Source organism: Streptomyces sp. NPDC056061, from assembly GCF_042266885.1.
Lineage (GTDB): Bacteria > Actinomycetota > Actinomycetes > Streptomycetales > Streptomycetaceae > Streptomyces.
Map to the genome: position 1 here is coordinate 1 of NZ_JBHJWQ010000035.1, position 57,671 is coordinate 57,671.

A 57,671-nucleotide genomic window follows, 5' to 3' on the forward strand; every position below is an offset into this window, starting at 1 on the left:
GGGGGGGGGGGGGGCCCCCCCCCGGGGGGGGGCCCCCGCCCCTCCCCTCCCGGCCGTTCGGGCCTCCCGCCGGTTCGGCCCGTCCTCGGCTCAGCGCAGTCCGCGCAGCCTGCGCCACGGGGTGAAGGTGAACACGGCGCCGCCCAGCAGGATCGCCGTCCCCGCGACCAGGCCGAGTGCGCGCAGGGTGCCGTGGTCCTCGGCCCCGGTGGCCGCCAGTCCGCCGCCGGAGCCCCCGCCGCCGGCCGCCGTGCCGGTGGAACCCGCGGCCCCGGAGGAGCCCGAGCCGGTGGAGCCGGAGACGCCGCCCTCCTGGGCGGTGGTGTCGAGTTGCAGTGACGGGGTCACCGTTCCCTTGGTCGTGCACGGGATGCTGATCTTCGAGGTGCCCAGGGTGACGTCGATGGTCAGGGTGCCGGGGCTGAGCGAGGCCCTGCCGGAGGCGCCCGGCTTGTACGTCCCGGTCATGTCGGCGAGGTCGACCGGTTTGCCCTGCTCCAGCGGTTCGGCGTTGGCGGGGCCGGTGACCTTCACCGATCCCTTGTCGGCGCCGCCGACGACGACGTCCATGGACGGTTTGAGCGCTCCCGCGGGCAGCGCGGCCGGGCTGTCCATCACGCCCTTGGCGGTCCTGACCGTGAGCGCGTAGCTCCCGCCGTTCTTCTTGGCGTCGATGGTCACCTTCGAGGAGATGGCGGCGGGGCCGGGAGAGGTGCAGGCGAACTGGACGGCCACCTCCTTGCCGGGGAAGTCGGTCTGTCCGTCGCCGCCCCCGGAGCCCGAGGTGGTTCCGCCGCCGTCACCGCCACCCGTGCCGGTGGAACCGGTGGAGCCGCCCGTGCCGGTGGAGCCCGCGGAGGTGGTGCCCGCGGAGGTGGTGCCGCCCGCCGCGGTGGAACCGCTGGACGTTCCGCTGGACGTGCCGCTCGTCGTCCCGCTGGACGTGCCCCCGGCGGTGGTGCCCGAGCCGCTGTCCGTGACCTTGATGGTCGCGCCCGGTTGCACCGTCTCCTCGGGGGTGCACTTGGTGTCCGTGGAGAGCGGCTTGGAGACGTTGATGTCGTACGCGTCCGGCGTCAGCGTGATCTCACCGGCCTTCTCCAGCTTCAGCGTGCCCTTCATGTCGGGCAGCACCATGGCGCTGTTCTTCGGGATCGGCGGATTCTGCCGCGGCCCCTCCATCGTCAGGGTGCCGGTGGCGGCGCCGCCCACCTTGATCGTTCCGGTCGGCTTGACCGTGTCCTTGTCCAGATCGAGGATGTCGGGGTTCTTCGACGCGGCCTGGACCGTCTTCCACACCACCTCGACGGTGTCCCCGACCTCGGCCTCGGCAGGCGCCGTCAGTTGCACCACGGTGGTGCCCTGCACCGGCGGCAGTCCGGAGATGGGCGGGGGCAGGCACTTGGTCTGGTACGAGATGTCGGCGGCCCGCGCCGGTCCCGCGGCCAGCAGTATGCCCGCGCCACCGAGCATCATCGCGACTCCCGCCGCGACCGTTCTCCGTTGCGTACTCACGAATGTCCCTTCGTCGTCGGCCTGTTCCCTGACGGTGCGGAATTCGGTGCGGCATCCGGTGTGAACCACGGCAGAGCGGCCGCGGTCGCCGGTGCTGTCGACGGGTCCCGGTCGGCCGTGGGCGCGCGGCGCGGGCCGCTGTGCGGCCGGGCCGGGCGGCGGCGCCGGGCGCGGGTCGGGGCGTGCGCGGGGCGCGGCCGCACCCTGTCGACGACGGCCATGCCGATCCGGAACACGGCGGCCGGCACGACGAGGCACAGCAGGATCCAGAAGAGGGTGACGCCCCAGGGACGGCCGACCCCCCACGGCTGTTCGGCCAGCACCTTGTCGCCGTACTTCAGCGAGACCTGGTAGTCGCCGTGGGCGCCCGCCGTCAGTTCGACCGGCAGTTCGACCCGCGCCTTGCCGCCGGGGGCGATGGTGCCGCGCCACTGCCGCTCCTCCCATTGCGGGGCGAACACGCCGTGCGCGGTGCCGACCCGGAAGACCGGGTCCCGTACGGGGGAGGTGCCGAGATTGCCGACGGTGACGACCAGGCGCCGGGCGGGCGGTGCGCCGAACCAGGTGAGGATTCCGCTCCCGCCCTCCAGCCGGGTGGCCGCCAGCACCGCGAGCCTGCCGCCGCCGGTGTTCTCCGGCAGCGCGGCGACCGGGTGTCCGGCCACGACGAACACGGCGTCGGCGGTGGCCTGTTCCCCGGTCACGGTCGCGACGTGCACCACGCAGGGGCAGGGCACCGGCGGCTCGGCGACCGGGAGTTCCTTGGCGAAGCCGCCGTCGGTGCCGGTGGTGACGGCGCGACCGTCGGCGTTGGCGCACGAGTTGGTGCCGCCGATCACCCCGCGGTCCGGGGTGGACCGGCCGCAGATCAGCATCATCAGCAACGTACCGGGACGCCATCCGGTGCCCTTGACGATGATCTCGCCGCCCTTGCCCGCCTGCCGCTCGGAGACGGTGACCGCGGGTTTCGCGTCCGCGCCGCTCGCCCGGACCGCGTGTCCGGCGGTCGCGTGTCCGACGGCCGGGCCGGTGACTGCGGCGTGGGCGGCAACCGACCCGACGGCTGCCAGGGAGCACGTCAGCAGCACGGGGAGCAGCGCCCGGAGCGGCACGGCGGCCCACCGGTTCCGGCCACCGCCGCGGTGACCGCCTCCTTGCCGGTCGCCGCCGCGCCGATCGGCCCTGCGGCGACCGCCCCGCCCGGATGCCGCCGGTCCGGCCCGTCCCGTCATGATTCCCCTCCCGCCTTCACCAAGTGCCGTGTGTCGGAGCCCTGTCGGTCTCCGGGCGCCCGGCCGGGCGCCGCCCCGTCGACGTGTGCCGACGGCCCGCTCCCACGGGCCGGCCGGCCGCGTGCCCGGCGGCGCCGGTACCCGGACGCCCCCGCGACCGCGGTGGCCAGGAGCAGCAGCGCCCCGCCGGTCACCGGAACCCATGGGACGAAGACCGCACGCGCCGTCGCCTCGCCGTGCGCACCGCCCGCCGCCGTGACGCGCAGCCGTACCGTCGCCGCGTCGAGGGCCGGAACCTCCCGCCACGGTTCGGTGAGCCGGACGCGCTGTCCGGGCCCGAGTTCCACCGGCAGGGCGCGGGACCCGCGTTGCAGCAGCGTCCCGAACACCCCGTCGGCCTCGACGGCGAGCCGCGGGGCCAGAACCGTGTTGCCGCGGTTGACCAGCGCGTAGTGGATGGTCCGCCCGGACACGGTGACGTCCTCGACGGTGAGCGCCGCCAGCGTCGGCCCGCCGACCCGCAGTCGTACCCGTACGTCCACCGCGTGGTCGCCGCCGCGTACGACGATCGCCGCCGAACGGTCGCCGGGGGGTGTGCCCACCGGCACCGTGACGGAGAACGGCACCTCGGCGCGGGTGCGGGGCGGCACGGTGAGTTCCGGCACGGCGGTCCGCAGCCAGGCCCCGGTTCCGGCGGCGGCCCTGCCCGTGCGCACCGCGGGGCCGTTCTCCTCCGGGTCCGGCGCATCGGTGGCGCGCAGCCCCACCGTCACCGGTTCCGTACCGGGGTTGGTGACGGAGAGCCGGTCCTGGAGGACGGCGCCGGGCGGCCCCTCCAGGTAGAAGGACGGCCTGCCGACGCCCTCCCCGGCACCGCCCGTCGCGGGCCCTGCCGTCCACCCGGCGGAAGTCCGGTGCGGTGCCGGCGAGGGCTTCGGCGTCCGGGCGACGGCCGCATCCACCGGAGTCATGGCGAGGGCCAACAGCAGTACGACGAGGGCGAGTCGGGCCTGGTGGCCGGTCGACGACGGCATGGGCGGCTCCCTGGTACGTGGCGACGGCTGGCTCACGGGGCCCTGTCCGGGCCGGGATTCGCGCCCTACCGGCCGGCGGCCCCCTGACCGCGCCGGGTGAGCCAGAGCACCCCCGCGGCACCGGTCAGCAGCACCGTGCCGCCGAGCATGCCGAGCGCCATGGCCGAATCGAGCGGCCCGGTCCTCGGCAACTGGCCGCCGGTGTCCGGAGCGCTCTGCCCGCCGTTCGAGCCGCCCTGCGCGCCGCCGACCGCCGAGACGTCGAGCCGCAGCGAGGGGCCGGGCTTGCCGGAAGGGGTGCAGGTGGTGGTGGTACCGAGTGCCTTGATGGTGAGCACACCGGCGGTGAAGTCGACCTTGCCGCTCTTCCTCGGGGTGTACGTACCCGTCAGGTCACCGATCTTGATGGGGGTGTTGGCCGGTATGGCGGTCGCGTTCGGCGGGCCGGAGACCTGGACCTTTCCCTGGTCCGCACCGCTCACCTCGATCACCGCGCTGGGGCTCATCGCCCCCTTGCCGAGTTCGACCGGGCTGGACGAGACCCCCTTCCGGAAGGACATCGTGAGCGTGTAGCCGTTGCCGCTCTTCACGCCCGTGATGTCGATGGGAGACACGGCGCCCTTGTCACCGATCGGGGTCTTGCACCGGTAGTCGACGTCCACGACCGTGGCGTGGGCGGCGGGCGCGGCCATCAGCACCACCGTGCCCGCCAGCGCGGACGCCAGCGCGAGAGCTGTTCGCTTCTGGTAGGACACCTTGATTTCCCCCTCATGCCGGGAGTCGCAGCACGCCGCCTCTCATCCGACACGTTGCTGACGACACATCAGATCGGCGCTCAAGGTACGCCCGGGGCCTTGTGGAGGGAAGACAAAGAGCGCGCCGATCCGACGCGCTCTCCAGGGTGTGCGTACGGGGGTTCGCCCCCGGATCTACGCGGGGGCGGCCAACTCCGCCCAGACGGTCTTGCCCGGCCGGCCCGGCGTCCGCAGAACGCCCCAGTCCAGACAGAGCCGCTGCACGATGAACATGCCGTGCCCGCCCGGCCTTCCGGCCCGGTGCGGCGTACGCGGCGCGGGCCGGCCGGCGCCCGCGTCGACGACCTCCACCCGCAGCACCTTCCCCGCGAAGGAGACGCGCAGTTCCTCCGGACCGTCGGCGTGCAGACAGGCATTGGTGACCAACTCGGAGACGACCAGCAGGACGTCCTCGGCGGCGGCCCGCCCGTCCGCGCTCGACGCGGGGAGCCAGCCCCACGCGTGAAGCGCCTGGCGGGCGAAGTCACGGGCCGTCGGCACGGTGCCGGCGACTCCCCGCAGTGACAGCGTGCGCCACTGCCGCGCGGCCGGTTCGCGGGAGGCCGCGCCGGCGTCCGCCTCCGCGTCGGCGCCGGCGTCCTCCGGCTCGCGGCCGAGGTCGCCCGGCGGATGCTGCCGGGTGGTGCTCATCAGCGCTTCACCTCACCGATTCACCATGTCGCCATCGAACAGTTTCAACTACAGATCACGTATAGATACAGCACACACAGATACCGCACGTCCAGACACCGCACGCCCGGACGTCTCACGCCCCGACGTCTCACGCCCGGACGCCGCTCGCACCGGAGCGGCGCCGACGGAAACGGCACGCGAAATCGCCGGACACACGCCTATGACCAGGTGGTGCCGGGGGTCACACACCGCCCCGCCGGATGTCTCCTGCCCGGCCGAATCGTGACAACACCCACTTCGTCCACGCGATCGGCGTGACGAGAGCAACACGTGAGGCCCGGGGGGTCGTGGAACACCCCCACGATCACGTTTCCAGAGCGTCGTCCAGGGAGTCGTGAACGGTGAAGACCGCCTCGGCCCCGGTGATTTCGAAGACCCTCGCCACCGTCGGCAGCATTCCGGCCAAATGAACCCCTCCCCCGGCCGCCTCCGCCTTGAGGCGGGCACCGAGCAGCACGTTCAGCCCGGTGGAATCGCAGAATTCGAGTCGCGAGCAGTCGACCACCAGGCGCGCCCGCCCCTGCTCGACGGCGCTCTCCAGGGGCTCCCGCAGCAGATCGGCCGTGTGGTGATCCAGCTCACCCACGGGCGTCACCACCTCGCTGCGCCCCTCGGTACGGGTCTCGACCTGAAGTCGACCCCGGCTCGCACTGCCGACCGTCCCGCGGTCCATGCCCGTCCCTCTTCACCGATCGTCGCTGCCTGCGTCACTGCCCGCGTCCCCGCGCGCACGGATTCGTCGTAGTCGTCGCCGACGCCTCGAAACAGTACGCGTTCCGTACGCCACGTGGTAGCCAAAGACCTCAACAAACCGGACATATAGCAACAATTGGCGCTTGTAACTCTCCATCCGAACCGGGTAAGGGTAGAGGGACACCCAAAACCACGGCCGGCTTCGGAGGCGCCGCTTCACCGCAGGAACACGTATGGGCATCGGCAGCCATATGCCGAGAACGATGGAGGAGACCATGTCACCCCGGCTCGACGGAACGCGTACCCCCGACGCGACGTCAGCACGTCCTGAGGGACTGACCCACTCAGACTCCCCTGCCGCGGACGCCTCGGGCGGCACGCGCAGCAGCAACAGCACCACCAGCACCACCACCCTCACGGAGGCCGTCGGAACCGTCGACGGCGATCGCGCGGACCATCCGTCCGCCGCCTCCCACCGCGTCCCCGAGGGACTCGAAGGACTTCCCGAGATCCCCCCCTTCGACGAGGTGGAGCCGCTGGATGCCAGGGCCCTGTCGAAGACGCTCTTCGAGCGGCTCGAATCCCTGGAGGAAGGCACCCACGAGTACGCGTACGTCCGCAACACCCTCGTCGAACTGAACCTGGCGCTGGTCAAGTTCGCCGCCTCCCGGTTCCGCTCCCGCAGTGAGCCGATGGAGGACATCGTCCAGGTCGGCACCATCGGCCTGATCAAGGCGATCGACCGCTTCGAGCTCAGCCGGGGCGTGGAGTTCCCGACGTTCGCGATGCCGACCATCGTCGGCGAGATCAAGCGTTTCTTCCGCGACACCAGCTGGTCCGTGCGCGTCCCGCGCCGACTCCAGGAGTTGCGGCTCGACCTGGCCAAGGCGGGCGACGAGCTCGCCCAGCAGCTGGATCGTTCACCCACCGTGGGCGAGCTCGCCGACCGCCTCGGCATCACTCGCGACGAGGTCGTCGAGGGCATGGCCGCGAGCAACGCGTACACCGCGAGCTCGCTGGACGCCAAGCCCGAGGAGGACGAGCACGAGGGCGCCCTGTCGGACCGCATCGGCTACGAGGACCACGGGCTCGAAGGCATCGAGTACGTCGAGTCCCTGAAGCCGCTGATCGCCTCGCTGCCGCGCCGCGACCGCACGATCCTCTCTCTCCGCTTCGTCGCCAACATGACGCAGTCGGAGATCGGTGAGGAACTGGGCATCTCCCAGATGCACGTGTCGCGGCTGCTCTCCCGGACACTGGGCAGGCTCCGGAAGGGCCTGATGCTGGAGGAGTGAACGGGCAGCGCACGCCCGGCATGCCACGAGCCCGACGCGGAAGGACCCGGCCCGACGAGGGCCGGGTCCTTCCGCGTGTCCGGGTCCTTCCGCGCGGGTGGCGCCCCGGAATGGCCGGTGGGAGGGCTCAGACGACTCGTTCGCCGCGACGCCAGACGGCGTGGGTCAGCGGGACGCCCGGCCGGTAGGCGAGGTGGACGTGGCTGGGGGCGTCGAGGAGCACCAGGTCGGCCCGGGCTCCGGGGGCGATCCGGCCGATGTCCGTGCGCCGCAGCGCCGCCGCGCCGCCCGCGGTGGCGGACCACACCGCCTCGTCCGGGGTCATGCCCATGTCGCGCACGGCGAGGGCGATGCAGAAGGGCAGGGAGGACGTGAACGACGAGCCCGGGTTGCAGTCGGTGGAGAGCGCGACGGTGGCGCCCGCGTCGAGGAGGCGGCGGGCGTCCGGCCAGGCGGCGCGGGTGGAGAACTCGGCGCCGGGGAGCAGGGTGGCGACGGTGTTCCCCTGGGCCAGGGCGTCGACGTCGGCGTCGGTGAGGTGGGTGCAGTGGTCGGCGGAGGCGGCGTCGAGTTCGACGGCGAGCAGGACTCCGGGGCCGTGGCCGAGCTGGTTGGCGTGGACGCGCGGGTGCAGGCCCCTGGCGCGGCCGGCGGTGAGGACGGCGCGGGCCTGGTCGCCGTCGAAGGCGCCCCGTTCGCAGAAGACGTCCACCCAACGGGCGTGCGGGGCGCAGGCGTCGAGCATCGGCCCGGTGACCAGGTCGACGTAGCCGGCCGGGTCGTCGGCGTAGTCGGAGGGGACGACGTGGGCGCCGAGGTAGGTGACCTCCTCGGTGTGCCGGGCGGCGATGCGCAGGGAACGGGCCTCGTCCTCGACGGTGAGGCCGTAGCCGGACTTGGTCTCGAAGGTGGTGGTGCCCTGGCGCAGCGCCTCGGCGAGGTACCGGGCGACGTTGGCGGAGAGCTCCTCGTCGGTGGCGGCGCGGGTGGCGGCGACCGTGGTCCTGATGCCGCCCGCGCTGTAGGAGCGGCCGGACATCCGGGCGTTGAACTCCTCGGTGCGGTCGCCCGCGAACACGAGGTGCGAGTGGGAGTCGACGAAGCCGGGGATCGCGGCCCGGCCGCCCGCGTCGACGGCGTTGTCGGTGGCGGGTGTTCTGCTCGATTCACCGGTCCACACGATCCGGTCGTCCTCGATGACGACGGCCGCGTCCCGGATCACGCCCAGGGGGGAATCCGTGCCGAGGGAGGGATCGTTGGTGACCAGACTGGCGATGTTGGTGATGGCGGTCGTCGTCATCGGGAGACTGCTCTCCTTCGGTGGGGGCTTGCGGGGTGGCCGTCCGGTGCCGTCGTCAATCACCGCCGTGCGCGGCGCCCCGGGACCGGGCGGCCCCGGGGCGGCCGTGCTCAGCGGCGCAGCGCGGAAATCGCCGAGGCCAGTGCTTCGGGGACGTCCTCGATCAGCGTGTGCCGGCCGTCCCGGACGATGTGCCGCCCCGCCACGACCGTGTGCCGCACGTCCGCCGCGGAGGCGGCGAATACGGCGACTTCGGCGGCGAGCCGCGGCGGCGGTCCTGCCGTTCTGACGGAGTCCAGGGCGACGGTCGTCAGATCGGCGGGGGCACCGGTTTCGAGGACGCCGGCCTCGGGTCGGCCGAGCGCGCGGTGTCCGTCGACGGTCGCGGCGCGCAGCAGGGCGGCGGCCGTCCAGTGGCCGCGGGTCCGGGTGCGCAGGCGTTCGTCGAGCTCCATCGCGCGGGCCTCTTCGAAGAGGTCGATCACGGCGTGGCTGTCGCTGCCGAGGGAGAGCGGCGAACCGGCGCGCTGAAGTGCGGAGGCCGGGCCGATTCCGTCGGCGAGGTCGCGTTCGGTGGTGGGGCACATGCAGGTGCCGGTCCCCGAGGAGCCCAGGAGCGTGATGTCCCCGCCGGTGAGGTGGGTGTTGTGGATGCCGGTGGTGCGGGCCCCGAGCACCCCGTGGTCGGCGAGGAGCCGGGTCGGGGTGCGGCCGTGGGCGAGAAGGCAGGCGCGGTTCTCCGCGATCTGTTCGGAGAGATGGACATGGAGCGGGGCCTGCCGTTCCTCGGCCCAGGCGGCCACGGTGGCGAGCTGTGCGGCGGGCACCGCGCGCACGGAGTGGATGGCCGCGCCGATCAGGGCGTGGTCGCCGCCCTTGAGGAGGGAGGCGCGTTCGGCCCAGGCGTCCGCGGTGGTGTCGGAGAAGCGCAGCTGGTGCGGGTCGGGCTCCTGGTACTGCCCTGGACGCGTGCCGAAACCGGCGGCGAGGTAGGCGGTGTCGAGCAGGGTGATCCGGATGCCGGCCTCGCCCGCCGCCGCGATCAGCGCCTCGCCCATCGCGTTGGGGTCGGCGTACGGCGTGCCGTCCGGCGCGTGGTGCAGATAGTGGAATTCACCGACGGCGGTGATGCCGGCCAGGGCCATTTCGGCGTACACCGCGCGGGCGAGGTCGTGGTAGGAGTCCGGGTTGAGCCGGGAGGCGACCTGATACATGGTCTCGCGCCAGGTCCAGAAGGTGCCGGAGCCGACCTGGACGGTGGAGCGCAGTGCGCGGTGGAACGCGTGGGAGTGGGTGTTGGCGAGCCCGGGGAGGGTGAGCCCGCGCAGCACGGTGGCGCCCGGCGGCGGGGTGGCGACCCCGGTGCGGACGCCCGCGACGGTCCCGCCGGACACGTCGAGGGCGACGCCCGGCTCGACATGGGTGCCGAGCCAGGCGTGGGACAGCCAGTACGTCGCGGTGGGGGGTCTGGGGCCTTCCGGCTCCGTCGTCAGCGGCACGCGAGACCTTCCAGTACATCGGCGAGTGCGATGACCCCGGCCGCGCAGTCGTCCTCGGCGGCGTGTTCGGCCGGTGAGTGCGAGATCCCGGTGGGGTTGCGTACGAACAGCATGGCGGTGGGGACCGAAGCGGACAAAATACCCGCGTCGTGTCCGGCGCCGGTCCCGAGGACGGGCACGGCGCGGTCGTCGCCCCGGCGCGCGAGGATCGTGCCGAGTTCGTCGCGCAGGGCGTGCGCGAACTCCACGACGGGGGTGAACGACTCCCGTACGACGTCGAGGTCGATCCCGGCCCGCTCGGCGTGTTCCCGGGCGGCCCGCTCGATGCCTGCGACCACGGCGTCCAGGCGGTCCTGGTCGGCGGCGCGGGAGTCGAGCCAGCCGCGCACGAGGGAGGGGATGGCGTTGACGCCGTTGGGCTCGACGGCGACCTTGCCGAAGGTGGCGAGGGCGCCGACGAGTTCGGCCTCCCGGCGGGCGGCCAGCACGGTCTCGGCGTAGGTGAGCATCGGGTCGCGCCGGTCGGCGAGCCGGGTGGTGCCGGCGTGGTTGGCCTCGCCGCGGAAGTCGAACCGCCAGCGGCCGTGCGGCCAGATCGCGGAGGCGATGCCGACGGGGTCGCCGGTGAGGTCGAGGGCGCGCCCCTGCTCGACGTGGAGTTCGACGAACGCGCCGATCCGGGCGAGCCGTTCGGGGTCGGGGCCGATCGCGTCGGGGTCGTAGCCGGCCGCCTCCATGGCCTGCGGGAGGGTGACACCGTCGCCGTCGCGGAGGTGGTGTGCCGCCTCGACGGTGAGCTGTCCGGCGGCGAGCCGGGAGCCCACGCAGGCGAGCCCGAAGCGGGCGCCCTCCTCGTCGCCGAAGTTGGTGACGGCCAGCGGGCGGGTGAACTCGACTCCTCTGCGGCGGAGTTCGTCGAGCGCGGCGAAGGAGGAGATGACGCCGAGCGGCCCGTCGAAGGCTCCGCCGTCCGGTACGGAGTCCAGGTGCGATCCGGTGACGACGGCGTCCCCGGCCAGGGGGTCGCCGAGCCAGGCCCACTGGTTGCCGTTCCGGTCGGTCTCGTAGGTGAGGCCGCGCGCCTCGGCCTGGGTCCGGAACCAGGCGCGGCAGTCGGTGTCGGCGCCGGTCCAGGCGTAGCGGCGGTAGCCGCCGCTGTCCGGGTGCCGGCCGATCGGAAGGAGCTCGCGCCACATGTCGTGGAACGACGGGGCGCCGCGCCCGGCCGCGCCGGCCGGCTCCGTGGCGGCACCGAGGGGCGTCGGGCTCACTTGTCGCCCTCCGCCATCGGCACGCGCACGCCCTTGTCCGCGGCGACCGATTCGGCGATGTCGTACCCGGCGTCGACGTGCCGGATGACGCCCATGCCGGGGTCGTTGGTGAGCACCCGGCGGATCTTCTCGCCCGCCAGTGGTGTGCCGTCGGCGACGGTCACCTGCCCGGCGTGGATGGAGCGGCCCATCCCGACCCCGCCGCCGTGGTGGAGGGAGACCCAGGACGCGCCGGAGGCGACGTTGACCATGGCGTTCAGCAGCGGCCAGTCGGCGATCGCGTCGGAGCCGTCGCGCATGGCCTCGGTCTCCCGGTACGGGGAGGCCACCGAGCCGCAGTCGAGGTGGTCGCGGCCGATCGCCAGCGGGGCGGCGAGTTCGCCGGAGGCGACCATGTCGTTGAACCGCTCCCCCGCCCTGTCGCGTTCGCCGTAGCCGAGCCAGCAGATCCGGGCGGGCAGCCCCTGGAAGTGGACGCGCTCACCGGCCATGGTGATCCACCGGCGCAGCGACTCGTTCTCCGGGAAGAGGTCGAGGATCGCCTTGTCGGTCTTGTGGATGTCGGACGCCTCGCCGGACAGCGCGGCCCAGCGGAAGGGTCCCCTGCCCTCGCAGAAGAGCGGCCGGATGTAGGCGGGAACGAAACCGGGGAAGGCGAACGCCCGCTCGTAGCCAGCGAGTTGCGCCTCGCCGCGGATCGAGTTGCCGTAGTCGAAGACCTCGGCCCCGGCGTCCATGAAGCCGACCATCGCCTCGACGTGACGGGCCATCGACTCCCGCGCCCGGGTGGTGAAGCCCGCCGGGTCCTTGGCGGCGTACGCGGCCATGTCGTCGAAGTCGACACCGACCGGGAGATACGCGAGCGGGTCGTGCGCGCTGGTCTGGTCGGTGACGATGTCGATCGGCGCACCCTCGGCGAGCATCCGCGGGAGCAGTTCCGCCGCGTTGCCGAGCAGGCCGATGGAGAGCGGCCTGCGGGCGTCCCGGGCCTCGGTGGCGAGTCGGAGCGCGTGCTCCGGGGAGTCGGCGCGCACGTCGAGGTAGCGGTGCTCGATCCGGCGCTCGATGGCCCGGGGGTCGCAGTCGATGCAGATCGCGACGCCGTCGTTCATGGTCACGGCGAGCGGCTGGGCGCCGCCCATGCCGCCGAGTCCGGCGGTCAGGGTGATGGTGCCGGCCAGCGTCCCGCCGAACTTCTTCGCGGCGACGGCGGCGAAGGTCTCGTAGGTGCCCTGGAGGATGCCCTGGGTGCCGATGTAGATCCACGAGCCGGCGGTCATCTGGCCGTACATGGTGAGCCCGAGGGCCTCCAGGCGGCGGAACTCCTCCCAGTTCGCCCAGTCGCCGACCAGGTTGGAATTGGCGATCAGGACCCGCGGCGCCCACTCGTGCGTCTGCATGACGCCGACCGGGCGCCCGGACTGGACGAGCATCGTCTCGTCCTGCTTGAGCGTCCGCAGGGTGCGCACCATCGCGTCGAACGAGCGCCAGTCCCGGGCCGCCTTCCCGGTGCCGCCGTAGACGACGAGCTTGTCGGGGTGCTCGGCGACCTCGGGGTCCAGGTTGTTCTGCAGCATGCGCAGGGCGGCCTCCTGCTGCCATCCCAGGGCGCTCAGTTCGGTACCGCGCGGCGCACGTACGGGGCGGGGTCCTGACATGGCAATGCCTCCTCGCTTCTGATGCCTCTTATTCACATCCTGATGTTCTGAATACTCGTAGTCAACAGGGCCTCGCCGACACCGGCGGGAACGCGCCGCGGCGGCGGGCACGGACGCGGGGTGGCCTCAGTACAGAATGCCGCGCAGACCGTCGCCGCCCTCGGCGCAACCGAAGCGCCCCCGACAGCAGCCCGACCAGCCCGTGCCCCCGGCCCCGGCCAGGACGACGCGCTGCCACCGCTCACCGGACCCGTCGTCCCGGCCCAGGCACAGCGAGAGCGCGGGCACGGCCACCCACATACCCGCTCCCGGCAGCGGAACCGATTCCGGGAGCACGGAGAGGATCTCCTCGGCGGGATGCCCGAACAGGTCGACGCCGTCCCACACCACGCACGGATCCGCCGCGCCGGACAGCGGTGACCGCCTGTCGAGCCCGACACGCACGAGCCGGTCCGCCGCGTCCGGCCCCCGCCGACCGAGGTCACCCGGAGCCCGTCGAAATCGGCGACGACGTTCCATTCCGGCTGGAAGAGATAGCCGCGGAACCAGGCGTCGTGGGCGTGGCGCAGCTCGGAGTGGTCCGCGAGCGTCAACGACCCGCACTGCAGCCCGTTGTACGTCCGGGGCGCGGCAGCCGTCAGCCGGGCACGGGCCTTCTCGGGGCCCGTGCCGAACCGGAGCGTCCCGGCCCCGCCCGGCAGCCCCACGCCCGTCCCTGGCAACAGTTCCAGCACCGCTCCCGTGTCCGGAACCGTCCGGGAGACCGCGTCCGGGGCCGCCGCCGACACCGGCGCCCTCAGTCGACGAACAGGCCGCGCGCCGCCGCGCGCGCGTCGAACTCCTCCAGCCTCGCCTGCGCGTCGGGCAGGTCGTCGCACATCGCCTCCAGTAGTACCCGGCCCAGCAGCATGGGCGCGCACGCGGTGTCGAAGGCGAGCCCGGTGCCGACGGCGGCCGGGATCAGCAGATCGCTGTGCTTGGCCACGGGCGCGAACGCGGAGTCGGCCACCGAGACGACGCTCATCCCCTGCTCCTGCGCGTAGGCGAGGGCGTCGACGACTTCCTTCGGGTGCCGGGGGAGCGCGAAGCAGATCAGCGCCGTGGCACCCGCCCGGCGCGCGGCGTCGATCCGGTCGTGCAGCATGCTGCCGCCCTCGTCGAGCACCCGGACGTCCGGGTGGACCTTGGCCGCGAAGTACCCGAAGCCGCGCGCCTGCGAGGAGGCGGCCCGCAACCCGAGCACCGGCAGCGGACGCGAGGCCGCCAGCAGCCTCCCCGCGCGCTCGACCGGCGCGGGGTCGGCGAGCAGATCGGCGAGGTGCCGCAGGTTCTCGATCTCCCCGAGCACGGCCTGCTGGTACTCGTTGCGCACGTCGTCCCCGCCGCCCGGTGCGGGCCCGGCGGGGGCCACCTCGCGCAGGTGCCTGCGCAGTGCCGGGTAGCCGTCGAAGCCGAGCGCCACGGCGAACCGGGTGACCGACGGCTGACTGACCCCGGCGAGCTCGGCAAGTTCCACACTCGACAGGAACGGGGCGTCCCCGGCCCTGCGCACCATCCAGTGGGCGATGCGCCGCTGGGTGGGCGTGAGCCGGCGCCCCTCGAAGAGCCGCTGCAACCGCGCGGCCGGGCTGCTCCCGCTCATGCTGTCCCCTCGGTAGATCCGTCGCACCGCGGTCCGGCGCCGACGGATCCATTCAGCCAGCACGACGTCTGCATGTCCATATGCAACGTCGACGGCGGGAACCGCACCTCGGGGCCTTTCGGGTCCGGCCGACGCCCGGACCTCGCGACGGCGGTCCCCGGAGGCGGCCACCCGGGGAAAGAGGGGGGATAGCCCCACTGCACACGAGGCAGTCGGTTCGTAGCGTGAAGGTATGAAAGCCGGAGACCCGGAGCTCAAGAGCGAGCTCGATGCCACCCTGCACGCCCGTAACGAGCTGGGTTCGGATTACGAGTCCGCGCTCGTGGAGTCGTTTCTGGAGAAGGTCGAGCAGCGGCTCGACAGCACGCTCGACCGACGTGTCAGACGCCACCTCGCCGAGCAGCAGGTGAGCGTCGCCAGGGGCGCGCGCCAACCGCAGCCCCTGGGAGGCTTCGGGGAGCGCTACGGCTTCGGGATCATCTCGCTGGTCCTGGCGATCCCGCTGTCGGCGATCGCCGCCGCGGCCTCCCACATCCAGGGTCTGGTCATCGTCTGGCTGAGCATCCTCGGCATCAACGCCGTGTACGCGGCCCGCGACTGGCCCTGGTTCCAGCGCCGCTCCGAAACCGCGAAGTCCGACTGGGACGGCTGACACGACCGGGGCGACCGGGGCGACCGGGGCGACCAATACGGCCGAGACGGCCGATGACCGGGCGGCACCGGACAGCCGGACCACGGGACAGCCGGGCAAGCGGGCGAGGTGAGCAGCGCGGGGACCGCCGCACCCCCGGTCGCCCGGGGGGGGCGGGACGACGGCGGTCCCCGCGAGAACGCGGTCCGGGGCAGAGCCGGTGGCCGCGTCCGGGCGACGAGGGAGGTCCGGGAGCCGCTCCGTAGTCCATGTCGCCGTATCGGGTGCCGGCAGGTTTCCCGGCCGACACCCCTCAATGTGCCGGACCCGTGTTAAGCCGGTGCTGCGCGCACATGTCGCGCTCGTACCGTTTTTGCGAAGCCGGACCCCGCCGGCCCGACCCCGCACGGCGCCATACGGTCCCGCACAACCTCGCACGGCCCGCGCGGCCCGGCCGTACCGGCGCTACGCCTTGCCTGCCGACGCGTCCTTCGCCAGGAACGCCAGCAGGTCCTGCCTGCTGACCACGCCCTTCGGCTTGCCCTCCACCAGCACGATCGCCGCGTCCGCCGCGTTCGTGCCGCCGAGCACCGACATCAGGTCCTCGACCGGTTCGCCGGAGCCGACCTGGGGCAGCGGCGGCGACATGTGCTTCTCCAACGGGTCGGAGAGCGAGGCGCGCTGGGCGAACAGCGCGTTCAGCAGCTCCCGCTCCACCACCGAACCGACGACCTCGGCGGCCATCACGTCCGGGTGGCCCGCGCCCGGCTTCACGATCGGCATCTGCGAGACGCCGTACTCGCGCAGCACCTCGATCGCCTCGCCGACGGTCTCCTCGGGGTGCATGTGGACGAGGGTCGGGATCGGTCCCTCCTTGTGATCGAGCACGTCCCCGACCCGGGCCGACGGGCCGGCGTCCTCCAGAAAGCCGTAGTCGGCCATCCACTCGTCGTTGAAGATCTTGCTGAGGTACCCGCGCCCGCTGTCCGGCAGCAGCACGACGACCACGTCGTCCGGACCCAGCCGCTGCGCGACCTCCAGGGCGGCGACGACCGCCATCCCGCAGGAGCCACCGACCAGCAGGCCCTCCTCCTTCGCCAGGCGACGGGTCATCTGGAAGGAGTCCTTGTCGGACACGGCGACGATCTCGTCCGTGACCGTCCGGTCGTAGGCGGTCGGCCAGAAGTCCTCGCCGACGCCCTCGACGAGGTACGGGCGCCCGGAACCGCCGGAGTAGACGGACCCCTCCGGGTCCGCGCCGACGACCTTCACCGCGCCGCCGCTGATCTCCTTCAGATAGCGGCCGGTGCCGCTGATCGTGCCGCCTGTGCCGACACCCGCGACGAAGTGGGTGATCTTCCCGTCGGTCTGCTCCCACAGTTCCGGACCGGTGGTCTCGTAGTGCGAGCGCGGGTTGTTCGGGTTGGAGTACTGGTCGGGCTTCCAGGCTCCCGGCGTCTCACGGACCAGCCGGTCGGAGACGTTGTAGTAGGAGTCGGGGTGTTCGGGGTCGACGGCCGTCGGGCAGACGACGACCTCGGCACCGTAGGCGCGCAGCACATTGATCTTGTCCGTGGACACCTTGTCCGGGCAGACGAAGATGCACTTGTACCCCTTCTGCTGGGCGACGATCGCCAGGCCGACGCCCGTGTTGCCGCTGGTCGGCTCGACGATCGTGCCGCCGGGTCGCAGCTCGCCGCTCTCCTCGGCGGCCTCGATCATCCGCAGGGCGATGCGGTCCTTGACCGAACCACCGGGGTTGAAGTACTCGACCTTGGCCAGGACCGTCGCCTGGATGCCGGCCGCGACACTGCGCAGCCTCACCAGCGGGGTATTGCCTACGAGGCTGATCATCGAATCGTGGAATTGCACCGTGTACTCCGGAGTCTCCGTAATGGTGCGGCAAGCGTATGCGTACGGGCGGGAGATCGGGCGAAACGATTGAGCGGCGGCCCGCACGGGGCAGTTAGCTCTATGTACGACGGTACGGCGACGAGAGGTGGACCGGACTGTGTCGAGGGCGAGAGTGGCACGGCGGATCGCAGCGGGAGCGGCCTACGGCGGCGGCAGCATCGGCCTGATCGGTGCGGCGGCGGTGGGCGTGCTGCTGACGGAGGTCCATCTGGCGAAACGGCACGTCGGCGGCAACATCGCACCGGTCCCGCCGAGCGCGGACGGACGGTACGGGGTGGCGTTCGCCGGTCCCGCCGATCCGCTGCGGCTGGGGTTGCTGGGTGACTCGACGGCAGCCGGTCAGGGGGTGCGCCGGGCCGGACAGACACCGGGGGCACTGCTCTCCTCGGGGCTGGCGGCGGTGTCCGAGCGGCCGGTGGATCTGCGCAACGTGGCACGGCCCGGGGCCCGCTCGGACGATCTGGAGCGGCAGGTCTCGCTGCTCCTCGCCGACCCGTCCGCCGCACCCGACGTCTGCGTGATCATGATCGGGGCGAACGATGTGACGCACCGGATCCCCGCCACCCATTCCGTCCGCTGTCTGACCACCGCGGTGCGCAGGCTGCGCACCGCGGGCTCGGAGGTGGTGGTCGGCACGTGCCCGGATCTCGGCACGATCGAGCCGGTCTACCAGCCGCTGCGCTGGCTGGCCCGGCGGGTGAGCCGTCAGCTGGCGGCGGCGCAGACGATCGGGGCGGTGGAGCAGGGCGGGCGCACGGTGTCGCTGGGCGACCTGCTGGGGCCGGAGTTCGAGGCGAACCCGCGGGAGCTGTTCGGGCCGGACAGCTACCACCCGTCGGCGGAGGGGTATGCCACGGCGGCGATGGCGGTGCTGCCGACGCTCTGTGCGGTGCTGGGGCTCTGGCCGGAGTCCGACCGCCTGGACGGGGCCCGTCGCGATGACATGCTGCCGGTGGCCCAGGCGGCCTCCCAGGCGGCCGACGAAGCCGGTACGGAGGTCACGGGGGCCCGGGCACCCTGGGCCCTCCTCAAGCACCGGAGGAGGCGGCGCCTGCCCGCGACCACGGAGCCCCATCCGCGCCCGGGGACGGACGAGGTCGCGGAGGAGTCGGCGGAACGGGAGGCGGCCCCCGGCGGGGCTCCCGTGCCGCCGTACACGAAGCTGCGGGACACCCCCCGCGGAACCTCCCAGGACCTCCCGACCAACTGACGGCAACCCGACCACCGACCGAGCCACCCATAGAACCGCCGACCGAACCACCATCCGAACCACCGACCGAACCACCGACTGAGCGAGCGCTTAGAAAAGAGGTCGGCGTCACATGCGCTGCCCGGTGACCCGGCATCTACGTACAGGTAACTTCCAAGTCAGCACCTGCCCGAACCCGCCTTCCAGCCCTCATGGAGCCGCGTGATGCCCGAAGCCGTGATCGTCTCTGCCGCCCGTTCCCCCATCGGCCGGGCCTTCAAGGGTTCGCTGAAGGAACTGCGCGCGGACGACCTGACCGCCACGATCATCCAGGCCGCACTGGCGAAGGTGCCCGAGCTGGACCCGAAGGACATCGACGATCTGATGCTCGGCTGCGGCCTCCCCGGCGGCGAGCAGGGCAACAACCTGGGCCGCATCATCGCCGTGCGGATGGGCATGGACCACCTTCCCGGTTGCACGGTCACCCGCTACTGCTCGTCGTCCCTGCAGACCAGCCGGATGGCGATGCACGCCATCAAGGCGGGCGAGGGCGACGTCTTCATCTCGGCCGGTGTCGAGATGGTGTCCCGCTTCACGAAGGGCAACTCGGACAGCCTCCCGGACACGCACAACCCGTTGTTCGCCGACGCCGAGGCCCGCACCGCGGCCCGCGCGGAACAGGGCGGCGAGGGCTGGCACGACCCGCGCGAGGACGGCCTGGTCCCGGACGCGTACATCGCGATGGGGCAGACCGCGGAGAACCTGGCCCGGCTGAAGGGCGTCACCCGCCAGGACATGGACGAGTTCGGCGTCCGCTCGCAGAACCTTGCCGAGGAGGCCATCGGCAAGGGCTTCTGGGAGCGCGAGATCACTCCGGTGACCACTCCGGACGGCACGGTCGTCTCGAAGGACGACGGCCCGCGCGCGGGCGTCACGATGGAGGGCGTGCAGGGCCTGAAGCCGGTCTTCCGCCCCGACGGGCTGGTCACCGCGGGCAACTGCTGCCCGCTCAACGACGGCGCCGCCGCCCTGGTGATCATGTCCGACACCAAGGCACGCGAGCTGGGCCTGACCCCGCTGGCCCGGATCGTCTCGACCGGTGTTTCCGGCCTGTCCCCCGAGATCATGGGGTACGGCCCGGTGGAGGCCAGCAAGCAGGCACTGAAGCGTGCCGGACTGACGATCGACGACATCGACCTCGCCGAGATCAACGAGGCGTTCGCCGCCCAGGTGATCCCGTCCTACCGCGACCTCGGCCTGCCGCTGGAGAAGGTCAACGTCAACGGCGGCGCCATCGCCGTCGGCCACCCCTTCGGCATGACCGGCGCCCGCATCACCACCACGCTGATCAACAGCCTCCAGTTCCACGACAAGCAGTTCGGCCTGGAGACCATGTGCGTGGGCGGCGGCCAGGGCATGGCGATGGTCATCGAGCGGTTGAGCTGAGCTGGAACGGAGGGTGGGGGTCGTCCGAGGTACGAGGACGGCACCCGCCCGCAGCGGAAGCGAAGCGAAACGCGACCACCCACACCCGCGGTTGAGCTGAGCTGGAGCGGAGGGTGGGGGTCGTCCGAGGTACGAGGACGGCACCCGCCCGCAGCGGAAGCGAAACGAAACGCGACCACCCACACCCGCGGTTGAGCCGAGGTGGAGCAGAAAACGTGAACCGGGCGGGCGGGGCCCGGGATCCGGCCGGTTCCGAGCCCCGACCGTGACCGAATCTCCCCCAGGATGTGACCTATCTCCTGGGGGATGCTCATTCCCGCAGGTCACGTCCGTACCGGGGTTAAACCCCGGGTCCAAAGACCTGTCCTTTTCGTGACGTATTGCACTGACACCGGGAGCAGGCAGGGGACAAGCTGAGGTAGGAAGTCGGGGAATCAATTGAAACCGGGAGTATGTCAGTGAGCGCCATGTCCCTTGCCCTGTTGCTGACCACCGCCGCCGCTACGGTCGTGGGCGGCGCTGCTCTGTACGCCGCTCACGGGCTGCGCAAGCAGATCACCGCCCTCCGCGCCGAGCTGGCCGCGTCCCCCGCCCATGGTGCCCCCGTGCCCTCGCAGAACCGCCACGACACTCCGGCCGCCGAAATACGCGCGGCCGTCGCCGAGGCCCTTGCCGAGGAACGGGAGCGCGAACTCGCCGAGGCCCGTGCGTTCTGGGCCTCCCAGGAGGCACGCGACGCCGCGGACGCCCCGTCACTGCTGGGCGGTCTGGGCGGGATCGGTGAGGAGGCGTCGTACTTCCTGCCGCGTCAGGCCGACTTCGTGGGCCTGGAGGCGATGGACCTGGACACCGCCGAGGCGCTCGACGAGCTGACCGAACTTACGGAACTGACCGAACTTGCGGAGCTGACCGAGCTGCCGGAGGCCACGGAGTACGCCGAGGACTCCCCCGAGCTCGCCGCAGCCCGGCGCCGCCACCCCTCGCACCCCGACTTCGTACCGGTGCAGACGCCGGTGGTCACCGACCACGAGCGCACCGTGAACCGCCTCGAAGAGCTCGCCGACAGCCGCACGGAGCTTGCCGATGTGCGCCCCGGGCCGCTGGGCACGCTCGACGTGTACGTCTTCGCCGACGGCACCACCCTCTGCATGACGCCCGGTCACCGCGAGACCGCCGAGCGCCTGGCCGCGTCCCTGCTCGCCGGCGAGCAGCCGGTGCTGCTGGGCGGCTCCGGGGTCTCCGGCGCGTACGCCCTGACCTTCTCCTGCGGCAAGGAGAACGTGTACATCCTCGCCGACCGCGTCATCGCCTCGTTCTGACAGGCGTCCCGTCGTTCTGACAGGCGTCCCGCCGAGGGGCGTCGGTCGCCCCCGAACCCACCCCCCGAACCCGACCGGGCACAGCAGCGGCTCTCGCCGGCCGCCGCCCACCGGGTCCGCCGCGCTACGGGAACGCCCGCGCGGCCGCCTCCACAACGAATTGCACGGCCTCGTCCAGCTCCGCCGACGGGGCCGTTTCCAGTGCCACCGCCAGGTCGCGCCCCGCCACGGCGAGCTGGTCGCCGACGGCGAAGACCCCGGCGTCCGGCATGAGCCGCGGTTCCCGGTCCGGCGCCTCGATGCGCTGCGCCCGCAGCGCCAGTTCCCGGGCCGTGGCTAGTCCCTCGGCCGCCGCTCCGCGTTGGAGGCGGCTCTGCGGAGCGGCACGCAGCCGGTCGGCGAATCGGTCGACGGCGGTGATCAGCGGGGTCGTATCGAGCACCCCGCGACCCTACGCGCCCTCCCGCGACGGGTGCCAACGCGACGCCCCCGGCCCGCCCGGCCCCGGACGGCACCCGTCCCGCACGGCCCCGCACGCCCCCGCGCGGGCGACCGGCACGCGCGGGGTGCGTCCGGGAACGGCGACGGCCCGCAGGGGGTGCCTGCGGGCCGTTGCCGTCGTACGCGTGCGTGAGCGCGGACCGGGGTCAGTCGTCGCCGCTGAGGATCGACAGCAGACGCAGCATCTCCAGGTAGATCCACACCAGGGTCATGGTGAGGCCGAAGGCCGCCAGCCAGGACTCCTCGCGGGGGGCGCCGTAGGCGACGCCGTCCTCGACCTGCTTGAAGTCCAGGGCCAGGAAGCACGCACCGAGGATGATCCCGATGACGCCGAAGAGGATGCCGAGGCCGCCGCTGCGGAAGCCCAGGCCGTCGCCGCCGCCGAAGACGGCGAAGAGCAGGTTGACCATCATGAGCAGCATGAAGCCCATGGCCGCGGCCATCACGAAGCCGTAGAAGCGGCGGGTGACGCGGATCCAGCGCATCTTGTACGCGACGAGCACACCGGCGAAGACGCACATGGTGCCCATCACGGCCTGCATCACGACGCCCGGGCCGATGTACGTGCTGACCGCGCTGGAGATCACTCCGAGGAAGACACCCTCGAAGGCCGCGTACGCGACGATCAGCGCCGGGACCGGCTTGCGCTTGAAGGACTGGATCAACGACAGGACGAACGCCACCAGGGCGGCGCCGATCGCGATGCCGTAGGACTTGCCGAGATTGGCCGAATCGACCGGCAGCAACCACCAGGCGAGCGCGGCGCCGAGCACCACGGTGCCCAGCGTGATCGCCGTACGCGTGACGACGTCGTCGATCGTCATCGCGCCCGAGCGCGCCGGTGCCTGCGGGACGCCGTACTGCGTGTCCTGCTGGGCATAGGGGTTGGTGGCGTACGGATTCGCACCCGCGGTGGCGGCCCCGGCCTGCGGCGCCGCGTTGAAGCCCGCGTAACCGTTGTCGCGGCTGAAGCCCCGTCGCGAGAAGACCGGGTTGCTGCTCCTCATCTCACTCCTCCATGGCCACCCTGCGCGGCCTTCCCACAAGAGTAATAGGTAGGCAAAGGATTCAGACTAGTGCCTGAGTAGGATCTTTACCGAACCGAGTACCGACCGCACGGCCGAAATATCGACCGGCCGATCAGTCGGACCGCGTACCGGCCACGTGCCGTAGGCCACCCGGAGCGCCGCCCCGCGTCCCCCGCCTACGGCTTGCCCGGTTCGGCGGCGCGCAGGTCGGCCAGCAGCTCCGCCTGACCGGCCAGTACCCCGGACAGGATGGTGCGGGCGACCCGCAGGAGTTCCGCCACCTGCACGTTGGCCAGGGAGTAGTACACGCCCGAGCCCTCGCGGCGCGCGACGACGAGATTGGCCCGCCGCAGCACCGCGAGTTGCTGCGAGAGGTGGGCGGGCTCGACGCCGATCTCGGCCAGCATCTCGGACACCGCGTACTCGCGCTCACTGAGCAGTTCGAGCACCCGGATGCGCACGGGATGACCGAGCGTCTTGAAGAACTCGGCCTTCAACTGGTACAGCGGCGCGCTCATCGAACCGGCCCCGCACCCTCGGACCCGGGCGTTCGGCCGGTATGCCGCGGCCGTGCCTGTGCCCTGCATCGCGTCCACTCAGAACTCCTCGCCATGGGGCCATCCTCGCGCGTCCGGCAGAATGTGCTGACCTCGTGAATTGCCGAAACCAGCAACTCGGAACATTCTGACGTCCGGTGCGGGGGGAAGCCTCGTGGGGGCGGACGGAAGATCGGGCGGCTGTTTCAGAGCGGCCGTCCACCGGCCACGGCCGCGCCGCCGATGCCCCGCAGCGGCACGGTGACCCAGATGCACTTGCCCGAACCGTCCGCGTCCCCGCGCACGACGGCGGTGCCCGCCAGGCCATGGGTGAGTTCGACGACGGTGGCCAGGCCGCTGTCCGCTCCGGTGACCGGTCCGGGCAGCGCGGGGCGGTAGGGGTGGCGGTCGTGGACGCCGAAGGCGAACGTGTCCGGCCCCGCCGCGTAGAACACCGTCACGTTCGGGGACAGCACGGCGGCGTGCCGGACGCTGTTGGCGACCAGTTCGCTGAGGATCAGCAGGACCGGCCCGGTACCGGGGTGCTGCGGCCCGACCCCCCATTCGGCCAGCACCTGCTCGGTCGTCTCGCGGGCCATCCGCACGGCGGCGCCCATGGCGGGCAGGGTCAGGACGTGGCGCAGGGGCAGGGCATCGGGCTGGACGGTCATGGGACTTCCTCATGGGCGGGGCGGGGGCCGGTCGCCGTGCGCGGGGGTCGACGGCAGACGGACGGGCGACACGGGGGCGGTTCCGCCCGGTCGTCCGCCTCGCCTTCCTTCCGGTCGGGGTCCGCCGAGCGGTCCGCATCCGTTCCAGCGAGGTGCACGCCCGCGAACCCCCTCGTCGCCCCGGAACCCGGGGCATCGCTCCACACAGCCACGTCTGCGCGGCGGCCGAACGACCGCACTGCTTGCAGACTCCAAAAACACAGCATGTAGCGAATTGCATAAATTTGCAATTCACAACAATGTGTCCGCCCGCACCCGTCCACCCCGAGCAGTGAGAGCCCGTACGCCCCGACTCATGACAGCCCGTACGCCCCGACCCATGAGGGTCCGCCCGTCATCCCCGGCCGGGCCGCCGCCCCCGCCGCCCGCCGTCCGGCGCGAGTTCCGCCAGGAGCAGGGCGACGTCGTCCTCGTGCTCGGGGCGGCGCAGGGCGGTCAGCACCCGGTCGCAGGCCGCCTCCAGGGAGGGGCAGGGGGTGGCGAGCAGATCGAGCAGGACCCGCAGGCGGGTGTCGATGGGCTCGTCCCGGGTCTCCACGAGCCCGTCGGTGTAGAGCATCAGGCGGTCCCCGGGGCGCAGCTCCAGCAGGGTGGTGCGGAACGGGACGCCGCCGACGCCCAGCGGCGCACCGGTGGGCAGGTCCAGCAGCCGGGGGGCGCGGCCGGTGCGGAGCAGGACCGGGGGCGGGTGGCCGGCCAGCGCGACCCGGTACGTGCGGTGGCGGGGGTCGAGCACGGCGTAGACGCAGGTGGCGGTCGTCTCGTGCAGGTCGGCGGTGAGCCGGTCCAGGTGCTGGAGCACCTGGTCGGGAGGGAGCCCGAGGCCGGCCAGGGCGCGGGTGGCGGTGCGCAGCTGCCCCATCGTGGCGGCGGCGTTGATCCCGTGGCCCATCACATCGCCGACGACGAGCACGGTCCGGCCCTGCGGGACGGGGATGGCGTCGAACCAGTCGCCGCCGATCCCGCGGGCCGCCTCCGCGGGCAGGTACCGGTAGGCGATCCTCAGGCCGACGGGCTGCGTCGGCCGGTCCGGGAGCAGGTGGCGCTGGAGGGTCAGCGCGGTTCCGCGGACGTGCTGGTACCAGCGGGCGTTGTCGATGCAGACGGCGGCCCGGGAGGCCAGCTCACCGGCCATCGTGACGTCCTCCTGGTCGAACGGCCGCGGGCTGCGGCGGGTGCGCAGGAGGCAGAGCGCCCCGAGCACCTGGCCGCGGGCGGTCAGCGGCACGACCAGGCAGGAGTGCGTACGGGCCGCCCCGAGCAGGGCCGCCGCCCTGTCGTCGCGGGCGATGTGCGGCAGGTCGCGGTCGGCGACCCGGCTCACGAGGACCGGGCGGCCGGTGGTGACGCAGCGGGTGATCGGGCGGTCCGCCGCGTGGACGGCCCGTCCGCAGGGGGATCGGCGGCGTGGCGGGCGTGCGGCGGCCGGCGGGCCGCCGCCGCGGCCAGGGCCCGGAAGGTCTGCGGCCCCGTGCCGACCGGGGTGGCGAGCTCGGCGGCGGTGAGGACCGAGTCGAGGACGTCGACCTCCGCGATGTCGGCGATCTCGTCCACCACGAGTTCCGCGAGTTCCCGGGCGGTGAGCTCCAGGTCCAGGGTGGTGCCGACCTCCGCGGAGGCGCGGGCGACGAGGGCGAGCCGCCGCCTGGCCACGGCGGCCTCCATGGTCGCGCGGTGCTGCTCGGTCACGTCGGCCATCGTCAGGGTGACGCCGATCAGCCGCCCGCCGGGGTCCTCCAGCCGGTAGCACGACATCTGCCAGGCGTGGTCGCGCCCGGGGTCGGCGGGCATCCGGCCGGCCACGAACCGGCCGCGCACGGGGGTGCCGGTCGCCAGGACCTGCCGCATCATGAGCTCGATCGCGTCGCCGTCCAGGAAGGGCAGGAGTTCGCGGGGGCGGCGGCCCAGGAGGTCGGCCGCCGAACCGCCGGTGACCCGTTCCAGCATCGGGTTGACCAGCAGGAGGCGCAGCTCCGGGTCCAGCACGGCGAGCCCGAAGGGGGACTGCGCCACCAGGCGGGCGGAGAGCGCCAGATCGCGCTCCATGGCGCGCACCGTCGTCTCGTCGCAGACGATCCCCAGGGCGTACGCGTCGCCGTGCTCGTCCAGCAGCCGCATGTTGCGGAACTCCATGCGGCGGGTGGAGCCGTCCTTGTGCCGCACGGGGAAGACCCCGGCCCAGGCCCCCTTTCCCGCCATGACGGTCCCGAACAGTTCGAGGACCTGCGCGACGTGCTCGTCCGCGATCATCAGGCGGGCCGCGTACTGCCCCAGCGCCTCCTCGGCGTTCCAGCCGAACAGTTCCTCCGCCTGCGGGCTCCACAACGCGATACGGCCGTCGGTGCCGAGCACCACCGCGGCCACGCGCAGCGCGTCCAGCAGGCTGCCCGGTTCGGACGAGTCGGGCCCCGCCACCCCGGTATCCGCCCGCCACACATCGCATGCGGCCATCGGACGGACCTCCTTCCCCACCGCGGCAGCCCGCGCCCCGGGCGGACCGGGCACGCGTCCCGTGCCTCGTACCGGGCCGTCCCTCCATGGTCCCCCCGCACCACGGCCACGGCAGCTCAGCCGACCGCGTGCCGCCGGAACCCCGTTCGCCCGCACGGGTGCGGCGGTACGGCGGTACGGCAGTACGGCGGTACGTCGGTACGGCGGTACGGCGGTACGGCACGATGCGGCACCGCCGGCGTCACGGGCGCACCCCTGTGGATGCGCCCGGAGGCGGGGACCCGCGGAATGTCGGGAGGTTGTTCCCCGGCGGAAGACCGGGAAGGGGTGCGACGGTGTTCCCACGCGGACAGGAGATCACGGGCGCTTCAGGTCGTTCTCCCTGGTCACGCGAGGGGTGTGTCATGGTGCCCGGAACCGGACTCGAACCGGTACGCCCCCGAGGGGCAGCGAGGTTTAAGCTCGCCGTGTCTGCATTCCACCATCCGGGCCGGCGCGGCCTCGCGTTGGCACATGACCCTATCCGGGGCCTTCCTCCGATCAGCGGATGAGTGGCGCGATGTTGTCTTATTTTATTGACCGTTTGAGGGTGCGTCAGCACATGTGAGAGGGCATCGGCACATGCCCGGGCGGGATGACGGCCGCGTCGGCCGGTAATCCGGATTGACGTAAAGTCGCCGCACTCGGACGGCGGATTCGCCAGGCGCACGCCAGCGATCGCCACGGACGCGCCACCCGCCCCTCCGACCGGGCACTCGGCGCGCTCCGAACCGGGCCGGTCGCCCCGCGACGCCAGGTGCCCGGAACACGCCCTCCCCGGCCCCGGAACCCCCCGTTCCCGATGCGCGGCGCGACGCCCGCGCGGCAGTCGTACGACGGCGCCGCGTCATCCCGCACCCGCCCCGGCCACCCGGACGTCTCAGGGTCGATGTCATACCGGAGGAGGACATGGGAGCCGGCCGGTGCGACTCAAGACGACCCCGGGAACGGGCACGGGGACTGACGATCCGCCGCGATGCGGCCGGGACGATGGAGGGGTTCCGAAAACGATCGAACATCTCGATCGGACACCTCGAACGAACCCATGCATACCGCACCCGGACGAAGCCCTCGGCCGGAGCCCCGAACCAGGAGATTCCCGTGACCACCATTTCCACCGCACACCGCGTCACCACGGTGGCCGCCCGCGCCACGGATCTGTCGAAGGTCTACGGCGAGGGCGAGACCAGGGTGACCGCCCTGGACCGGGTCTCCGTGGACTTCAACAGCGGTGAGTTCACCGCGATCATGGGCCCGTCCGGCTCCGGCAAGTCCACCCTGATGCACTGCGTGGCCGGTCTCGACAGCTTCAGCAGCGGCTCGGTGCGGATCGGTGACACGGAGCTGGGGTCCCTCAAGGACAAGCAGCTCACCCAGCTCCGCCGGGACAAGATCGGTTTCATCTTCCAGGCGTTCAACCTGCTGCCGACCCTGACGGCGATGGAGAACATCACGCTCCCCATGGACATCGCGGGCCGCAAGCCGGACGCGCAGTGGGTGCGCCGGGTCATCGACATGGTGGGGCTCTCCGACCGGCTGTCGCACCGGCCGACCCAGCTCTCCGGCGGCCAGCAGCAGCGCGTCGCGGTGGCCCGCGCCCTGGCCTCCCAGCCGGAGATCATCTTCGGTGACGAGCCGACCGGGAACCTGGACTCCCGTTCCGGCGCCGAGGTCCTCGGCTTCCTGCGCAACTCGGTGCGCGAGATGGGGCAGACCGTGGTGATGGTGACGCACGACCCGGCGGCCGCCTCCTACGCGGACCGGGTCATCTTCCTCGCGGACGGCCGGATCGTCGACCAGATGCTGCACCCCACCGCGGACGGGGTCCTCGACCGGATGAAGGCGTTCGACGCCAAGGGCCGCACCAGCTGAGGCCCGCCCTCACCACCTCCTCCACGACAGGGAGCGGGCTCCCTCTCGCGGGCGAGGTCGTTCCCCTCGCCTCTCACCGGAACCCCTCCCCCTCCCAGGACTGACTCACATGTTCCGTACTGCCCTGCGCAATGTGCTCGCGCACAAGGCCAGGCTGCTGATGACCGTGCTCGCCGTGATGCTCGGCGTGGCCTTCGTGTCCGGCACCCTGGTCTTCACCGGCACCCTCGGCAACGCCTTCCGCAACCAGTCGGCCAAGAGCTACGACGACGTCGCCGTCGCCGTCACCACCCGGGCCAACCAGCGCGACGCGAAGGATCCCGCCGTCGACACCGCCACCCTGGCGAAGATCCAGGGCCTGGACGGCGTCGACACCGCCACCGGCCGGGTGCACGGCTTCGCCGGGGTCGCCGACCCCGACGGCAAGCTGATCGGCAACGGCTGGTCCAACACCGGCTCGAACTTCTTCCCCGGCAAGGACGGCAAGGACTCCGCATACACCTTCGTCGACGGGAAGGGCCCGGACGCGGCCGACCGGATCGCGCTCGACGAGCACACCGCGAAGAAGGGCGAGTACCAGGTCGGTGACCGGGTCCGGGTCGCCACCAACGGCCCGGTGAAGGAGTACACCCTCTCCGGTGTCTTCACCACCGAGGACGGCGCGGTCAACGCGGGCGGCAGCCTGGTCCTGTTCGAGACGCCGGTCGCCCAGAAGCTGTACCTGCGGCCCGGCCAGTTCATGGACGTCAACGTCGCCGCCGCGCCCGGCGCCTCCGCCGACAAGCTGCTCGCCGACGTGAAGCCGCTGCTGCCGAAGGACGCCGAGGCCAAGACCGGCAAGGAACTTGCCGACGAACAGGCCGACATGATCGAGAGCGGCCTGTCGAGCCTCAACACCATCCTGCTCGTCTTCGCGGCGATCGCGCTCTTCGTCGGCATCTTCCTGATCGCCAACACCTTCACCATGCTGGTCGCCCAGCGCACCAAGGAACTGGCGCTGATGCGCGCCGTCGGCGCCTCCCGCCGCCAGGTCAAGCGCTCGGTGCTGCTGGAAGCCGCGGTGGTCGGTCTCCTCGCGTCGGCCATCGGCTTCCTGGCCGGCCTGGGGCTCGCCGTCGGCCTGCGGTCCGCGATGGGCCTGATGGGCGGGAAGATCCCCGCCGGACCCCTCGTCGTCTCCCCCACCTCGGTCGTCGCGGCCTTCTGCGTCGGTGTGCTGATCACCGTCCTGGCGGCCTGGCTGCCCGCGCGCCGGGCCGCGAAGATCCCGCCGGTGGCGGCGATGAACAGCGTGCACGCGGCCGCCACGGTCAAGTCCCTGGTGGTGCGCAACTCGATCGGCGGTGCGCTCACCCTGATCGGTGCCGTGGGCATCGTGGCGGGTGCGGTGTCCGGCGGTTCGGACGGCCGGACGACCATCGGCGGCGGCGCGTTCCTCGCGCTGATCGGCATCATCGTGCTGATCCCGCTGCTGTCCCGTCCCGTCATCGCGCTGGCCCGCCCGCTGATGAAGCGGCTGTTCGGGGTCTCAGGCAAGCTCGCGGCGCAGAACGCGGTCCGCAACCCGCGCCGTACCGGGGCCACCGCCTCCGCCCTGGCGATCGGTCTCACCCTGGTCACCGGCATCTCGGTGCTCGGCGTCACCCTCGGCCGCTCGGTCGACCGGATGACGACGGACAACATCAAGGCCGACTACATGGTGTCGATGGCGAACGGCGGCTCGCTCGACGCGTCGGCGCTCAAGGCCCTGGAGAAGGCCGACGGCGTCGCGGCGGTCTCGCCCCGGCAGGACGCCTGGCCGAAGGTCGGTGACGACCACGTCGCGGTCTCGGGTGTCACCGCCGACGCCCTGTCCGAGCTCTTCGTCGTCAAGACGGTCTCCGGCTCGATCGACTCGATCACCAAGGGTGAGCTCGCCGTCTCCGAGAGCACCGCGAAGAAGAACAACTGGAAGACCGGGGACACCCTCCCGGTCGTGTTCGACGACGACAAGAAGGGCGAGCTGAAGGTCGGCGCGGTCTACGAGGACAACGAGTTCCTCTCCTCGGCCGTGCTCTCGAAGGACATCCTGGCCCCGCACACCCCGTACGCCGACATCCGCGAGGTCTGGCTGAAGATGGACGGCGGCCAGTCCGCCGCCAGTGAGAAGGCCGTGGTCAAGGCGCTGGGTGACAACCCGGCCATGAGCATCATCGACCGCCAGGGCATCCGCGACATGTTCGGTGGCTTCGTCAACACCGCGCTGAACATCATGTACGGCCTGCTGGCGATGGCCCTGATCATCGCGGTGCTCGGTGTCGTCAACACGCTGGCCATGTCGGTCTTCGAACGCCAGCAGGAGATCGGCATGCTGCGGGCGATCGGCCTGGACCGGCGCCGGGTGAAGCGCATGATCCGGCTGGAGGCCGTGGTCATCTCGGTCTTCGGCGCGGTGGTCGGCATCGTGCTCGGCACGTTCCTCGCCTGGGCGATCGGGCAGACCCTGAAGTCCGATATCCCGGACTACGCCCTGGTCATCCCGTGGGGCCGGATCGGAATCTTCCTGCTGCTCTCCGGGCTGGTGGGTGTGCTGGCCGCGCTCTGGCCGGCCCGCAGCGCCGCGAAGCTGAACATGCTGACAGCGATCAAGACTGAGTAGGCACCGCACCCGCCGTCCGGCACCGGACGGTACGGCCGAGGGCCGGTGCCCGCAGCACGACGCTGCGGGCACCGGCCCTCGGTGCGTCCCCGGCGCTCCCGGGCCGGGGACGCGGTGGCGCCCGGTCAGACGGTCGCGGACGCCGTCCAGTCACGGGTGCGCAGCGGCAGGCGGGAGGACCCGCCCGCGGCCGGGCGCACCGCGAGGATCTGGTTGACACCGATCTTGTTGTGCTCGAAGGAGAGCGCGGAGGCGGCCATGTAGAGGCGCCAGACCCTGGCCCGTCCGGCCGAGGTCGTCCGGACCGCGCGGTTCCAGTGCTTCTCCAGGTTGGCGACCCAGCCACGCAGAGTGAGCGCGTAGTGCTCGCGGATCGACTCGACGTCCCGGGCCTCGAACCCCGCCTCCTCCAGGATGGTCATGGTCCGCCCCACCGGGGCGAGTTCGCCGTCCGGGAAGACGTAGGCGTCGATGAACTCGTCCACGTGATAGTCGGATTCGTCCTTCTCGGGGCGGCGGGCGATCTGGTGGTTGAGCAGTCGGCCGCCGGGCCTGAGGAGCGCGTAGACGTCGTCGGCGTACTCGCGGAAGCGGACCGCCCCGACGTGCTCGGCCATGCCGATCGACGAGATGGCGTCGTACGGGCCGTCCCTGACGTCCCGGTAGTCCTGGACCCGGATCTCGATCAGGTCCGACAGGCCCGCGTCCGCGACGCGCTTGCCGGCGTAGGCGGCCTGCTCGGCGGAGAGGGTCACCCCGGTGACCCGGGCGCCGTACTCGCGAGCCGCGTGGAGGGCCATCGAGCCCCAGCCGCAGCCGATGTCGAGGAGCCGGTCGCCCTCCTTCAGTGCGAGCTTGCGGCACACCAGGTCGAGCTTGTCGCGCTGCGCGTCCTCCAGGGTCCCGCCGTCCTCCCAGTAGGCGCAGGAGTAGACCATGGACGGGCCGAGGACCAGTTCGTAGAAGTCGTTGCCGACGTCGTAGTGGTGGCTGATGGCCTCCTTGTCGCGACGCCTGGTGTGCAGAGTGCCGGTGCGGCGGCGCACCTCCTCGGGCGGCGGGGCCGGCGGGAGCGAGGGGCCGGCGAGGCGCAGCAGCCCTTTCGCGAAGGCCCTGGCCCTCGGGTCGCGGACCGGGTGGACGGCCTCCCCGTCCCCCGCGCCGCGGTCCCAGATCAGTGCGGCCAGCAGGTCCAGGGCGTCGTACAGGTCACCGTCGATGTCGAGTTCGCCCGCCACCCAGGCGCGGGCCAGGCCCAGTTCGCCCGGCTTCCAGAGCAGCCTGCGCAGTGCGCGCCTGTTGCGGATGACGAGCACGGGGGCACCGGGCGGTCCGGACTCGCTGCCGTCCCAGGCCCGGATCCGGACCGGCAGCTTTTCTCCCAGAAACTCCTCGGCGAGAGCGGTCAGCCGCAATGCGGCGTCAGCCATGGCGCACACCTCCGTGATGGTGTTCCCAATCTGCCCAAACATGCCCGAACGCGGCCGAACATGCCTGCAACCACGCCGAGCACCCACGGCGCCACGGCGAGGTACGTCCCCTCAACAGTCCGCCGCGCGCACCCCATTCCGCTACGGCGCAAGGAAAGGGCAAAAAATGTGCACCATACATGCACCCCCGCGCCGCGGGCCGCGCGTCCCTCACTCCGCGCCGACCGTGTCCACGACCATCCCCTCCCGGCCGTCCCCGGCCCCGGAACGCGCCGAAGGGGCCGCCCGCACCACGGATGGCGGGCGGCCCCTTCGGGCGTCGTGCGTGTACTGCCGGTGCGCGGGCGAGTGGTCCCGCGACGGGGCGTCAGGAGGCCTTGGCCTTCTCGCCCTCGGGCTTGGCGGCGGCCGGAGCCGGGGCCGGCTTGGCGGCCTCGTAGAACTCCTCGCGCGGCGTCTCCATGGCGCCGAGCGAGACGACCTCGCGCTTGAGGAACATGCCGAGGGTCCAGTCGGCGAAGATCCGGATCTTCCGGTTCCAGGTCGGCATGGCCAGGCCGTGGTAGCCACGGTGCATGTACCAGGCGAGACGGCCCTTGAGCTTGATCTTCATCTTGCCGACGACGATCATCGCGACGCCCTTGTGCAGCCCCAGACCGGCGACCGCACCCTTGTTGGCGTGGCTGTACTCCTTCTGCGGGAAGCCCCGCATGCCGGAGATCACGTTGTCGCCGAGGACCTTGGCCTGACGCAGCGCGTGCTGGGCGTTCGGCGGGCACCAGGCGTTCGGGTTGCCCGCGCGGCGGCCGACCATGTCCGGCACCTGGGCGTTGTCGCCCGCGGCCCAGATGTAGTCGGTGCCCTGGACCTGGAGCTTCTCGGAGGTGTCCACGTGACCGCGCGGGCCGAGCGGCAGGCCGAAGCGGGCCAGCGCCGGGTTCGGCTTCACACCGGCCGTCCACACGATGGTGTTGGAGTCGACCTCCAGGCCGTTCTTCAGCACCACGTGACCGTCGACGCAGGAGTCCATGGACGTCGAGAGGAAGATCTCGACACCGCGGGACTCCAGGTGCTCCCGGCCCCAGGTGCCCAGCTTCGGACCGACCTCGGGAAGGATCTTGTCGGCGGCGTCGACGAGGATGAAGCGCATGTCCTCGCGCTTCACGTTCGTGTAGTACTTCGCCGCGTCGCGGGCCATGTCCTCGACCTCGCCGACGGTCTCCGCACCGGCGAACCCGCCGCCCACGAAGACGAACGTCAGCGCCTTGCGGCGGACTTCCTCGTCGGTCGTGGAGTCGGCCTTGTCCAGCTGCTCCAGGACGTGGTTGCGCAGACCGATGGACTCCTCGATGCCCTTCATGCCGATGCCCTGCTCGGCGAGGCCGGGGATCGGGAAGGTGCGGGAGACCGCGCCCATCGCGATGACCAGGTAGTCGAAGGGCAGCTCGTAGGCCTCGCCGACCAGCGGCGCGACCGTGGCGACCTTGCGGTCCTGATCGATGGTGGTGACGCGCCCGGTGAGCACCTCGGCCTTCGGCAGGACGCGTCGCAGCGGGACGACGACATGCCGGGGGGAGATGCTGCCTGCGGCGGCTTCGGGGAGGAAGGGCTGGTACGTCATGTACGAGCGCGGGTCGACGACCGTGACGGTCGCCTCTCCGTAGCGCATCTTCTTCAGAATGCGTCGAGCTGCGTACAGGCCTACGTACCCACCGCCTACTACGAGGATCCTGGGACGCTCCGTGGTGCTCATGCCATCGAGTATCCACCCCTCTCCCGTGCACCCCTCGTGAGCCCCTTCACAAGGTTTCCCGCACCCTCTGCTACACTTCGCCGCCCCCGTGACCGAGGTCATGGCGGCGGCGGGGAACCACGCCACGTGGACAAACGTTGTCCACCCCCTGTGAGCTGGCCCTTGTGCCCGGCGGGGCGAAGAACCGGCCAGCCGCTCCACACTCCGGAAACGCGCCCGGAACACTCCCGCACGAACACGGAACGACCCCGCGAACGACTCCGCACCCCCATAAGGGCCTCAAGCACCCTTCACGGAGCCGAATTCCTTGTGAAGAAGTTCACGAACTTCGTCGCGGCGCGGCGCACGAAGAGCCCCCGAGAGCCCCACCGCACCTCAAAAGTGCAGGCCGGACCCCGCATGAGCACTCGCGGAATATCCGCCACGACCCCGACGCCCTGCGCGTCCCGACCGCGCCGACCGCGCTCGGTGACGACCCGTACCGCGAGGACGCCGACGTCAAGAAGCTCACCGGCTCGTGCGGGCTCCACCGGCTCCGGGCCGGAAGCTACGGGGTCGCCTGCCGGATCAACGACGGCGAACTCGTCATCCTCGTCGTCAAGGTGGGCGACCGGCGGGACGTGTACCGCAACCTGTAGGCGGTCAGGCCAAGGACCATCCGATGCCGTCGAGGATGTCGTGCTCGCTGACGACGACCTCCCGGGCCCCGACCCGCTTCATCACGGCGAGCAGGATCAGCGCGCCGCACGTGATCACGTCGACCCGTCCCGGGTGCATCGCGCCGATCGCCGCGCGTTCGGCGTGCGTGGAGGCGGCGAGCCGCGCGGTGATCTCCTCGACCCGTTCCAGGGAGATCCGGGAGTGGTGGATCGCCTCGGAGTCGTAGCGGTCCAGCCCGAGGGCGATCGCGGCCACCGTGGTGACGGTCCCGGCCAGGCCGACGAGGGTGGCCGCACCGGTGAGCGGGACGCTCTCCTCGGCCAGGTCGAGCGCCGCGTCGATGTCGGCGCGGATCGCGTCGAGCCGCTCCGGCGTCGGCGGATCGGCCACGACGCCGTCGTGGACCAGGTGCCGCTCGGTCATCCGTACGCAGCCCATGTCCACGGAGCGCGCCGCCCGCACGCGGTCGTCGCCGACGACGAACTCGGTGGAGCCGCCGCCGATGTCCACGACGAGGTACGGCTTCGCGAGGTGGTCGCGGCCCGCGAGCTCCTTGGTGGCACCGGTGAAGGAGAACTCCGCCTCCTGGTCACCGCTGATCACCTCGGGGTCGACGCCCAGGATGTCGCGCACGCCGCTGACGAACTCGTCCCGGTTCTCCGCGTCGCGCGAGGCGGAGGTGGCGACGAAGCGGAGCCGCGGCGCCCCGTACCCCTCGATCACCTCCGCGTACCGGCGGCAGGCGGCGAACGTCCGCTCCAGCGCCTCGGGGGCGAGCCGGCCGGTGCGGTCCACGCCCTGGCCGAGCCGGACGATCTCCATCCGGCGGTCGAGCTCGACGAGTTCACCGGTGGCCGGGTCGGCATCGGCGACGAGCAGACGGATGGAGTTGGTACCGCAGTCGATGGCGGCCACACGGGTCATGGATGCTCCTGCTCCTGTGGAGAGTTCGCCCCTCCGGTCCTGCCGGGGAGCACGGGCCGGTGTGCGGCTCCCGGACCGGGTCACGGCTCGCGGGCCGGACGGCCGGTCGGGGCCGCGCACCGGGGCGGGACGGTCAGCCCTCGTCCGATGCGTCCGATTCCTCCGGTGCGCAGGGCGTCACGCACGGCCCCTTGCGCCACCACTCGGGCAGCATCGCGATCGCCTCGTCGCCCAGCGGGTTGACTCCGGGCCCCGCGGCGAGCGAGTGCGCGACCAGGACGTGCAGGCACTTCACCCGGTCCGGCATGCCGCCCGCGCTGGGAAAGCCCTCCAGCACCTCGATGGCGTCGCGCCGGGCGATGTAGTCCTCGTGCGCGGCCCGGTAGGCGGCGGCCAGCTCGGGGTCCGTGCCGAGGCGCTCGGTCATCTCCTTCATGACGCCGTTCGCCTCCAGCGTGCCGATCGCGGACGCGGCACGCGGGCACGTGAGGTAGTACGTGGTCGGGAACGGGGTGCCGTCCTCCAGCCGGGGCTGCGTCTCGACGACGTCCGGGTTGCCGCACGGGCAGCGGTGCGCGATCGCGCGCAGCCCGCGGGGCGGGCGGCCCAGCTGCTCCCGGAACGCGGCGATGTCCGCCTCGGTGGGCTCGGTGGGCTCGGTCTGCGGAGGGGGGGTTTCCATGCCTGCCTAGTTCTGGGTTCTGGGGTCTGCCGATGGTGACGGGGTGGGGACGGGGACGGGCGGGCGGATCAGCCGCGGTCGGCTTCGTCGACGCCGTCCCAGAGGTTGGAGTGCCACGGCCGGCCGGACTTGTCCGTCTCGCCGTTGCGCTCCTTGACCGCGTCGGGGTCGATCACCGTGTAGCCCGTCTCCCCGGGGAGAAGATAGTGCAGGTGCTTGCGGGCCAGCTGCCTGATGTAGGCGTCGTCCTGGAGCCGCGCCTTCTCGTCGCGCAGTTCCTCGGTGCGGACGCGGGCCTCGCGCGCAAGTCGTTCCTGGTCGGCGATCTCGTCCCGCTGCGACACGTACTGCCGCATCGGGTACGCCAGCGCGACCACGAGGGAGCACACGATGAGCGCCAGGAAGGCCGCCCGGCCGGTGAGCCGGGAGCGGCGGTCCTGGCGGCGGTTCTGCGACCGGTAGACACGGGCGGCGGTCTGCTCGCCGAGCAGCCGCAACCGGGTCGCGGTGGAGAACCGGTCCCGGTCCTTCGCGGCCATGTCTCCGCCTCCCCACTACGCACGTCCGTCCCCGCACACGGTACGGGACCGGGTGCGGGGACGGACGGAGGCCGGGGCCTTCGGGCCGTGCGGGCCCGGAGGGCGTCGGCCCTCACGGTGCCGATCGGTGCGCGGACGGCGCGCCGATCGGTCCTGGAACGGCGTGCCGATCAGTCCGCCGGGCGGAACCGGGGGAACGCCGAGCGGCCCGCGTACACCGCGGCGTCGTCGAGGATCTCCTCGATGCGCAGCAGCTGGTTGTACTTGGCGACACGGTCCGAACGGGCCGGGGCGCCGGTCTTGATCTGGCCGCAGTTCACCGCGACGGCGAGGTCGGCGATGGTGACGTCCTCGGTCTCGCCGGAACGGTGCGACATCATGCACTTGAAACCGTTGCGCTGGGCGAGCTCGACGGCGTCCAGGGTCTCGGTCAGCGAGCCGATCTGGTTGACCTTGACGAGCAGGGCGTTGGCGGAGCCCTCCTCGATGCCGCGGGCCAGGCGCTCCGGGTTGGTGACGAACAGGTCGTCGCCGACGATCTGCACCTTGGCGCCGAGCCTGTCGGTGATGATCTTCCAGCCGGCCCAGTCGTCCTCGAACAGCGGGTCCTCGATGGAGACCAGCGGGTACGCGGAGACGAGCTCCTCGTAGTACTCGGTCATCTCGGCGGCCGAGCGGGACTTGCCCTCGAACTCGTACGTGCCGTCCTTGTAGAACTCGGACGCGGCGACGTCGAGCGCGAGCGCGATGTCCTTGCCCGGGACGTAGCCGGCCTCCTTGATGGCCTCGACGATGAGGTCGAGGGCGGCGCGGTTCGACTCCAGGTTCGGCGCGAAGCCGCCCTCGTCGCCGAGGCCGGTCGACAGGCCCTTGGTCTTCAGGACCTTCTTCAGGGTGTGGTAGACCTCGGCACCCCAGCGCAGGGCCTCGGAGAAGGACTCCGCGCCGATCGGGGCAATCATGAACTCCTGGATGTCGACGTTGGAGTCGGCGTGCGACCCACCGTTGAGGATGTTCATCATCGGGACGGGCAGCAGGTGCGCGTTCGGGCCGCCGAGGTAGCGGAACAGCGGCAGGTCCGAAGCCTCGGAGGCGGCGTGGGCGACGGCCAGCGAGACGCCGAGGATGGCGTTGGCGCCGAGCGAGCCCTTGTTCTCGGTGGCGTCCAGGTCGAACATCGCCTGGTCGATCAGCCGCTGCTCGGTGGCGTCGTAGCCGACGAGCTCCGGACCGATCTGCTCGATCACGGCGAGGACGGCCTTCTCGACGCCCTTGCCCTGGTAGCGGTTGGGGTCGCCGTCACGAAGCTCAATGGCCTCGAACGCACCGGTGGAGGCGCCGGACGGCACAGCAGCACGGCCCGTGCTGCCGTCGTCGAGGCCGACCTCGACCTCGACCGTGGGGTTCCCCCGGGAGTCGAGGATTTCTCGGGCTACGACGACGTCGATGGACGGCACGAGGCATCTCCTTCTGGGATATGACGCTGGTTCTGCAGGGTCACGTTGGCCTTGCGACAAGAGCCTAACCGGCCCGGCCCTCTCGACCCCACGACCGCCCGCCCGCTGGGACGAAAAAGGACCCGAGGGCGCACGATCCAGGACAAACGACAAGGGTGTTACGGATCAGTGACGACAAAAGTTGAAGCGACGGGCGCCGCGCACCGGAACGACACGTCGGACGGATGACAAGTCGTGCGGGTGACGCGCCAGACGGGAGCGGCACCCGCCGGGCGGGGCCACCACGCAGAAGCCCCGGCCCGGCGCGGACGGGGAAACGCGCGCCGGGCCGGGGCGGCTCGGGGAGGAGGGAGCCGGGCCTACTTCGTCAGGTGCAGCTGCTGACCCGGGTAGATCAGGTCGGCGTCCTGGACGATGTCCTTGTTCAGCTCGAACAGCCGCTGCCAGCCGCCCTCGACGCCGTGGTCCGCGGCGATCTCGCTGAGGGAGTCGCCGACGGCGACCTTGTACTCGCCGTCACCCTTCTTGACCTTCTTGCCGGTCGGGGTGGTGACGGTCTTCTTCGACTCGGCACGCGGGGCGGCGTGACGCTCCGAGCGGGAGGCGGCCGGGGCCTCGGTGCGCTCGGCCTTCTTCGGCTGGGCCTGCTGCGGCTGCTGACGCTTCGGCGCCGAGGGGGTGCTCTGCTGCTTGGAGGCACCGGACTTGGCGGAGGAACCGGTGTTGACGCCCGGGTCCACACCGTCGTTGCGCAGGTTGCCGGCCCCGGCGCAGCCCCAGGCGTTCGGTCCCTGCATGGCGAGGAGGCGCTCGGCGGTGGCGATCTGCTGGGCCTTGGTGGCCAGGTCGGCACGCGGGGCGTACTGCGTGCCGCCGGCGGCGGCCCAGCTGGACTGCGAGAACTGCAGACCGCCGTAGTAGCCGTTGCCGGTGTTGATGGACCAGTTGCCACCGGACTCGCACTGGGCGACGGCGTCCCAGGTGGCGACGGAAGCGGCGGAGGCGTTGGTCGCACCCATCAGCGGAACGGCGACGGCGGTGCCGGCGACACCGGCGAGCGTGGCGATCCGGACGGCCTTGGACGAACGGCGGTGCTTGCCCTTGCCGGAAAACAGCATGGAACTTCTCCTCACCGACGCCTACGAGGTGAGCTGTCGGGTTCGGGCCAAGTGAGTTGCCCGGTCGCACGTCCTAGCACGCGACTTCACCCCAAGCCGGTCCTGATGCGTCTTTCGACGATCGGGCCGGCGCCTACCTGGGTCCCCCGCTCCTGCCTACGGCGCTTTCGCGTCTGTTCCCTCCGACCGACGGCAGGATTCGGCGTGACGGTCGACGGGGCCCGCGGTGCGAGCGGTTTCGAACGTAAACACACCCAACCTCTACTTTCAAAGATGAACACATCGGACAATATGCCCTTACTTGCATCCGACGAACTGACGTTTCCGCAGGTCGGGGGTGATACGCGAGAGCACCTCGGACGCAACACACCAAAGAACACAAAGAGACCCATGTCTCACTTGAACGGAAGTGGACATAGGTCTCTAAAGCACCCCAGGTTTTGAGGCTCCCTCAGCCGGTCGGCAAGCCGCCCTCAGTCGGCCTTCACATCGAGGTCGAGGCTCTGGCCAGGGAGGATGAGGTCCGGATCGGAGCCGACGACGTCCTTGTTGGACTCGTAGAGCGCGGTCCACCCACCGGGAACCTTCTGTGCATCAGCAATCGCCCAGAGATTGTCACCGGGACGGACGGTGTACGCGTCGTCGGCGACCGGGGCCCCCGCGTCGCGCGCCCCGCCCTCGCCCCGGGAGGCGTGACGGCCCGACTCGCGGTCGTCGCCGCCGGTCGAGCCCCGCCCCTCCTCGGCGGCCGGGGCGCCGCGGTGCTTGCCGCCCGCGCCCGCGCTTCCGGGCACCCGGGACGGCACGGAGGAGCCGGAGGAATCGGAGGGAACGGAGGGATCGGAGGTGCTGGAGGAGCCGGAGGGGCTCGAACCGGATGAACCGGATGAACCGGGCGCATCACCGGCGTCGGCGGAACGGGAGGGGTCGGAGGACGGGGACGCCGACTCGGTGGCCGGGGGCTTCGTGGACGGCTCGGCGTCCCCCTTCGGCTCCTCGGCCTCGCCGGAGGGCGTGGCACCGTCGGCCGGGGACGTCGATGCGTCCCCGGACGCCTGCTCGTTCCCGGTGGCCCCGGTCGGCTCGGCGGAGGGCGTCGTTCCCGGGTCCACCCCGGGCAGCGTCCCGTCCGTCGCGAGGCCGGAGATCACCGCACAGCTCGGCCATGCCTTCGGACCCCGGGCGTCGAGGATCTTCTCGGCCACCGCGATCTGCTGCGCCCGGCTGGCGAGGTCGGCCCGCGGCGCGTACGACTCACCGCCGTACGCCTTCCACGTCTCCGGTGTGAGCTGGAGGCCGCCGTAGGAGCCGTTGCCGAAGTCGGCGCTCCACGTACCACCGCTCTCGCACTCGGCCACCCGGTCCCATGTCGTGGCGTCGGCCGCCTGCGCGGCGCCCGCGCCGAGCAGCGGGATGGCGATGGCGGATCCGGTCACACCCGCGGCGACGACGATGGCGGGTGCCTGACGAGGGCGACGGTGTCGGCCGTTCGCGGAGCCCATGGAATTGCCTTCCGTGTGACGGACAAGGTCTGACGAGCGACTGGTGAGTCGAACGGTGAACCTAGCCGGACCCGAACGCGTGTCACAAGTCGATGCAGCACGGATCACGTCAAAGTCACAGAGCTGACGTGGCGTCAGTTTTGACTGTTCCGGGGCGGGGTGTGAACTCCACGGGCAGGGTGCGCAGTCCGCGCATGATGAGCCCTCCACGCCACCGCATATCGGCGGGTTCCACCGCGAGTCGCAGGTCCGGAAGGCGGGTCAGCAGCGTGGCCAGTGCGGTCCGTCCCTCCAGCCGGGCGAGCGGCGCGCCCAGGCAGTAGTGGATGCCGTGCCCGTATCCGAGGTGCTGATTGTCACGTCGCGCGAGGTCGAGCGTGTCGGGCTCGTCGAAGCGCGCCGGGTCGCGGTCGGCGGCGGCGAGGACGACGAGGACCGGGTCCCCGGTCGCGATGTCCCGGCCGCCGAGCGTCAGCGGCTCGGTGGCGAACCGCCAGGTCGCCAGCTCCACCGGTCCGTCGTACCGCAGCAGCTCCTCGATCCCGGTTTCCAGCAGCCCGCCCTCGCCCGCGTCGAGGGAGTGTTGCAGCCGTGCCCGCTGTACGGGGTTGCGCAGCAGCGCGTACACCCCGTTGCCGATCAGGTTGACCGTCGTCTCGAACCCGGCGAAGAGAAGGATGAAGGCCATGGCCGCCGCCTCGTTCTCGGTGAGGTGCTCGCCGTGGTCGCTCGCCCTGATCAGTCCGGAGATCAGGTCGTCCGCCCCGTCCTCCCGCAGGCCCTCCCGCTTGCGGTGGATCAGTTCGGCGAGGTAGCCGCGCATCTTCTTCACCGACCTGGCGACCCCGCCGCGCGGGCCGCCGCCGTGCCGGATCATCATGCCCGCCCAGTCCCGGAAGTCGTCCTGATCCTCGCGCGGCACCCCCAGCAGGTCGCAGATGGCGTAGATGGGGAGCGGGAACGCGAAGTCGTGGATGAGGTCGGCCCGCCCCTCGGCGGCGAAACGGTCGATGAGCCGGTCCGTCAGTTCCTGTACGCGCGGCGCGAACTCGGCGACCCGGCGCGGGGTGAACGCCTTGGACACGAGTCGGCGCAGCCGGGTGTGGTCGGGCGGGTCGATGTTCAGCAGGTGCGTCATCAGCTCCGCCTTGCGCTCGCCGGGAATGCCGGTCTTCCCCTTGGCGTGTGCCGGTTCGGCGTGGTGGGCCGGGTTCTTGGAGAGCCGGGTGTCGGCGAGTGCCTGCCGGGCGTCCGCGTACCGGGTCACCAGCCATGCCTCGACGCCGCTGGGCAGCGCGGTGCGGTGCACGGGGCTGTGCTCGCGCAGCCAGGCGTAGGCCGGGTACGGGTCGGTGGCGAACTCCCAGGTGAACAGTTCGGGGGCACCGGCGGGGCGGTCGGCGGGGCCGTGCTCGGGACGGTCCGCAGGCCGGTCGGCAGGGCGGTGCTCGGGACGGTCCGCGGGCCGGTCGGCAGGGCGGTGCTCGGGATGGTGCTCGGGATGGTCGGCGGGGCTGTGGTTCACCCCCCGACGTTATCCGCCGCCGTCCGGGGCCCGTCCGCGCGGTGCCGCCCGGTCCCCGGCCAGGGCCCGGGCGGGGCCGCCGGTACTGTTCCGGGTGTCAGCCGACGCCTTCGACGGCGCGGATGGCGTCCCGGTAGGCGCGGCCGGCGGCCCGCAGCGCGGCCTCGGGGTCCACGCCGTCCCGTTCGGCGCGCACGGCGAGGGCGAGGAGTTCGTAGCCGACGCCCTCGCCCGCGGGCAGCGGCACGTCGAGCCCGGCGGTGCGGACCCGGGAGGCGAGTTTCGCCCCGAGCGCCAGTCCGGGCTGGCCGACCGGCACCCCGTCGGTGACCGACGCACGCCGCTTCTCCACGGCCTTCGTCCGCAGCCAGTGCTCGCGCACGTCCTCGGCGGTCTCGGCGGTCTCGTCGCCGAAGACGTGCGGATGGCGGTGGATGAGCTTCTCGACGATGGTCGCGGCCACGTCGTCCACGGAGAACGGCTCCTCCCCGTCCTCGGGGCGGCCCTCCTCGGCGATCCGGGCGTGGAAGACGACCTGGAGGAGCACGTCCCCCAGTTCCTCGCGCAGTTCCTCGCGGTCGCCGTCCTCGATCGCCTCGACGAGTTCGTACGCCTCCTCGACGGCGTACTTGGCGAGGCCCTCGTGGGTCTTCTGCGAGGTCCACGGGCATTCCCGGCGGATCCGGTCCATGACCTGGACCAGGTCGAGGAGCCGGGCGCCGGGCAGGTCGTAGGAGCCGGGCAGCAGTTCCAGGTCCGGCATGTCCACCCGGCCGGAACCGGCGAGCCGGGCGAGCCCGTCCGTCAGCGGCCGGTTCCCCTCGCCGCCGGTGAGGAGGACCACGGTCCGGCCGCCGGCGCAGGCGTCGACGAGTTCCTGCGCGTCGAGCACGGCATGCTCGACGGCGACGCCCGCCTCGCGCAGATAGGGCAGCTGCGGATTGTCCGGCTCGGCGCAGAGCACCCGGTCCGCGGCGTGCAGCGCCTGCCAGGCGGGCCAGGACAACAGCCCGGGCGCCACTCGGTGGCTGGCGGTGAGCAGGACGATACGGCCGACGTCTTCAGCGTTCACCGTTCGAATCTACCTCCGGCCGCCCGGGCCTCGTTCCCATGGACCTCGCACGGCAGCGGCCCGGACTGCGCACATCGGTGCGCCCGGCACCGGTCGTAGCACTGCGCGTACGGCCCTGTGACCGGGCAGGTCCACCCGACGGGTGTTCCACACCGGGCGACCCCTGCCGGTTGCGGCACTATCCGTCCACGGACGCCGGGCCGACCGGCGTCGTCACAGCAACCCGCACCGCGCCGGTGGCCGAGAGAGCGAGCTGCACGACCGCGCCCTCCCGGGGGTGGATCGCGATGACGGCGGGGACGCCCACACCCATCGGTACATGGCGTACGGCCCAGCCCGCGTCCCCGAGGCGAGCCCGAGCGCGGGCCAGCGCCTGAACGGCCCCGGCCTCCGGCATCGGCCGGGTCGACCAGGTGTGATGGACCGAGACTCCGGACCCGTCCCGGACGATGCCAAGGCCCTCCCCCGGTTGTGTGGGGGCCGATCCGGCCCGCAGAACGTCGTAGATCCGGCTGGAGAGGTCGAGGGCACGACGCGTACCGGGATCACCGGGTTGCGGGGTCTCCGGCTGCGGGGCTTCCAGCGCGGCGGGATCGGCCGCGGTCGCCGTCGAGGACTTTCCCGCCGGGAGAAAACAGGGGGACCGCACCTTGAGGGTGGCAATTCCCTCGCCCTTGGCACGGTCCAGAACACCGGTGATGCCTTCCATCCAGAAGTCATCGTGGTCGGTACGCATACTGACCCAGGGGTAAGGGCCGGACATATCCTTCTTGTCCGATGAATTGAATCTGTATCCCTGCTTCAGCCAGGCATCCCGTGCCTGCAGCACGAGGTTCCTGGCCTCGCTCCCCGGAACACCGGTCAGCTTGTAGAAGAGGGTCACCTGCCGTCGATCGTCGGGGCCGTGGTCGTCCCTGGCGATGCAGGGGCCGACGGTCTCGGGACCCGTACGCTCCAGTGTCGGCTTGGGGGACATGCCGTCCACCGCCTGATGGATGATTTCCTCTGCCCGGTCGATCGCCTGCTGCTCGTCCATGGTGACCTGTTTCGGTTCCTCTCCGCTGTCTTCGTGTGCACCGCATGCAGCCACCAGGACCGTCATGGCCGTCAACGCGGCAGCCATGACTGCCTTCCGAGGGTTCACGGCTGTCCTCCGGTGACGATCTTCGCCAGGCTGTTGAGGGGGTCGTCGTCCCAGTACTGGGAATGCGCGGGCATCGTCTCGCCGTCCGAGCCCGGAAACTTGCCGGCCGGGACGTCGAAGACCGTGCCACCGAAGTCGTCGGAAACCGGGTCGGTTCCGTGAACGATCGAGTGATCGTCGAACAGCCTCATGTACGCCTTCGGGTTGAGGGGGGCCAAGGGACCCGCTGGGGGCGGAGCAAGGTTGATCAGGTCGTTCTTGGCCGTGGCCGCAAAGACACGGTCCGGTGGGATGTTCAGGTCCTTTGCGTGATCCACACCCACACCCGGGCTGCCCACCATGATCGCGTTGTCGACGGGGAGGTCCGGGTGGGAACTCATCGTCTGGCCCGCCACCAGGGACCCGTAGCTGTGCCCCAGCAGCGTCTGGTTCACGTCGCGATGGTTCGCCTCCTCGATGCCCTGTAGGAAGTTGCCCAGCGGCTCCTCGGCCTTGTCGGCCCACTTCGTCTCCGTGGCATCGGTCCAGATGCCCTGCGGGGCGTCGTAACCGAGCCACACGATCGAGGCTGTCTCCCGAGAGCCGTCGACGGCTGCCGCCTGCGCCTGGAGAAGCTGAGCCCTGTTGATGTCCCCATCGATGGACCCCAGCCTGGCGAACGTTCCGGGCACGTAGGTCACCACGTTGTCCGCGGTGTCGGGGTTTCCGATGGAAACGATGGCGCGCCCCATGTCCTTGCTGTCGAATCCGAGCAGGTAGGGGCGGGTGGTCTCGTCCGTATAGCTGTCGAAGCGCCTCTGGATGTCGTCGATGCCGTTGAGGCAGCTCTCGAACTCCTGCTTCTTCTCGTCCCACTCCTTCCATTCCTCGGTCGTACCCGTCGCGCTCGTGAGCTCCTCACCGGTCAACGGGTCGAAGAAGGGCTCGTCGTGCCGGGGCTCCTTCTTGAGCCAGGCCTCGTACTCCATCTGCTTGGCGGCACACTGTTCCGCGAGCACGAGACGGTTCGCGTCGTCGCGCACGTCGGAGGGCAGGCCGTCGAGCGCTCCGATGCTCGCGGGGTGCATGGCGACGTAGGCCGCCCGCTGCTCGTCGGAGAGGCCCTTCCACCAGTTGGCGTTGTCCTGGGGCCAGTCGTTCTTCGGCGGCGGCTCGATCGTGTCGAGGTAGGCGTCCGCAGCGCCGCGGACCCCGCCCGTGTCGGACGTCACGTCCGCCCAGTCCTGCGCGGAGACCGTCAGGTCGTCATCGGCCTTCAGCGCGCGTAGTTTCGGGGCCCACTTGGCGTCGGCCTCCGTGGCTTCCTCAAGTGCGTCGGCGATCCGGTTCGCGTACCCCGTCGCCTTGCCGTAGTGGGGGTTCGGGTGGATGTTCATGGCCTGGCGTTCCACGGCGTCGGACGTCCCGGTTCCTCCGGCGTTCCCGGTCACCGTGCCGCCTTCGGCCGTCTTCTCCTCGCCGGGCCTCCTGCCCGCCGGGAACATGACCGAGCCGTCCGGGTTCACCGTGCAGCCGTCGGCGGCCGCGTCCTCGCACGCGCTGAGCAGCTTTCGCCTGGCTGCCGCCATGTCGAAGGCGAAGCCGTTGAGGGCCGTGCTGATCACGCCGCACTCGGTCTGTGTGTAATGGAAGTTCTTCGCCAGGGCTCGGAGCTGTGCCTGCGATGCCTGCGCCGCCTCGCCCTCCAGGCTCTTGCGCATCCCGGTGGCGACGGCGTTCTCGATATGGTCCTTGGCCGCCTGCGCCGACCGGCTCATGGCGCGGTACGCGTCGGCGGCCTCCTCGAATCGGACCGGTTCGAGGGCCTTGAGCGTGCGGAAGTCCATGTCCGCCGTCACCGGCCCGTGGGCCGGCCGCCGACAGGTGCCGTGTCCGCGTATTTCCTTCTCATCCTGTCGATCTCGGCCCTGACCGCTTCATCGGTCTTCAGCTGGTCGTTGCCCACCTGTTCCAAGAGTCGTTGCAGGGAGCCGCACCGCTCGCTGATGCCTTCGGCGTACTTCTTCCAGGAGTCGTACACCTCCTTCTGTGCCGCCGCGCTCAGACAATCCGCCACCCGGCCGATCCCGGCCTGACCGTCCGCCAGTTCGGTCAACGCGGTACCGACGCCTTTACATAAGGAACCGATCCCTTCGCCCGCGGTGAGCCATGCCTTCTTGCTGGACTTCAGTCCGCCGGTGACGGTGCCGGTCGAGGCGCCCGGATCAGCCGGTACATGATTCAACTGCATTGTCACTGCTTGCCGATGGGTCACATCGGCCTTGATCTGCTCCCACTCGTCCCATGCCATGGGTGGCCCCTCCCGTTCACTTCCACGAATCGCGCCGGACCGAGGAGACTACCTTGCACAGGCAAATGCCTGGGGAGCACGGAGCGTCGGGAACGGCGGCGGGGACGGCGGGGAGCCGAGACGGGAAGGAGGGCAGGAAAGAGGGGGCGGTCGGCTGTACGGCGTCCGACGGATCATCCCTGGGCGGACCCCGCCGCCGTGCGCACCGCCCCCGGCGGGCGCGGCTACGCCCCGGCCTCCGGCCCCGCTCCGGCGGGCTTGGTGACCTGGGAGATCCACGGAGCCTGGTAGCCCGCGAGCTGGGTCTGCTCGTCGTTCCAGGTGCCGTAGCGCGGGTTCACGTCGACCTTCAGTGCCTTCGACGCCTTGCTCAGGGCCGCGCCGACGGCCTGCTGTCCCTCGGGCTGCCGCAGGTCGGCGCCGAGCGCCTCGGCCAGCTTCGTCAGCTGGACCTGCTCGCGCAGCACGGCGTCGATCTGGTCGGGCGCGACCCAGCTCTGCTGGAGCATCGCCGTCCGCAGTCGTTCCTCTCCCCCGGACTGGGCGACCGCCGCCTTGCGCATCTGCTGGATCTCGTTGCGGTTGACGGTCACACCGGCGTCCTGTGTCGCCCGGTCCAGGACCTTGTCGAAGATCAGCCCGTGCAGCTTGGCGCGGCCGAGCTGTCCGGAGTTGTCGATGAGCTGGTCGGCGCCTTGGGCGTCGCGCTGGGCGTCGCGCACCGCCGCCACCTGGCCCTGGAGGGTGGACACCTCGATCCGGTCACCGCCGACGAGGGCCGCGGCGCCCGGATGGGCCTCGCTGCCGCAGGCGGTGAGGAGCGGGGCGCCGGCCAGCAGGGCGGCGGAGACGATGAACGCGGTGCGACGGCGGCGGTGCAAAGGAACCTCCCGGGGAGACTTTGTGCATCAGTGCACAAGACCTTGCGGTGATCGATGGTAGGCAGTGGACGGCATCGGGGCCACTGGTTCGACCAACGATTCGGGAGGAGTTGGGGATGTGGGCCCCGCGCGGCGCCCGTCGCGGTCCGTCGGCGCCCGCCCGCGCCGCGGGGTCAGGGCACACGTTCGGCCACCGCGGGGGCCCGGTGGGCGTCCGGGCGCAGCATGATCGCGCGCGAGACGACGAAGGTGATCGGGATGGCGGCGGCCGCCGCGACCGGCGGCGCGTACCGGCTGCCGAGCCCGGCGACGTCGACCAGCAGGTACACCCCGCCGGTCGTGATGACGAAGTTGGCCGCGTTGGTGAGCGGGAAGAGCAGGAACTTCCGCCAGGTGGGCCGGGTCCGGTAGGTGAACCGGCAGTTGAGGAAGAAGGAACCGGTCATGCTCAGCGCGAAGGCGGCCACATGGGCCGCGATGTACGGCAGCGGGTTCAGCAGGAGCAGGTAACAGCCATAGTACGTAGCGGTGTTCACGACACCGACGACGGCGAAGCGCACCATCTGCGCGGTGACCGTCATCGGCGTGCGAGCTCCCGACGCCCCGGTGCCGACGAGGTTCCCGACGTGCGTTCCGAGGGGCGTGCCGTCGTGGCGTCGGTGGCCTTCACCAGGAAGTGCGGGCGCCGCTTCACCTCGTAGTAGATGCGGCCGACGTACTCGCCGACCACGCCGAGCATCACCATCTGGACGCCGGCAAGGGCGGTGACCACCACGATGAGCGTGACGTATCCGGGGGTGTCGACCCCGCGCACCAGTGCCACGCCGACGATCCACGCCGCGTAGGCGAAGGCGACGGACATCAGCAGCATGCCCAGGTAGAGCGCTGCCCGCAGGGGTTTGTTGTTGAAGGAGAGCAACCCGTCCAGGCCGTAGTTGAGCAGCTTCCCGAAGGTCCAGGCGGAACGGCCCTGTTCGCGTACGGCGTTCTCGTAGCCGAACGTGGTGGTGCGGAAACCCACCCAGGCGAAGAGGCCCTTGGAGAAGCGGTTGCACTCGGTGAGTTCGAGCACGGCGTCGACGGTGCGGCGCGACAGCAGCCGGAAGTCGCCGACCCCGTCCACGAGTTCCACGTCGACCATGCGGTTGATCAGCCAGTAGTAGGCGCGCGCGGTGACGGTGCGGGTGACCCGGTCGCCCGCGCGCGTGCGGCGGGCTATCACCTGGTCGTAGCCGTTCGCGTGCTCCCGGAGCATCCGGCCCACGAGTTCCGGCGGATGCTGGAGGTCGGCGTCCATGATGACGACCGCGTCGCCCTCGGCGTGCTGGAGACCGGCCAGCATGGCCGCCTCCTTGCCGAAATTGCGGCTGAAGGAGACGTAACGGGCCCGCGGATCGGTGGCGGCCAGCTCCTGGAGGATCGCCAGGGTCCGATCGGCGCTGCCGTCGTCGACGTACACCAGCTGGAAGTCGTGTCCCAACCGGTTCATTTCGTCCGTGACGCGCTCGTGGAAGCGCGCCAGGATCTCTTCCTCGTTGAAACAAGGCACCACCAGCGAGATCAGCACTCCTCCACACGAACCCGGCCACATGTCGGAAGCCGGCGATCCGAATGACCGATGAACGTCCATCAAGTGAACTGGCCCATTTCGCAACGGGATTGGACGTTCGAGGCTGGCATATTCCTGCGTATGCCGACTTCTCGCCCTCGCCTGCGCGCGGGCTCGCTCGCCGCGCTGCTCACCGTCGCCGCCGTGTGCGCGGGCGACGCCGCGGCGCGCAGTTTCCCGTTCGGGTCGCGCACCCGCAGCATCAACGACCTGGGCAACCAGTTCGTGCCGTTTCACGCGAGACTGTGGGACCTGCTGCACAAAAACGCCGACGGCGGGGTGCTGTTCAACTGGTCGTCGGGGTTCGGAACGAGCTTCCTGCCGGATCTCGGCACCTATCTGACCAGCCCGTTCGCCCTGCTCGTCGGCGTCTTCCCGCGCGAGAGGATCGATCTCGCGGTCTATGTGGTCACCGTGCTGAAGATGGCGTCGGCCGCGGCGGTGATGGCCGTGCTGCTGCCGACGCTGCGCGGCGGGAAGTGGTGGGCGGCGGGGGTGCTGGGCGGTTCGTACGCGCTGTGCGGCTGGTCGGTCGTCGAGGCCTCGTACAACCCGATGTGGCTGGACGGCCTGATCGCGCTGCCGCTGCTCTGCCTGGCCGGTGAGTGGGCCCGGACCGGGCGGCACCGGGTCGCCGCGCCGCTGCTAGTCGCGCTGGCGTGGGCGGCGAACTTCTACACCGCCTACATGGCGACGCTCGGGGCTGCGCTGGTGCTCGCGGTACGAATGTTCACCGAGCGGGCGGAGCGGCCGGAGGTGCTGCGGGGGCTGGGACGGGCGGCGGCGACGGTGGTGCTGGGCGTCGGGATCGCGGCCCCGGTGCTGCTCCCGGTGTACCTGGGCACGAAGCACGCGTACCCGGGGTGGACCCGTTCGTTCGGGCCCGCCGCCTGGACGGACGTCTTCGCCCGGCTGCTGCCCGCCACGTACAGCTTCTTCACCCCGGCGCTGTTCCTCGGCACCGGCACTCTGCTGCTGGCGGCGGCCCTCGCCTTCCAGCGGTCCGTGCCCCGGCGCGAGCGGTGGGTGTGGCCGGGGCTGGTGGTCGGGGTCGCGCTGTCGTTGCAGTGGGAGCCGACCCATCTGCTCTGGCACGCGTTCGCCACCCCCAACGGCAGTCCGTACCGGCAGACGTTCGTGCTGGCCGGGATCGTCGTGATCGCCGCCTGGATCTCGGTGGCGCACGCGTGGCCGGACCGGCGGGCGCTGCTGGGCGGGGCCGTGGTGGTGGGGCTGGTGGCGGCCGGGGCGGGCTTCAGCGACCTGGTCACGCCGTGGACGTATCCGCTGTTCGCGGCGGGTCTGGTGGCGAGCGTCGCGGCGCTGGCCGTGGTCACGAAGGGGCGGAGGTTCGCGGTGCTGGCCGCGGTGCTGCTGATCGGCGCGCAGGCGGGTCAGGCCGCCGCGACCACCGCGTACGGCGACTTGCAGAAGCGGCGCCGGCTCGACCACTACGCGCCCTGGGGCGCGCGGCAGCGGGACCAGGCGGCGGCCGTCGCGAAAGCCGACGGCTGGCCGCGCCACCGCACCGACCCGGGCCGCCTCCAGGCCACCGGCAACGACCCGCTGCTGGTGGGCGGCCAGGGCGGCGGCTACTACAGCAGTCACACGCCCGCCGTGCTGACCCGCACGCTGCGCTCGCTCGGCGGCGGCTGGACGTCGAACGGCCGGTCCCTTCAGAGCCTGGACAACCCCGTCACCGACGCGATCTTCTCCGTCGGCGCCCGGCTGCGCAGCACCCGCGTCCCGGGGCGGAGCGTGGACGCCCCGGACGGCTGGACGGTGACGACGCGCCACGCCGACGTGCCGCCGCTGGTGACGGTGCGGCGACCGGGCGGCCCCGCGGTGTACGGCCGTTCCCCCTTCCGCAACCAGGAGAAACTGCTCGGCGCCGCCGTGTACACGGTGCCCCGGACAGAGCTGCGCACGGCGGCCGGGACGGCGGTGCCGACGCCGGGCCGGGGCGGGACCGACTACCGGGTGGGAAGCGGCGGGTACACCCTGACCGCGACCTGCCCGGCGCGCTCGGAGGTGTATCTGTGGGCGCCGGACCTGTACGGCTCGGCGCGCCTCGGCGGGTCCGGAGCGGAGATCGCGTTCAAGGGTCGGCTCCCGGCCCGGCGTGCGGCGGTGGAACGTCTGGGGACGATCGGTGGCGGCTCCTCGGCACGGAACGCCCCGGCCTCCGCGTGGATCGCCCTGACCTCCGTCGGCGAGGGCACCGTGCCGGTGGACGCGGTCGGCTGCCTGGACCGGACGCGCCTTGCCTCGGCCGTCGACGGCCTGAAGCGCACCGGGGCGACGGCCGTGCACATCACCGGGCACGGCATCCGGGCCGTGCTGCCGCCCGGCAGCACCGGGACGGCCGTGATCGCGGTGCCCCGGATCGCGGGCTGGAGCTGCCAGGGGCGGCCCGCCGACACCCGCCTGGGGTTGCTCGCCACGCCGGTGCCGCCGCACGGCGGGGCCGTCGACTGCGTGTTCCGGCCGCCGGGCCTGCGCGCGGGCGGGGCTGCGGGGGTGGGCGCGGTGCTCGTGCTGGTGGCGGTGACGGGATGGGGGGCGCATCGGCGGAACCGGGCCGTACCGGTGCGGGCCTGACCGGGGAGAGGAGTGAGGCCGACGGGGCGAGCGGGATCGTCAGCAGCCCCGGCGGCTGAATCGCACGATGTCATGTCGAGGACGGCCGATGTTCACGGTTGGCGGGTTCCGGAGCAATCCCTTGCGGAAATTTGGCGTGTCCATTACCTATTCGCCCGCCCCTTCTTTGGCCCGGCCCTTTCTTTGGCCCGGCCCCGACCGTTTCCGACGGGCCCCGGCGGCACTGCACGTCGGCCTCAGGCGGCGTCGGCCGTACCGACGGCCTCGCCCGGTCGCCGTATCCGCGTCAGCCTCGGCGCGGCTCCGCCTGCCGGTCGAGCCGCCGACGCAGCTCCACGGGGAGTGGATGGTGCGGCCCGTACGCCCGCTCGGCGTCGTGGAACAGCCCCTGGAACTGCACGCGCGCGCCCGTGTGGTCGCCGAGGGCGAGCAGCAGATGCCCGATGCGGTCGCGGATCTCGAACGAGCGGGCCGGGTCGTCGCCCGCGGCACGTCGGCTCTCGTGGTACGGCAGAACCGCGCGGTACTCGGCGAGCGCGGCGGCCGGCTCGCCGAGCTGCTCCAGGCACTGGGCCGCGTCGTGGCGGAACTGGAGCACCTGCGGGTCGGCCGGACCGGCCTGCGCCGCCCGGTCGTCCACGAGGCGGCGCAGCTCGGGCAGAGCGTGGCGGTACTGGCCGTCGTCCATGAGTGTCGCCGCGTACTGCTTGCGCAGGATGCGGACCACGGCGGAGTCCGCGCCGTGCTGTTCGGCCGCGATCGGGAGGATGGCCCCGAGAACCTCCACGGCCTGGGTGACGTGTCCCTCCCCGAGCAGGCGCTTGACGTCGTCGACGGCGGCGGCGACATCGGGCCGGGCGGGCGCCGGACCGGACGGCGCTGCCGACGGGGGCGGGGGCGCCGACGATGCGGTGGACCGGTCGGGCCACGGGGCGTGCGGGCGCAGGAAGGGACGGGTGGGGTCGAGGGGGCCCGTGAGCAGCCCGGCGTCCCGGGCGGGGAGCAGGGGCGCGAGGTACGCGTACACCTCCTGGGCATCGGCCGGGCGGTGCTGCGGGTCCTTGGCCAGCAGTCGCAGCACCAGCGCTTCGAGCGGCTCGGGGACGTCGGGCCGCACGCGCCGGACCGGGGGCGGCGGTTCGTGGAGATGGCGGTGCAGCACGCCCAGCGCGGTCGTTCCCGCGAACGGCACCTCACCGCTGAGGAGTTCGTGGAGCAGCACGCCGAGTGCGTACAGATCGGTGTACGGGCCGACGGCTCCGCCCATCGCCTGTTCGGGGGCCATGTAGGCCGGGGAGCCGATCGGTGAGCCGGTGTGGGTGAGACGGGTGGTGTCGGTGTCCAGGACGGAGGCGACGCCGAGATCGAGGACGATGACGCTGCCGTCGGGGCGCACGATCACGTTGCGGGGCTTGAGGTCGCGGTGGACGATCGGCACCGCGTGCACGGCGCACAGGACGGCGCACAACTGAGCGGCCACGGACACGGACCACTGCCAGGGGTAGGGGTCGTGCTCGGCGAGGTGGTCGGCGAGGTCGGCACCCTCGACATGCTGCATGACGAGGTACAGGTCGTCCTCGTCACTGCCCGCGTCGTGGACGGTGACCAGGCCGGGGTGGTCGACCTGCGCGGTGACCCGGCACTCCCGGACGAAGCGGCGGCGCAGTTCGTCCGCTGCCTCGGCGCCCGCGGATCCGATGACCCGGTCGGGTCGGAGCAGCTTCACCGCGACACGACGGTCCAGACGCTGATCGAAAGCCGTCCACACCTGGCCCATGCCGCCCTGGCCGAGGATCGTCGCCAATCGGTACCGCCCGCCGATGACCCGCCCGCTCACCGGCCCTCCTCCTTGCGGAGGTAGACGCTCAACTCGTCGAGTTCGGCGCGGACCTGCTCGATGCGCTGCGGCGGGGACGGGCGCTGGGACTGGGGCGGCTGGGACGGAGACTGGGCCCGGGGCTGTGGCCACTGCTCCGGCCGGGGCTCCTGCCCGGAAGGGGGCACGGCGGGCGGCCGGACGGCGGGCCCCCCACCCGTCCGCACCGGACCGTACGGCGGTGGCTGCGGCATGGGCGCCGGACCGAACGTCGGAGCGGGCATCGGCAGCGTGGTCGCGTACCCGTGTCCTGCGTGCCATGACGGATGCCCGACCACGAGGTGCGGCGGCGCGAGCCGTCCGTGGTGGCGGACGTCCCCGACGAAGTAGTACGCGAGCGAGCCCGCCATCGTGAACAGCAACAGGGTGATGAGGACGCCGTCGAGGGTGGTGGGCTCGTCGTCCCCGTCCCTGCCGAGGATCGGCAGCAGTACGCAGACGAATGCGAATCCGGCCCCGGCAAGCCACCAGTCGAGGGCGCGGCGGCGCACGATCGCGAGACGGAGCAGCGGGCTCCACAGCAGCAGTCCGAGCGAGCCCACAGAGAGCACGGTGAACAGCACGCGCATCGACACGATCCACGCCCGGCCCGGAACCCGGCGCGGCGGCGTCGGTGGATGTTCCGGGGCGTGCATGGCTGCTCCTGAGGACCTGATCGTCGATTACGTCTGCGTGCACGCGTGCACGCACGGGATACGAGCGTAAAGGGCGACGAGAACGGCCCGCCCCGGGTTGTACGGAACGGCTTGTGCCTCAGGTCACTGCGGGCGGTCGGCATCGGGCCGCTCCGGCCGGACCGTGCCGTCCGTCAGCCCGTCGTACATGCCCTGGACCAGTTGTCCGCCGAGTCGGCCGACCAGCCGGAGCGCGTCCTCGAACGCGGCGAGGGCCCGGAACCGCTCCCCGTGGCGCCGCTGTTCCGCCAGGGGCAGGCGGGGGATCCGAAGGCGGCGGGCGTCCAGTCTGGTCGCGGTGGAGGCGTGACTGCTGGCCCGGCGGTTGTTGGCGGTGCCGCGCAGGAACCCGGCGAGGAACCAGGGGTCGAGGGCGGCCGGATCGGGGCGCAGGAGCTGAAGGTTGCGGCCGAGCGCGGCGCCCGCGGTCGCCTCGTCGACGACGCGGGCGACGGAGCCGCCGCCGAGCACGGGAACGACGACATCGCCCGGCTCGACCAGAACCGGCTCCTCCGGGGGGCCGTCGGCGGGCAGGCTGCCTGAGGGCGCGGTGGAACCGAGGACGTCATGCTCCGTGAGAACCCGGGCCGTGCCGGTGCCGGAGCCACCGGTACGGAACTGGAGCGCACCGGCGCGGGCGAGTTCACCGATGGTGGTGAGGGGCCGGCGGGCCGGGTCGGCGCAGGACGCGGCCGAGGGGGTGAGCGTGCCGACGAGACCGAGTGTCTCGGTGAGACGTCGCCGCACCTCGGCCAGTTCGGCGGGCCCACTCGCAGCGGCGGAGGACGGCAGATGACGGGCGGGGGCCAGGTCCACGTCGTCGTCGAGGAGTTCGATGACGGGGACGGCGCGGCCCATGTCCCGGCCGCTCTCGCCGAGGCCGTCCCCGACCGCGTGGACGGCTCCCTCCGCACCCGCGCCCGAGCCGGCGCCGCCCGTACCCGTACCCGTACCCGTACCCGTACCCGTACCAGCACCAGCACCAGCACCGTCGAACGATCGCCAGGCGTCCAGGACGGCACTGTGCACCGCCTGCCAGTCGATCCGCTCACGCCCGCCCGGCAGGGGGGCGGGCGCCTGGACGCCCGAGGGCGGTTCGGCGGGCTCGGTGGTGTCGACGAGCAGCAGCGCGGGCGAGAAGGGCGGGCCGCCGCCGGGCTTGCGGAGCACCCAGAGGTGGAGCGGGATGCCGTACGGGGGCGCGGCGCCCGCCGGGAGGGCGATGACGGCGCGCAGGGCGCCACGGCGCAGCAGGTCGGCGCGGATACGGCGGCCCGAGCGGCGCGAGGCGGCGGCCGGCGGCATCAGGAGCACGGCGGTCCCGCCCTCGCGCAGACGGGCCAGGGCGTGCTGGACCCAGGCGAGCTCGGACTCGGTGCGGGCCGGGAAGCCGTACTCCCAACGCGGGTCGTAGGCGAGTTCGTCATGGCCCCAGTTGCGTTCGTTGAACGGCGGGTGGCAGAGCACCGCGTCGGCGGCGAGTCCCGGGAAGGCGTCGGCACGCAGGCTGTCGCCGGTCCGCGCCGTGAGCGCGCGCCCGGGTTCGGCGTGCAGGGCCAGCCTCAGCGCGGTGAGCGCGGCGAGGCCGGAGTCGCTCTCCTGTGCGTACAGGCCCCCCGGACCGGCGACGGCGCGGAGCAGCGCGCCGGTGCCCGCGGCGGGATCGAGGACGGTGCGGGCGGGCTGCTGCTCGTCCACCGTCACCAGAGCGGCCATGAGGCGGGCGAGTCCGGGCGGGGTGAGTGTGTACTGACGTGGGTTCGCATCGAGTTGACGGCCGAGCAGGAACTCGAAGGTCTGCGGTGCCCCGCTCCCGGCGGCCATGTCCGCGACGCTCCGGAGCAGGGGGACGGACGGGAGGAGTTCGGCGCGCCCCGGGGTGTGAACGGCCCGCCCCACTTCCGCGGCCGACCCGAAACAGGCGGTGAGCGTGTCGTCGAGGACGAGGGACAGCACCCCGGCCATCGCCTCGTCCGGCACTCCACTGATCTCCCGCCAGGCGGCGGGGTCGTTCCGCAGGACCAGCAGGGCGCAGCCTGTGTGGACGAGGGCGGGGACGGGCCCGGCGGGGTGCCCGACGACTTGCTGCCAGACGCGTTCGCGCAGCGGAACCTCGGCGAGTTTGCCCTGGTCGCGCAGCCACCCCTCGACATCGGCGAGCGAGAAGGCGGGGCTCGTCTCGGTGCCTCCGACGGGCTTGGGGAAGTCGGCATGGCGGCGGCGCCAGTTGCTGACCGCAGCGCGTCCCACCCCTGCGAGCCGGGCGATTCCGGCTGCGGTCACCTCTGTCGAGTTCTCCGGCACTGACTGTCCTCCAGGTCCGTCCGCGCTGTGCCGGCGAGCATACCGATCTCCGACAGACCGCATCAGTTCACAGCGCAATTCACTCAACAACCAAGATGCCATGTTGACTCGGTTCACAAGCTCTGCTGTCATTGACGCGTCACCGTCACCCGATGGGCGTGCCCACGATGCGTCACCATGCGCACGCACCACCCGTTCCTGGAGTCGTCCGTCATGCGCCTGCTCGCCCGCACCACCGTCAACACCCTTTGCGCCGTGACCCTGTTGGGCCTGGCCGCCTGCGGGACCGGCACGTCCTCCGCGCCGAAGGCCGACTCCTCCGCCAAGGACGCCGGGCCCTTCGCGGGCATGTCGGGCCCCGAGATCGCCAACAAGGCCATCACGACCACGAAGAAGGCGAAGTCCATGACTGTCGCCGTCGACACGACGACGGACGAGGGCAAGGTCTCCGCCCACCTGGCCACCTCGACCTCCGGCAACTGCGCCGGAACCATGTCCATCGGGCCGGCCGGAACCATGGGAATCCGCAAGGTCGGTGACACCGTCTACACGCAGTTCGACGAGGCCCTGCTGCGCGAGCAGTCCAAGGGCGAGCCCGCCGAGGACGTCGACGCCGCGGTCGAGATGCTGGCGGGCCACTGGATGAAGTCGGCAGCCTCGGACCCCGACAGCAAGGACATGCTCGAACTCTGCGACCTGGGCACACTGC

Annotated in this window: 46 protein-coding genes, 1 tRNA gene, 1 pseudogene and 1 riboswitch (1 of these 49 running past the window's edge); of the genes and pseudogenes, 10 read left to right on the plus strand and 38 right to left on the minus strand. The window is 71.8% G+C overall.

What is annotated here, in order from left to right:
• Window positions 1-90: 90 nt before the first annotated feature.
• From ACFC79_RS32780 to ACFC79_RS32805, 6 genes are all read right to left on the minus strand, one after another.
• On the minus strand, window positions 91-1,473 hold the full coding sequence (locus ACFC79_RS32780; RefSeq protein WP_376247976.1) for a hypothetical protein: 1,383 nt from the start codon (window positions 1,471-1,473) through the stop codon (window positions 91-93).
• Window positions 1,474-1,511: 38 nt separating this feature from the next.
• Entirely contained in the window at window positions 1,512-2,627 is a 1,116-nt protein-coding gene (locus tag ACFC79_RS32785) for a hypothetical protein (protein WP_376247865.1), read from the minus strand.
• 116 nt (window positions 2,628-2,743) lie between these two features.
• Window positions 2,744-3,781 (minus strand): hypothetical protein, encoded by a 1,038-nt coding sequence (locus tag ACFC79_RS32790; RefSeq protein WP_376247868.1) that lies wholly within the window; start codon window positions 3,779-3,781, stop codon window positions 2,744-2,746.
• Between the two features lie 65 nt (window positions 3,782-3,846).
• Window positions 3,847-4,536 carry a peptidase gene (locus tag ACFC79_RS32795; protein WP_376247870.1) on the minus strand — a complete coding sequence of 230 codons (690 nt, stop codon included), beginning with the start codon at window positions 4,534-4,536 and terminating at the stop codon, window positions 3,847-3,849.
• A gap of 174 nt (window positions 4,537-4,710) precedes the next feature.
• Window positions 4,711-5,226, minus strand: a complete 516-nt coding sequence (locus ACFC79_RS32800) for an ATP-binding protein (RefSeq protein WP_376247872.1) — start codon at window positions 5,224-5,226, stop codon at window positions 4,711-4,713.
• Window positions 5,227-5,572: 346 nt separating this feature from the next.
• Complete coding sequence (locus ACFC79_RS32805) at window positions 5,573-5,941, minus strand: STAS domain-containing protein (protein WP_376247874.1); 369 nt, start codon at window positions 5,939-5,941, stop codon at window positions 5,573-5,575.
• A gap of 295 nt (window positions 5,942-6,236) precedes the next feature.
• Here ACFC79_RS32805 and ACFC79_RS32810 point away from each other — a divergent pair, with 295 nt between their 5' ends.
• Entirely contained in the window at window positions 6,237-7,256 is a 1,020-nt protein-coding gene (locus ACFC79_RS32810; RefSeq protein WP_376247876.1) for an RNA polymerase sigma factor SigF, read from the plus strand.
• Between the two features lie 127 nt (window positions 7,257-7,383).
• Here the strand turns inward: ACFC79_RS32810 and hutI are convergent, their stop codons facing one another.
• The 6 genes from hutI to ACFC79_RS32840 all read right to left on the minus strand — a co-directional run bounded on the left by hutI (window position 7,384) and on the right by ACFC79_RS32840 (window position 14,626).
• On the minus strand, window positions 7,384-8,556 hold the full coding sequence (gene hutI, locus ACFC79_RS32815; RefSeq protein WP_376247879.1) for an imidazolonepropionase: 1,173 nt from the start codon (window positions 8,554-8,556) through the stop codon (window positions 7,384-7,386).
• 110 nt (window positions 8,557-8,666) lie between these two features.
• Window positions 8,667-10,055: a formimidoylglutamate deiminase gene (locus tag ACFC79_RS32820; protein WP_376247882.1), complete on the minus strand. Its 1,389-nt coding sequence runs from the start codon at window positions 10,053-10,055 to the stop codon at window positions 8,667-8,669.
• Complete coding sequence (locus ACFC79_RS32825) at window positions 10,046-11,251, minus strand: allantoate amidohydrolase (protein WP_376247978.1); 1,206 nt, start codon at window positions 11,249-11,251, stop codon at window positions 10,046-10,048. Before ACFC79_RS32825 ends, ACFC79_RS32820 begins: the two co-directional genes overlap by 10 nt.
• Before the next feature lie 71 nt (window positions 11,252-11,322).
• Window positions 11,323-12,984, minus strand: a complete 1,662-nt coding sequence (gene hutU, locus ACFC79_RS32830) for a urocanate hydratase (protein ID WP_376247884.1) — start codon at window positions 12,982-12,984, stop codon at window positions 11,323-11,325.
• Between the two features lie 126 nt (window positions 12,985-13,110).
• Window positions 13,111-13,374 carry a hypothetical protein gene (locus tag ACFC79_RS32835; protein ID WP_376247887.1) on the minus strand — a complete coding sequence of 88 codons (264 nt, stop codon included), beginning with the start codon at window positions 13,372-13,374 and terminating at the stop codon, window positions 13,111-13,113.
• A 406-nt stretch (window positions 13,375-13,780) separates the two neighbouring features.
• Window positions 13,781-14,626: a MurR/RpiR family transcriptional regulator gene (locus ACFC79_RS32840; protein ID WP_376247890.1), complete on the minus strand. Its 846-nt coding sequence runs from the start codon at window positions 14,624-14,626 to the stop codon at window positions 13,781-13,783.
• Between the two features lie 232 nt (window positions 14,627-14,858).
• On the opposite strand from ACFC79_RS32840, the gene ACFC79_RS32845 reads away from it, so the two are divergent.
• Window positions 14,859-15,278 carry a hypothetical protein gene (locus ACFC79_RS32845; RefSeq protein WP_376247892.1) on the plus strand — a complete coding sequence of 140 codons (420 nt, stop codon included), beginning with the start codon at window positions 14,859-14,861 and terminating at the stop codon, window positions 15,276-15,278.
• Between the two features lie 444 nt (window positions 15,279-15,722).
• Here ACFC79_RS32845 and ACFC79_RS32850 read toward each other — a convergent pair whose 3' ends face one another.
• Window positions 15,723-17,129: a cystathionine beta-synthase gene (locus ACFC79_RS32850; protein WP_376247895.1), complete on the minus strand. Its 1,407-nt coding sequence runs from the start codon at window positions 17,127-17,129 to the stop codon at window positions 15,723-15,725.
• 154 nt (window positions 17,130-17,283) lie between these two features.
• Here ACFC79_RS32850 and ACFC79_RS32855 point away from each other — a divergent pair, with 154 nt between their 5' ends.
• The 3 genes from ACFC79_RS32855 to ACFC79_RS32865 all read left to right on the plus strand — a co-directional run bounded on the left by ACFC79_RS32855 (window position 17,284) and on the right by ACFC79_RS32865 (window position 21,125).
• Complete coding sequence (locus tag ACFC79_RS32855; RefSeq protein WP_376247981.1) at window positions 17,284-18,381, plus strand: SGNH/GDSL hydrolase family protein; 1,098 nt, start codon at window positions 17,284-17,286, stop codon at window positions 18,379-18,381.
• Between the two features lie 204 nt (window positions 18,382-18,585).
• Entirely contained in the window at window positions 18,586-19,806 is a 1,221-nt protein-coding gene (locus tag ACFC79_RS32860) for an acetyl-CoA C-acetyltransferase (RefSeq protein WP_376247898.1), read from the plus strand.
• Between the two features lie 482 nt (window positions 19,807-20,288).
• Window positions 20,289-21,125: a hypothetical protein gene (locus ACFC79_RS32865; protein ID WP_376247984.1), complete on the plus strand. Its 837-nt coding sequence runs from the start codon at window positions 20,289-20,291 to the stop codon at window positions 21,123-21,125.
• Window positions 21,126-21,249: 124 nt separating this feature from the next.
• Here the strand turns inward: ACFC79_RS32865 and ACFC79_RS32870 are convergent, their stop codons facing one another.
• The 6 genes and pseudogenes from ACFC79_RS32870 to ACFC79_RS32895 form a co-directional block, all read right to left on the minus strand.
• Window positions 21,250-21,567 (minus strand): hypothetical protein, encoded by a 318-nt coding sequence (locus ACFC79_RS32870; RefSeq protein WP_376247901.1) that lies wholly within the window; start codon window positions 21,565-21,567, stop codon window positions 21,250-21,252.
• Between the two features lie 205 nt (window positions 21,568-21,772).
• Complete coding sequence (locus ACFC79_RS32875) at window positions 21,773-22,633, minus strand: Bax inhibitor-1/YccA family protein (protein ID WP_376247904.1); 861 nt, start codon at window positions 22,631-22,633, stop codon at window positions 21,773-21,775.
• Window positions 22,634-22,830: 197 nt separating this feature from the next.
• Window positions 22,831-23,172 (minus strand): ArsR/SmtB family transcription factor, encoded by a 342-nt coding sequence (locus tag ACFC79_RS32880; RefSeq protein ID WP_376247907.1) that lies wholly within the window; start codon window positions 23,170-23,172, stop codon window positions 22,831-22,833.
• Window positions 23,173-23,396: 224 nt separating this feature from the next.
• Window positions 23,397-23,861, minus strand: coding sequence for an ATP-binding protein (locus ACFC79_RS32885; RefSeq protein WP_376247910.1), 465 nt, complete (start codon window positions 23,859-23,861; stop codon window positions 23,397-23,399).
• A gap of 394 nt (window positions 23,862-24,255) precedes the next feature.
• Window positions 24,256-26,372, minus strand: a pseudogene (locus ACFC79_RS32890) (SpoIIE family protein phosphatase).
• A 405-nt stretch (window positions 26,373-26,777) separates the two neighbouring features.
• A tRNA-Leu gene (locus ACFC79_RS32895) sits at window positions 26,778-26,863 on the minus strand.
• Window positions 26,864-27,512: 649 nt separating this feature from the next.
• Here ACFC79_RS32895 and ACFC79_RS32900 point away from each other — a divergent pair.
• The gene (locus tag ACFC79_RS32900; RefSeq protein WP_376247913.1) at window positions 27,513-28,283 is read left to right on the plus strand and encodes an ABC transporter ATP-binding protein; all 771 of its coding nucleotides are present in this window, start codon (window positions 27,513-27,515) and stop codon (window positions 28,281-28,283) included.
• Between the two features lie 109 nt (window positions 28,284-28,392).
• Window positions 28,393-30,921, plus strand: a complete 2,529-nt coding sequence (locus tag ACFC79_RS32905) for an ABC transporter permease (protein WP_376247916.1) — start codon at window positions 28,393-28,395, stop codon at window positions 30,919-30,921.
• Window positions 30,922-31,046: 125 nt separating this feature from the next.
• Here ACFC79_RS32905 and ACFC79_RS32910 read toward each other — a convergent pair whose 3' ends face one another.
• Together ACFC79_RS32910 and ACFC79_RS32915 are read right to left on the minus strand one after the other, a co-directional pair.
• Window positions 31,047-32,351 (minus strand): class I SAM-dependent methyltransferase, encoded by a 1,305-nt coding sequence (locus ACFC79_RS32910; RefSeq protein WP_376247918.1) that lies wholly within the window; start codon window positions 32,349-32,351, stop codon window positions 31,047-31,049.
• A 367-nt stretch (window positions 32,352-32,718) separates the two neighbouring features.
• Window positions 32,719-34,104, minus strand: coding sequence for an NAD(P)/FAD-dependent oxidoreductase (locus ACFC79_RS32915; protein ID WP_376247921.1), 1,386 nt, complete (start codon window positions 34,102-34,104; stop codon window positions 32,719-32,721).
• Between the two features lie 416 nt (window positions 34,105-34,520).
• Here ACFC79_RS32915 and ACFC79_RS32920 point away from each other — a divergent pair, with 416 nt between their 5' ends.
• On the plus strand, window positions 34,521-34,742 hold the full coding sequence (locus tag ACFC79_RS32920; protein WP_376247987.1) for a type II toxin-antitoxin system RelE/ParE family toxin: 222 nt from the start codon (window positions 34,521-34,523) through the stop codon (window positions 34,740-34,742).
• A gap of 4 nt (window positions 34,743-34,746) precedes the next feature.
• On the opposite strand, the gene ACFC79_RS32925 is transcribed toward ACFC79_RS32920, so the two are convergent.
• The 14 genes from ACFC79_RS32925 to ACFC79_RS32990 form a co-directional block, all read right to left on the minus strand.
• Window positions 34,747-35,688: an exopolyphosphatase gene (locus ACFC79_RS32925; RefSeq protein WP_376247923.1), complete on the minus strand. Its 942-nt coding sequence runs from the start codon at window positions 35,686-35,688 to the stop codon at window positions 34,747-34,749.
• A 133-nt stretch (window positions 35,689-35,821) separates the two neighbouring features.
• Window positions 35,822-36,370, minus strand: coding sequence for a DUF501 domain-containing protein (locus ACFC79_RS32930; RefSeq protein WP_376247926.1), 549 nt, complete (start codon window positions 36,368-36,370; stop codon window positions 35,822-35,824).
• Window positions 36,371-36,438: 68 nt separating this feature from the next.
• Window positions 36,439-36,909 (minus strand): septum formation initiator family protein, encoded by a 471-nt coding sequence (locus ACFC79_RS32935; protein ID WP_376247929.1) that lies wholly within the window; start codon window positions 36,907-36,909, stop codon window positions 36,439-36,441.
• Window positions 36,910-37,079: 170 nt separating this feature from the next.
• Entirely contained in the window at window positions 37,080-38,366 is a 1,287-nt protein-coding gene (gene eno, locus ACFC79_RS32940; protein WP_376247932.1) for a phosphopyruvate hydratase, read from the minus strand.
• A gap of 359 nt (window positions 38,367-38,725) precedes the next feature.
• The gene (locus ACFC79_RS32945; protein WP_376247935.1) at window positions 38,726-39,484 is read right to left on the minus strand and encodes a transglycosylase family protein; all 759 of its coding nucleotides are present in this window, start codon (window positions 39,482-39,484) and stop codon (window positions 38,726-38,728) included.
• Window positions 39,485-39,487: 3 nt separating this feature from the next.
• Window positions 39,488-39,658, minus strand: a riboswitch (cyclic di-AMP (ydaO/yuaA leader).
• 299 nt (window positions 39,659-39,957) lie between these two features.
• On the minus strand, window positions 39,958-40,986 hold the full coding sequence (locus ACFC79_RS32950; RefSeq protein WP_376247937.1) for a transglycosylase family protein: 1,029 nt from the start codon (window positions 40,984-40,986) through the stop codon (window positions 39,958-39,960).
• Between the two features lie 115 nt (window positions 40,987-41,101).
• Complete coding sequence (locus tag ACFC79_RS32955; RefSeq protein WP_376247940.1) at window positions 41,102-42,511, minus strand: cytochrome P450; 1,410 nt, start codon at window positions 42,509-42,511, stop codon at window positions 41,102-41,104.
• Between the two features lie 97 nt (window positions 42,512-42,608).
• Window positions 42,609-43,583 carry a nucleoside triphosphate pyrophosphohydrolase gene (locus tag ACFC79_RS32960; RefSeq protein ID WP_376247942.1) on the minus strand — a complete coding sequence of 325 codons (975 nt, stop codon included), beginning with the start codon at window positions 43,581-43,583 and terminating at the stop codon, window positions 42,609-42,611.
• Between the two features lie 178 nt (window positions 43,584-43,761).
• On the minus strand, window positions 43,762-44,706 hold the full coding sequence (locus tag ACFC79_RS32965; RefSeq protein WP_376247944.1) for a hypothetical protein: 945 nt from the start codon (window positions 44,704-44,706) through the stop codon (window positions 43,762-43,764).
• Between the two features lie 17 nt (window positions 44,707-44,723).
• A complete protein-coding gene (locus ACFC79_RS32970; protein ID WP_376247947.1) occupies window positions 44,724-46,553 on the minus strand; it encodes an alpha/beta hydrolase in 1,830 nt (609 codons plus the stop codon).
• A gap of 8 nt (window positions 46,554-46,561) precedes the next feature.
• On the minus strand, window positions 46,562-47,017 hold the full coding sequence (locus ACFC79_RS32975) for a hypothetical protein (RefSeq protein ID WP_376247950.1): 456 nt from the start codon (window positions 47,015-47,017) through the stop codon (window positions 46,562-46,564).
• Window positions 47,018-47,241: 224 nt separating this feature from the next.
• Window positions 47,242-47,898, minus strand: a complete 657-nt coding sequence (locus ACFC79_RS32980) for a SurA N-terminal domain-containing protein (protein WP_376247953.1) — start codon at window positions 47,896-47,898, stop codon at window positions 47,242-47,244.
• A gap of 173 nt (window positions 47,899-48,071) precedes the next feature.
• On the minus strand, window positions 48,072-48,479 hold the full coding sequence (locus tag ACFC79_RS32985; protein ID WP_376247956.1) for a GtrA family protein: 408 nt from the start codon (window positions 48,477-48,479) through the stop codon (window positions 48,072-48,074).
• Window positions 48,476-49,465, minus strand: coding sequence for a glycosyltransferase family 2 protein (locus tag ACFC79_RS32990; RefSeq protein ID WP_376247958.1), 990 nt, complete (start codon window positions 49,463-49,465; stop codon window positions 48,476-48,478). Before ACFC79_RS32990 ends, ACFC79_RS32985 begins: the two co-directional genes overlap by 4 nt.
• Before the next feature lie 123 nt (window positions 49,466-49,588).
• On the opposite strand from ACFC79_RS32990, the gene ACFC79_RS32995 reads away from it, so the two are divergent.
• Window positions 49,589-52,108: a YfhO family protein gene (locus ACFC79_RS32995; RefSeq protein WP_376247961.1), complete on the plus strand. Its 2,520-nt coding sequence runs from the start codon at window positions 49,589-49,591 to the stop codon at window positions 52,106-52,108.
• A 286-nt stretch (window positions 52,109-52,394) separates the two neighbouring features.
• Here the strand turns inward: ACFC79_RS32995 and ACFC79_RS33000 are convergent, their stop codons facing one another.
• The 3 genes from ACFC79_RS33000 to ACFC79_RS33010 all read right to left on the minus strand — a co-directional run bounded on the left by ACFC79_RS33000 (window position 52,395) and on the right by ACFC79_RS33010 (window position 56,962).
• Window positions 52,395-53,945, minus strand: coding sequence for a protein kinase (locus tag ACFC79_RS33000; protein WP_376247964.1), 1,551 nt, complete (start codon window positions 53,943-53,945; stop codon window positions 52,395-52,397).
• Window positions 53,942-54,619: a hypothetical protein gene (locus ACFC79_RS33005; protein WP_376247967.1), complete on the minus strand. Its 678-nt coding sequence runs from the start codon at window positions 54,617-54,619 to the stop codon at window positions 53,942-53,944. Before ACFC79_RS33005 ends, ACFC79_RS33000 begins: the two co-directional genes overlap by 4 nt.
• Before the next feature lie 123 nt (window positions 54,620-54,742).
• On the minus strand, window positions 54,743-56,962 hold the full coding sequence (locus ACFC79_RS33010) for an N-6 DNA methylase (RefSeq protein ID WP_376247970.1): 2,220 nt from the start codon (window positions 56,960-56,962) through the stop codon (window positions 54,743-54,745).
• A gap of 177 nt (window positions 56,963-57,139) precedes the next feature.
• Here ACFC79_RS33010 and ACFC79_RS33015 point away from each other — a divergent pair, with 177 nt between their 5' ends.
• Window positions 57,140-57,671, plus strand: partial view of a hypothetical protein gene (locus tag ACFC79_RS33015; protein ID WP_376247973.1) — the 5' portion only. The gene runs 266 nt beyond the window's last position; 532 of the gene's 798 nt are visible here — the first part of the coding sequence; it begins with the start codon at window positions 57,140-57,142; its stop codon lies off the right edge, out of view.

Excerpts from the sequence above, each read along its gene's own strand:
- ACFC79_RS32950 (WP_376247937.1), bottom strand. The coding sequence starts at position 40,986 with ATGGGCTCCGCGAACGGCCGACACCGTCGCCCTCGTCAGGCACCCGCC.
- ACFC79_RS32780 (WP_376247976.1), bottom strand. The coding sequence starts at position 1,473 with ATGCTCGGTGGCGCGGGCATACTGCTGGCCGCGGGACCGGCGCGGGCC.
- ACFC79_RS32825 (WP_376247978.1), bottom strand. The coding sequence starts at position 11,251 with ATGTGGCGCGAGCTCCTTCCGATCGGCCGGCACCCGGACAGCGGCGGC.
- ACFC79_RS32945 (WP_376247935.1), bottom strand. The coding sequence starts at position 39,484 with ATGCTGTTTTCCGGCAAGGGCAAGCACCGCCGTTCGTCCAAGGCCGTC.
- hutI (WP_376247879.1), bottom strand. The coding sequence starts at position 8,556 with ATGACGACGACCGCCATCACCAACATCGCCAGTCTGGTCACCAACGAT.
- hutU (WP_376247884.1), bottom strand. The coding sequence starts at position 12,984 with ATGTCAGGACCCCGCCCCGTACGTGCGCCGCGCGGTACCGAACTGAGC.
- ACFC79_RS32885 (WP_376247910.1), bottom strand. The coding sequence starts at position 23,861 with ATGACCGTCCAGCCCGATGCCCTGCCCCTGCGCCACGTCCTGACCCTG.
- ACFC79_RS32845 (WP_376247892.1), top strand. The coding sequence starts at position 14,859 with ATGAAAGCCGGAGACCCGGAGCTCAAGAGCGAGCTCGATGCCACCCTG.
- ACFC79_RS32995 (WP_376247961.1), top strand. The coding sequence starts at position 49,589 with ATGCCGACTTCTCGCCCTCGCCTGCGCGCGGGCTCGCTCGCCGCGCTG.
- ACFC79_RS32810 (WP_376247876.1), top strand. The coding sequence starts at position 6,237 with ATGTCACCCCGGCTCGACGGAACGCGTACCCCCGACGCGACGTCAGCA.
- ACFC79_RS33005 (WP_376247967.1), bottom strand. The coding sequence starts at position 54,619 with ATGCACGCCCCGGAACATCCACCGACGCCGCCGCGCCGGGTTCCGGGC.
- ACFC79_RS32840 (WP_376247890.1), bottom strand. The coding sequence starts at position 14,626 with ATGAGCGGGAGCAGCCCGGCCGCGCGGTTGCAGCGGCTCTTCGAGGGG.
- ACFC79_RS32935 (WP_376247929.1), bottom strand. The coding sequence starts at position 36,909 with ATGGCCGCGAAGGACCGGGACCGGTTCTCCACCGCGACCCGGTTGCGG.
- ACFC79_RS32985 (WP_376247956.1), bottom strand. The coding sequence starts at position 48,479 with ATGACGGTCACCGCGCAGATGGTGCGCTTCGCCGTCGTCGGTGTCGTG.
- ACFC79_RS32925 (WP_376247923.1), bottom strand. The coding sequence starts at position 35,688 with ATGACCCGTGTGGCCGCCATCGACTGCGGTACCAACTCCATCCGTCTG.
- ACFC79_RS32930 (WP_376247926.1), bottom strand. The coding sequence starts at position 36,370 with ATGGAAACCCCCCCTCCGCAGACCGAGCCCACCGAGCCCACCGAGGCG.
- ACFC79_RS32880 (WP_376247907.1), bottom strand. The coding sequence starts at position 23,172 with ATGAGCGCGCCGCTGTACCAGTTGAAGGCCGAGTTCTTCAAGACGCTC.
- ACFC79_RS32905 (WP_376247916.1), top strand. The coding sequence starts at position 28,393 with ATGTTCCGTACTGCCCTGCGCAATGTGCTCGCGCACAAGGCCAGGCTG.
- ACFC79_RS32860 (WP_376247898.1), top strand. The coding sequence starts at position 18,586 with ATGCCCGAAGCCGTGATCGTCTCTGCCGCCCGTTCCCCCATCGGCCGG.
- ACFC79_RS32800 (WP_376247872.1), bottom strand. The coding sequence starts at position 5,226 with ATGAGCACCACCCGGCAGCATCCGCCGGGCGACCTCGGCCGCGAGCCG.
- ACFC79_RS32965 (WP_376247944.1), bottom strand. The coding sequence starts at position 44,706 with ATGGCTGCCGCGTTGACGGCCATGACGGTCCTGGTGGCTGCATGCGGT.
- ACFC79_RS32970 (WP_376247947.1), bottom strand. The coding sequence starts at position 46,553 with ATGGACTTCCGCACGCTCAAGGCCCTCGAACCGGTCCGATTCGAGGAG.
- ACFC79_RS32790 (WP_376247868.1), bottom strand. The coding sequence starts at position 3,781 with ATGCCGTCGTCGACCGGCCACCAGGCCCGACTCGCCCTCGTCGTACTG.
- ACFC79_RS32915 (WP_376247921.1), bottom strand. The coding sequence starts at position 34,104 with ATGAGCACCACGGAGCGTCCCAGGATCCTCGTAGTAGGCGGTGGGTAC.
- ACFC79_RS32910 (WP_376247918.1), bottom strand. The coding sequence starts at position 32,351 with ATGGCTGACGCCGCATTGCGGCTGACCGCTCTCGCCGAGGAGTTTCTG.
- ACFC79_RS32975 (WP_376247950.1), bottom strand. The coding sequence starts at position 47,017 with ATGGCATGGGACGAGTGGGAGCAGATCAAGGCCGATGTGACCCATCGG.
- ACFC79_RS32805 (WP_376247874.1), bottom strand. The coding sequence starts at position 5,941 with ATGGACCGCGGGACGGTCGGCAGTGCGAGCCGGGGTCGACTTCAGGTC.
- ACFC79_RS32875 (WP_376247904.1), bottom strand. The coding sequence starts at position 22,633 with ATGAGGAGCAGCAACCCGGTCTTCTCGCGACGGGGCTTCAGCCGCGAC.